This window comes from Streptomyces sp. NBC_01142, assembly GCF_026341125.1.
In the GTDB taxonomy this organism is placed as follows: domain Bacteria; phylum Actinomycetota; class Actinomycetes; order Streptomycetales; family Streptomycetaceae; genus Streptomyces.
This window is the reverse complement of record NZ_JAPEOR010000002.1, coordinates 1316525-1371778: the sequence shown is the minus strand read 5'-3', so window position 1 is coordinate 1371778 and position 55254 is coordinate 1316525. Positions and strand designations below refer to the sequence as shown.

The window sequence follows — 55254 nt, the reverse complement described above, 5'->3', positions numbered from 1 at the left end:
GCCCGATTCTCCCGGGCCGTTCTCCCGGCCCGATCTGCTGGGCCGATTCTGGCGGGCCGGATTCTCCCGGGCCGGGCCGGCCGATGCGCAAAGGCCTGTTTTGCGCGGGAACCGGTCACTAGGATCCAGTCGTTGATCCGATGCAACGCACGACGGGGGCGCTGCCCCTGACAACCAAGGAGGGACTCGTGGGAGTCAGCCTCAGCAAGGGCGGCAACGTCTCGCTGACCAAGGCCGCACCGAACCTGACCGCGGTCACCGTCGGTCTGGGCTGGGACGTCCGGACCACCACCGGCAATGACTTCGACCTCGACGCCAGCGCCCTGCTGACCAACGCCGAGGGCAAGGTCGCCAACGACGGCAACTTCGTCTTCTTCAACAACCTCAGGAGCCCCGACGGCTCGGTCGAGCACACCGGTGACAACCTCACGGGTGAGGGCGAGGGCGACGACGAGCAGATCAAGGTGAACCTGGCGGGCGTGCCCGCCGAGGTCGACAAGATCGTGTTCCCGGTCTCCATCTACGAGGCAGAGAGCCGCCAGCAGTCCTTCGGCCAGGTGCGCAACGCCTTCATCCGCGTCGTCAACCAGGCCGACAACAACGAGCTCGCGCGGTACGACCTCAGTGAGGACGCCTCCACCGAGACCGCGATGGTCTTCGGCGAGCTGTACCGCAACGGCGCGGAGTGGAAGTTCCGCGCCATCGGCCAGGGGTACGCGTCCGGCCTGCGCGGCATCGCGCAGGACTTCGGTGTGAACGTCTGAGCCGGCAGCATCTCCGCCTCCGGCGCCGCACACGTCCGTGCGGCGCCGGACGTGCCTCGACCGCCGCAGAACCTAGGGGAGGACTCACCATCATGGGCGTCACGCTCGCCAAGGGAGGCAATGTCTCCCTCTCCAAGGCCGCACCGAACCTCACGCAGGTGCTGGTAGGGCTCGGCTGGGACGCGCGCTCCACCACCGGAGCCGCCTTCGACCTCGACGCCAGTGCGTTGCTCTGCCAGTCCGGCCGGGTGCTGGGCGACGAGTGGTTCGTCTTCTACAACAATCTCAAGAGCCCCGACGGCTCGGTCGAGCACACCGGTGACAACCTCACGGGTGAGGGTGACGGTGACGACGAGTCGCTGCTGGTGGACCTCCCCCAGGTGCCGGCCCATGTCGACAAGATCATCTTTCCGGTCTCGATCCATGAGGCCGACAATCGTGGCCAGACGTTCGGCCAGGTCAGCAATGCCTTCATTCGCGTGGTCAATCAGGCGGACGGTCAGGAACTCGCGCGGTACGACCTCAGTGAGGACGCTTCCACCGAGACCGCAATGATCTTCGGGGAGCTCTACCGGTACGGCGGCGAGTGGAAGTTCCGTGCCGTCGGGCAGGGGTACGCGTCAGGGCTGAGAGGCATCGCTCTAGACTTCGGGGTCAACGTTTCGTAAAGCCGCGCGCAAAGTGGGGAAACCCGTACTTGGTGCGCGGGCGACCCGTACTTACACGATTGGGTACCAGTGGTTCTGAAAACCTTCGGCTGGTCGTTCGCGGTCACCGCGCTCGGCCTGGTCGCAGCGGTCTTCTACGGAGGGTGGACCGGGTTCGGGGTCGTCGCGATCCTGTCCGTCCTCGAGATTTCGCTGTCCTTCGACAACGCGGTCGTCAACGCCGGAATCCTGAAGAAGATGAATGCCTTCTGGCAGAAGATCTTCCTCACGATCGGCGTGCTCATCGCCGTGTTCGGTATGCGCCTGGTCTTCCCCGTCGTGATCGTCGCGATCAGCGCCAAGATCGGCCCCATCGAGGCGGTCGACCTGGCATTCAACGACGCGGAGCGTTACGAGCAGCTGGTCACCGACGCTCACCCGTCGATCGCCGCGTTCGGTGGCATGTTCCTGCTCATGATCTTCCTCGACTTCATTTTCGAGGACCGTGACATCAAGTGGCTCGCCTGGCTGGAGCGGCCGCTCGCGAAGCTGGGCAAGATCGACATGCTCTCGGTCTGCATCGCGCTGATCGTGCTGATGGTCAGCGCCATGACCGTCGCGACCCAGGCCCACCAGCACGCCGGGCATGCGGACAAGTCGGCGACGGTGCTGCTCTCCGGCGTCGCGGGTCTGATCACGTACCTGATCGTCGGCGGCCTCTCCGGCTACTTCGAGAACAAGATCGAGGAAGAGGAGGAGCACGAACACGAGCTGGAGGAAGAGGCCAAGCGGAGCGGCAAGAAGGTTTCCGCAGTCCAGCTGGCCGGCAAGGCAGCGTTCTTCATGTTCCTCTACCTCGAGGTCCTGGACGCGTCGTTCTCCTTCGACGGCGTCATCGGTGCCTTCGCCATCACCAACGACATCGTGCTGATGGCACTCGGCCTCGGTATCGGCGCGATGTACGTCCGTTCGCTCACGGTCTACCTGGTCCGCCAGGGCACCCTGGACGACTACGTCTACCTCGAGCACGGCGCGCACTATGCGATCGGCGCGCTCGCGGTGATCCTCCTGGTCACCATCCAGTACCAGATCAGCGAGTTCATCACCGGCCTGGTCGGTGTGGTGCTGATTGCCGCGTCCTTCTGGTCCTCGTTGCGGCGCAACAAGGCGCTCGCGGAGCAGGGGATCGATCCACAGGAAGCTCCTCCCGGGGTGTGACCCGGCCGCGATTGAGGAACGCTCTGAGCGGGGCGGCTTCGAGGTACAGGCCTCGGAGCCGCCCCGCGGGGTTTGTGGGGTTAGTGGGGTCCGCGGGGTTCATCGATACAGCAGGGGTGGGGCATGGCCTTCTGGGACAGTCTGTGGCGGGGAAGGGCGGCGCAGTTCGACTCGGGCAGTGCTGCGACCAACTCCATCGAGCTGACGAAACGGCACCCGTCGGTCTCGCTCACCAAGCAGGGCGCGGCCACCGGCAATCTGCGCGTCAACCTCTCCTGGCGGATGCGCACCTCCGACATCGAGGGCAGGTCGAAGCAGAGCGGCCGGCTGCTGCGGAACCCCCTGAAGCTCTTCCAGCCCGATGTGGTCCAGGCGCACACCCAGGGTGTGGTCAATGTGGACCTCGACCTCGGCTGTCTGTACGAGCTGACGGACGGCAGCAAGGGCGTGGTGCAGCCATTGGGCGGTTTCTTCGGCTCCATCAATGAGGCGCCCTATGTGAAGCTCAGCGGCGACGACCGGTTCGGCTCGCCGTCGGGCGAGACGATCTACGTCAACCTCGACCACCGGGAGTCGATCAAGCGGCTGCTGTTCTTCGCCTACATCTACGACCAGACGCCTGCCTTCGACCGTACGCACGCGCATGTGACGCTCTACCCGAGCAACGGCCCGCGGGTCGAGATCGAGCTCGACGAACGCGCACCGCAGGCCCGGTCCTGCGCGGTGTTCTCCATGGAGAACGTGAAGGGTGAGCTGATCGTGCGCCGCGAGGTGAAGTTCGTCTACGGCTTCCAGGCGGAGCTGGACCGTCTGTACGGCTGGGGCCTGCAGTGGGGGCGCGGCTACAAGAACCGCGTCTGAGCGGGCTCGCGTGCTGTCAGGGACGCACGTCGTGTCAGGGACGCACGAACTGGGGGCCCATCGGCGGCAGCCGGAAGTTCGGGTCAACAGCGCCGGCGGCCGCGGCGGCCGGCTGGGGGTAGCCGTAGGCGGGCTGCGCCGGGGGTGCGGCCGGCGGGGCAGGCGCGGGCTGTGGGTAGCCGTAGGCGGGCTGCGCGCTGCCCGGCTGCGGGTAGCCGTACGCGGGCGGGGACGCCGGGGGCGCGGGCTGCAGTTCGGGCTGCGGCAGGGGCTGGGGCTCGGGCTGGCCGGAGGACGGCTCGGCTGCCGCCTCGGCCTCGTCCACCGAGATGCCGAACGCCGTGGCCAGGCCGACCAGGCCGGTCGGATAGCCCTGGGCCACCGCGCGGAACTTCCAGCCGTCCCCGCGCCGGTAGAGCTCACCGCAGATGATCGCCGTCTCCTCGCCGGTCTCCGGCTTCACATCGAAGACGGCCAGCGGCTCGCTGTCGGCCGACGCTGCGGCGTCGTAGAGAAGTATCCGCAGGTCACGTACGTGCCGGAAGGTGTCGCCGTCCGAGGAGGCAGCGAGCACCACCTGGTCGACCGAGGGGTCCAGCGCCGCCAGGTCCGTCTCGACGGTGTCCGTCAGATGCTCGGCCACCCGCTTCTTGGGCAGCCGGCGCACCAGGCCCGAGGGATGGCGCGGCTGGTTGTAGAAGACAAAGTCCTCGTCGGAGCGCACACGGCCGTCGGGGCCGAGCAGCAGGGCGGAGGCGTCCACATCGGGGACCCCGGAGCCCGGGGTCCACCGCAGCACGGCCCGTACGGCCATGGCATCGAGAGGGACGTTCGAGCCCTTCAGCATCGCGTGCGTCATGTCCGCCATCCTGCCTTCCCCGGTCCCGCCCGGACAACGCGGGGCCCGTTTCCCGGCCCGGTCCCGCCGTTTCTCCATACACCGAAGTCATAGGTGGGAAGCAGATGGGTTACCTGAATTTCATGTACTTGGGGAATTCTTGACACCTGTGCTTACGTACTATTACCGGCCACTTGTCGACAGGGCCACTCAGGCAGTACGGGGGATATATATGCGTCATTTCGGGCAAATCCCGCCCGCTGCTCAGGCAGGGCTGTTCCATCAGGAGCCGTGCGACTTCGGTGCGGACTCCCCGGCGCGCACACTCGCAGCCGCTCTGGGTGCCACGCTCTACAGTCCTGCCACCCGGCCGAAACTCGCCGATGACGTGATCAAGCAGGCGGGGCGCGGGGTTGTCTCGATGGTGCTGTGCCTCGAGGACTCCATCGACGACGCGGACGTGGAGGACGCCGAGGACAATCTCGTCCGGCAGTTCTCCCAGCTCGACGCCTTGGGCAGCGAGTCGCCGCTGCTGTTCGTCCGGGTCCGCGAACCGGCGCAGATCCCGGACCTGGTGAGGCGGCTGGGACCTGCGGGACGGCTGCTGTCCGGATTCGTACTCCCGAAGTTCACCGAGGAGCGCGGCGTCCCCTTCCTGGAGGCCCTGGCGGCAGCGGAGACCGAGAGCGGGCGGCGGCTCTTCGCCATGCCCGTCCTCGAGTCGCCCGAGCTGCTGCACCTGGAGACCAGGACCGAAGTCCTCACCGGGATCGCCCGCACCGTCGACAAGTACCGCGAGCGGGTACTCGCGCTGCGCCTCGGCGTGACCGATTTCTGTTCGGCGTACGGGCTGCGCAGATCGCCCGACATGACGGCGTACGACGTACGGATCGTCGCCGGAGTCATCGCGGACGTGGTCAATGTGCTCGGCCGCTCCGACGGAACGGGCTTCACCATCACCGGACCGGTGTGGGAGTACTTCCGTCTCCAGGAGCGCATGTTCAAGCCACAGCTGCGGCGCAGCCCCTTCCTCGAGGGGCGGGCCGAGGAACTGCGCACCGCGCTGATTGAACACGATCTGGACGGGCTGCTGCGCGAGATCGAACTCGACCGCGCGAACGGGCTGCTCGGCAAGACCTGCATCCACCCCTCCCATGTGCTGCCCGTGCACGCGCTGTCGGTCGTCAGTCACGAGGAGTTCAGTGACGCCCAGGACATCCTGCGGCCCGAGCGGGGCGGCGGCGGCGTGCTGCGCTCGGCGTACACGAACAAAATGAATGAGGTGAAGCCGCACCGCGCCTGGGCGGAGCGGACCCTCCTGCGGGCCGAGGTCTTCGGTGTCGCAAAGGAAGACGTCGGCTTCGTGGAGCTGCTGGCGGCAGGGCTCCCGCGCTGATGGAGCAGCCGACGGAGAGGGAGAACACGAACGTGGTGTGGTCAGGGACGTGGGTCGCCGAGCGGCTCGGAGTCGGTCTCGTCGGTGACGACAGGCTCCCGGAGCTGCTGGGCCTTGCCCTGCGCCGCAACCCGAAACGGGCGCACCTGCTGGTGTCGAACGTGCTCGGCAAGCACGTCCCGCAGAGCCCTGCGGTGGTCTACGGCGCCGGTTACAGGCTCGGCGAGCGTGTCCGGGAGCTGCTGGGTGACGACGCGGCGCGGCGCGCGGTCGTGCTCGGTTACGCGGAGACCGCGACAGGCCTGGGCCACTCGGTGGCGGACGGGGTGGGCCTGGCGCCCTATCTGCACTCCACGCGCCGCCCGGTCGAGGGCGTACCGCGGGCGGGCGGCTTCGAGGAGTCCCACTCGCACGCCACCTCGCATCTGCTGCTCCCGGAGGACGCCGGGCTGCTGGCGGGCGAGGGTCCGCTGGTGCTGGTGGACGACGAGTTCTCGACGGGCAACACGGTGCTCAACACCATCCGGGACCTGCACGAGCGCTACCCGCGCGAGTGGTACGTGATAGTGGCCCTGGTCGATATGCGGTCGGAACGGGACAGGGCCAGGCTGACGGAGTTCGCCCAGGAGATCGGCGCCCGGGTCGACCTGGTGGCCCTGGCATCGGGGACGGTGCGGCTGCCCGAGGGCGTCCTGGAAAAGGGCCAGGCGCTGGTCGCGGAGTTCGAGTCGGCGACGTCGCTCCCGAACGCGGGCGCGGATGCGGGCGCGGGTGCGGGCGCGGGTGCGGGCGCGCCGGGCGGCGTGGCTGCGCATGATGGCTCTCGAGCGGCGGATGCCGCAGACCGCGTGACGGGGTCCGGCGCGGTGGAACCGGTGCCGTTCTCGGCCGGTGACGAGCGCGTGCGCGCGGACGCCCCCGACGCGGACGGCCGGCCCGCGGGACGCACCCCGGTGCGCGTGGAGCTCGGCTGGCCGGCGGGTGTGCCGGACGGCGGGCGCCATGGCTTCTCACCCGGGCATCGCGAGCAGCTGGAGGCCGCGCTCCCGGGCATGGCGGCGCGCATCGCCGAGGCGCTCGAGATCGCGCCCGCGCGGCAGAGCGCGGCGTGCTCTGCCTCCCGGCCCGACGTGACCTCCCGGCCTGCGCCGGCGCGACCGGGCGCGGCGGAGCCCACTGCCGGACCCGCCTCGGACCCCGCCTCCCGGCCCGCGGCCGACGCGGCCCCCCGGACCGCGGCCGATGCCGTCTCCCCGGGCACCGGACGCGGCAGTGGCCGCCCCCGCGTGCTCGTCCTCGGGTTCGAGGAGCTGATGTACGCACCCCTGCGGCTCGGCACCGCCCTGGAGCAGGTCGTCGACGCCGACGTGCAGTACTCCACCACCACCCGCTCGCCCGTCCTCGCCGTCGACGACCCCGGCTACGCGATACGCAGCCGCCTCGTCTTCCCCGCCCACGACGAGCCCTCCGACGGCCCCGGCGAGCGGTACGCCTACAACGTCGCGGGAGCCGGCTTCGACGCCGTCGTCGCCGTCGTCGACTCAGTTGCCGACACCCCCCGACTGCACGCTCCCGACGGCCTGTTGGCCCAGCTCGCCGGGCACACCCCGCACGTCGTCCTGGCCGTCGTCCCCTCGTACGTACCCGTACTCGAAGGTGCCCCCATGCTGCCCGACCCGCTCCGCGGCCCCGCCTTCTCCTCCTACGCCCCGGACGAGGTCGGCTGGCTGCTCCAGGACCTGTCCGAGGCCGAGCTGGAGGCCCCGACCGAGGAGCGCGAAGAGGCGATACAGAGCGGCGGCGCGCACTACGCCGAGTCGCTGCCCGTGGAGTACCAGCCGAGCCCGCAGTACCAGGAGCTGTTCAAGGCCGCTCTGGACACCTCCGCCGCCCGGATCGCCCGCGCCGTCGGCACCGTCACCGAGACCGTCCTCGCAGAGCGATCCCCGCGCCCCGTGCTCGTCTCGCTGGCCCGCGCCGGTACCCCCGTCGGCGTACTGATGCGCCGCTGGGCCCAGCACCGGCACGGACTGGACCTGCCGCACTACGCCGTGTCCATCGTCCGCGGCCGCGGTATCGACGCCAACGCCCTGCGCTGGCTCGAGCAGCACCACGACCCGGCCGACGTCGTCTTCGTCGACGGCTGGACCGGGAAGGGTGCCATCACCCGCGAACTGGCCGCAGCCCTCGAGGAGTTCCCCGGCTTCAACCCCGAGATCGCGGTCCTTGCCGACCCCGGCGGCTGCGTCCGCACCTACGGCACCCGCGAGGACTTCCTCATCCCCTCCGCCTGCCTCAACTCCACCGTCTCCGGCCTCATATCGCGTACGGTGCTGCGCGCCGACCTGGTCGGCCCGGACGATTTCCACGGCGCGAAGTTCTACCGCGAGCTCGCCGACGCTGATGTCTCCGGCCTCTTCCTGGACACCGTGGCCGCCCGCTTCGACGAGGTCGCGGACGCCGTCGACGCCGAGGTGAAGGAACTGCTGGCGGCCGACCGCGCCCCCACCTGGGAGGGCTGGGCGGCCGTCGAGCGGATCAGCGAGGAGTACGGCATTCACGATGTGAACCTGGTCAAGCCGGGTGTCGGTGAGGCGACGCGCGTACTGCTGCGCCGCGTCCCCTGGAAGATCCTCGCCAAGCGCGGCGCGGGCCCCGACCTCGACCATGTGCGGCTGCTCGCCGAGCAGCGCGGCGTACCGGTCGAGGAGGTCGACGGACTCCCGTACACCTGTGTCGGGTTGATCCACCCCCAGTACACCCGCGGCGCCACGGGCGTGGACGGCAAGGCGGTGGCGTCCCAGTGACCACCACAGCGCAGACTCTCGTCGCGAGCGACCTCGACCGCACCCTGATCTACTCGGCCGCCGCCCTCCAGCTCCCCATGCCGGACGCGGAAGCCCCCCGCCTGCTCTGCGTCGAGGTGTACGGCAGCAAGCCGCTGTCATATGTGACCGAGACCGCCGCCGGACTGCTGTCCGAGCTCGCCGCCGAGAGCGTGTTCGTACCGACCACCACCCGTACCCGCGAGCAGTACCACCGTATCCATCTGCCGGGCCCCGCCGCCCGGTTCGCGATCTGCGCCAACGGCGGGCACCTCCTCGTCGACGGTGTCACCGACCCGGACTGGCAGCGGCAGGTCGCCGCCCGGCTCGCCGACGAGTGCGCCTCGCTCGACGAGGTCCGCGCCCATCTCCTTGCCTCCGCCGACCCCGCCTGGCTGCTCAAGGAGCGCATCGCCGAGGACCTCTTCGCCTATCTCGTCGTCGAGCGCACGCGGCTGCCCGAAGGCTGGGTGAAGGAACTCGCCGAATGGGCCGAGGGCCGCGGCTGGACCGTCTCGCTCCAGGGCCGCAAGATCTACGCCGTGCCGCAGCCGCTCACCAAGAGCGCCGCGGTCCGCGAAGTGGCCCGCCGCACCGGCGCCGAGCAGATCCTCGCGGCCGGGGACTCGCTCCTCGACGCCGATCTGCTGCTCGTCGCCGACCGCGGCTGGCGCCCGAGCCACGGCGAACTCGCCGACAGCGGCTGGACAGCCCCGAACGTCGAGGTACTGCCACAGACGGGGATCGCGGCGGGTGAGGAGATTCTGCGCCGGTTCAGGTCCGGCTGCGCCGCGACCCCGCCCCCGGCCTGAGCAGCCGTACACCCGCGAACGCCAGCATTGCGAGCACCGCGGCCACCAGCACGACCTTGGAGTACGCGGAGACGTACCCGGTGACGTCGTCCCAGTTCTCGCCGAGCGCATAGCCGGCGAGAACGAAGACGGTGTTCCAGATCGCGCTGCCCAGCGTCGTCAGCAGCAGGAAGGTGGGCAGCGGCATGCGTTCGACGCCCGCCGGCACGGAGATCAGGGAGCGGAAGATCGGGATCATTCTCCCGAAGAACACCGCCTTGGATCCGTGCCGGGCGAACCACGCCTCGGTCCGCTCGATGTCGGCGATCTTCAGCAGCGGCAGTCGGGCGGCGATGGCGACGGTACGGTCCCGGCCGAGCAGGGCCCCGATCCCGTACAGCGCGAGCGCGCCGATCACCGACCCGGCCGTCGTCCACAGCAGGGCCGCGATCAGGTTCATCTCTCCCGTACTCGCGGCGAAGCCCGCCAGCGGCAGAATCACCTCGCTGGGCAGGGGCGGGAAGAGGTTCTCCAGCGCGATGGCGATACCCGCGCCCGGTGCGCCGAGGGTGTCCATGAGGCCGGTCACCCAGCCCGGTGCGCTGCTCCCGGCGGCCAGTGTGCTGCTCTCGATCATGGGATCCATGCGCCCCACGCTAGGAAAGCGCAGCTGAAGCCACCCTGAAGCCGACCGCACACTCTCCTGTGGTTTTCCGCAGTGCGCGGGGACGGCCGCAGCCACTAGCGTGGCCGATCATGAAGGCGCTGGCGCTGAAGGGTGTTCGCTACGCGGTGGGGCTCACCCTGGGGGCCGCCACCGCCGTCGTCGAGGCCGTCTTCGCACTGTTCGCGGGCGTGGTCCTGCTGCTCGTCCTGGCCTGGCCGCGCGGGCGGCGGGCGGTGCTGCGGCCGCTGGGAAGAGCGGCGGCCCGCCTCGCGGACCTCGAGCGGCGCAGGCTGGACCGCTTCCTCGGGGTGCGGATCTCCGCCCCGCAATCCGCCGGCCGGCCCACCGGCAACTCCACCGGCTACCCCGCCGCGCACCCCGCCGCGTACGGAAGCGAAGGCGAACACCCCCTCGCCGAACTGCGCTACGTCGCCGCCCGCTGGCCGCTCGGCGCCCTGGGCGCGGTCGTCCTGTTCTGCGTCCTCATCGGCGCGGCCTACGGCACCTTCTTCCTCTACGCCTGGCTGATCACCGACCTTCTCCACCCCCTCACCGTCATCCTCGGCAGCCTCGCCGGTCTCTTCCTCCTCTTCCTCTCCCTCCAGGGAATCTTCGGAGTCGCCCTGCTGGAAGGGCACTTGGCACGTCACCTCCTCGGCCCCAGCCACCAGGACGAACTGGAGCGGCGCATCACGGAACTGGCCACCAGCCGCGCCGAGGTCATGGACGCCGTCACCGGCGAACGCCGCCGTATCGAGCGGGACCTGCACGACGGAGTGCAGCAACGCCTGGTCGCCCTCGGCATGCTGCTCGGCCGCGCCCGCCGCAGCCGCGATCCGGAGCGCGCGGACCAGCTGCTCCTCCAGGCCCACGAGGAGAGCCGACGGGCCCTGGCCGAACTGCGTGACGTCGCCTGGCGCGTCTACCCGACCGTGCTGGACGAGGCGGGTCTGCGGGCCGCCCTGGAGACGGTCGCCGAACGCACCCCGCTGCCCGTGAACCTGGAGTACGCGGTGGCTGCGGAGCCGACGAAGCAGGTGGAGACCGTCGCCTACTTCGTGGTCTCGGAAGCCGTCACCAATGTGGTCAAGCACTCGGGCGCCACCCGTATCGACGTCACCCTCCGCCGCCACGGCGAGGCGCTGAACCTGCGTGTGGAGGACGACGGCACGGGCGGCGCCGACCCCGCCGGCGGCGGACTCACCGGGCTGGCGAGCCGGGTCGCCGCGCTGGACGGCCGGTTCGGCGTGGACAGCCCGGCCGGCGGACCCACTGTCATCACCGCGGAGCTGCCGTGCGCGTAATCCTGGCCGAGGACTCGACCCTGCTGCGGGAGGGACTCGTACGACTGCTCGCCGAGGAGGGCCACGAGGTGCTCGCGGCGGTCGGCGACGGTGTGCAGCTGCTCGCGGCGGTCGAGGCGCGGCAGCCGGACGTGGTCGTCGCCGACGTCCGGATGCCGCCCACCCACACCGACGAGGGGCTGCGGGCGGCGCTGGAGATCCGGCGCCGCTGGCCGGCCGTGGGGGTGCTGGTGCTGTCGCAGTACGTCGAGAAGCGGTACGCCACCGAACTCCTCACCTCCGACTCGGAGGGCGTCGGCTATCTCCTCAAGGACCGGGTGGTCCAGGTCGACGAGTTCCTCGACGCGCTGGAGCGGGTGGGGCAGGGGCGGGCGGCTTTCGATCCCGATGTCGTACGCCAGCTCCTCGCCCGCAGCACGCGTGCCGATCCGCTCTCCAGACTGACCGTGCGGGAGCAGGACGTGCTGGGGGAGATGGCGCAGGGGCATACGAACGCGGCCATCGCCGCCCGGCTCCATGTGTCGCAGAGCGCGGTCGAGAAGCACATCAACGCGATCTTCGAGAAGCTGGAGCTGAGCGGGACGACGGGCTACTCGCGCCGGGTGCTGGCGGTGCTGCGCTATCTGGGGAGCTGAGCGCGGTTCCGTACGTTGCCTACGGTCGCGTACGGCCGCCCGGCGGTGTCCCGGTCGCCGGCCTCAGCCGCAGCAGCCGCCCCCGCAGCAGCCACCGCCCCCGCCACCGCCGCTGGGCGCGGACGTCGTACCGCCGACGGCGACGGCCGAGAGCAGCTTGACCGTGCCCTCGTGGCCGGCCGGGCAGCTCGCCGGTGCGGAGGACTGGGCCATCGGGCGGTTCACTTCGAAAGTGTCGTCGCAGCTCCGGCAGCGGTATTCGTAACGAGGCATGGCCACAGGCTAACGCCGACCGGGCGGGAACACTCCGCGTGTCCCGCTCCGATCGGTCGGATCGCTTCGTCTGATGGCTTCGTCCGATCGGTCGGAACGATCGTCCGGGCCGACCGGATCGCCTGGATCAGACGCTTTCGTCCTGCTTCCCTCCGCCGACCGCCGGGCGCTGCGAGGCCTCCCGCCCCAGGGCCCGCTGTTCCCGGGCTGCCTGATCGGGGTGGCGGGCCTTCCAGTACGGGTTGTCGTGCGGCAGCGTCGCGCTGACCCTTCCGTACATTCCGAAGAACATCAGCATCACGCCGACCACAAAGCTGAACATCACGTTCTGGATCTCGAAGGCCAGGAAGTTGAAGTCCGTCTCCAGCAGCGCCATATTGACGAAGCCGCTCAGGATGAAGGCGATGCCCAGGATCATGTTGACGGTCGAGGCGAAGTTGCCGCCGATGACCATCCCGACGAAGAGCAGCAGCCCGACGCAGATGGAGAGCACACTCAGCGAGCCATTGGTGTTGAGGCCCGCGACCGTGTCGCCGCCGGTGTCGAAGAAGCCGATCCTGTCGATCAGCCCGAGGATGCCGAAAGCGAGCAGCACCAGCCCCATCAGGCCTGCGCCCACCCGGTAGACCTGGCTGAGCCGGTGGTCGACGGGCAGATGCTCGTCGAGCCGGGTGCGGCGCGTTTTGGGATGCAGTACGTGTGTGGCCATGTTCCGGCCTCCTTTGGACGTACTCGTACTGCATCCAGGATCCGCCCGCACGGGAAGCCGTACAAGCGGGAAGCCGTACAAGCCGTGCGGCGCAGCCACGGTCCGGGCGTCAGGCGCTGCCCCCGCCCAGGTCCTCGCGGATCTGCTCGACCACCCCCGCGACCGTGCGCCGGACCGCCTCGGTCTCGGTCAGGAAATGCCAGTAGTCGGGGTGGCGGCTCTCGAGCCCGGCGACGGCGCGGTCCAGCCTGGCCACCGAGTCGTCCAGCGGCCGGGCATGGCGGGGGTCCGGGGTGTGGCGGCCCGCCATGGCCAGGCGCTGCGCGTCCCGGATGGCGAACCGGGTCCGCTCGATCTCGTGCTGCGGGTCCTTCGAGACCGCATTGAGCCGCTGCAGCCGGTCGCCGGCCGCGGAAACCGCCTCGTCGGTACTGTTCAGCAGCGCCCGCACCGTGCTGAGCAGGGCCGTCGCATCCGCCCACCGCTGCTCGTCGCGCGCCTTGCCCGCTTCCCCGAGCCGCTCCTCGGCCTGCCGGACGCTGAGCGCCGCCTGCTCGGGGACGGGCTGGAGATCCTGCCAGCAGGCGGCGGAGAACCGCCGCCGCAGCTCGCTCAGGACGGGCTCGACGGAACCGGCACGGTTGGTGAGGGCCTGTGCGCGCGTCCGCAGCGACACCAGGCGCTTGTCGGTCTCGGCGGCACGCTCGGGAAGCCGCTCGGCCTCGGCCCGTACGGCCTCGGCGTCCCGCAGCACCCGGTCGGCGCGCTGGAGGGTCTCGGCCACGCCGTGCCGGCCCGCGCCCTCATTGAGCATGGTCAGTTCGGGCGCGAGGGCGGCGAGCCGGGCCGCGAGATCGTCCGCCCGCAGACCCGAGCCCCGCGCCGTATCGAGAGCGTTGCTCGCGGAAAGGAGCGCCTGCCGCGCCCGCTCCACGGCGGGAGCAAGCCGGGCGAGCTGCGTCTCCGCCTTGTCGAGCAGCGGCCGCAGCCCCTCCTCGAAGCGGTCGAGCTCGCCCTTGACCCGTACCAGCTCGTCCTTGGCACGGTTCAGCTCGCCGCGCGCGTGCGAGGCGACGGAGGCCTCCAGGTCGTCACGGTCGAGGTCGTGCGCGTCGACGGCGGTGATGTACCCATGACTCACCTCGTCGATCCGGCGCCCCAGCGCGGCGAAGCCGTCGACGGCCCGGCGCGCGCCCGGCGAACTGTCGACCGCCGCGATCGTCTCGATCGAGATCCGCAGATCGCGCTGGGCGGTGTCGAGCTCGTAGAAGGCAGCGGCGGCAGCGTCCTTCGCGGCCTGCGCATCGGCCCGCTGGCTCTCACCGCGCCCACCGAACCAGCGCCGCGTGCCCCCACCGGCGAACGCGCCCAGCGCCATGGCGACCAAGGGCACCGGCAACAGCATCAGCGCCAGGACATCGCGTACGGCACTCGCTTTCGCTCTTGCGTGCGGCTGCGCGTGTGTCGCCGTCACATCCCTCTCCCGTGCTGACTCGCCCTGCCCGGTTCATTCTCCCACCAGGTAAGGACGAACACACGGGTCCGTTAGTTCGCGCTTCGCACAGTGACTTTGCCGTTGTCACTGCGGGCCTCGACGATGTGGGCGCTGCCGTCGTCCGTCGGCACGTCCACATCCACATCGCCGTTGTCGCTCTTGGCACTCACGGCGTACGGAGCCCCGGCATCCGGCAGTTCGATGAAGATCTGCCCGTTGTCACTGACGCTCTCGACCCGATCCGGCACGGCCGTGAGCCCGAGCCGCACGGACCCGTTGTCCGACTGGGCGGTCACGGTCTTGGCGGTGACGCGCTCGGTGACGATCTGCCCGTTGTCACTGTTGAGCCGGAGCGGCCCGCTGGAGTCCCGTACGGTCACCGCGCCGTTGTCGGAACGGATCTTCAGGGCGGTGTCGAAACCGGTGGCGGTCACGCCCCCGTTGTCGTCCTCCACGGTCACCGCGACGCCGCGCGGCACCTTCACCGAGTGCCGCGACTCGCAGTTACTGGCGAGGGCATCGCACTCCACCCGGAGCGTGAGCCTGCCGTCCTCCAGCTTCCAGCTGGGCTCGGGCCCGTCCCCCATGAAGACCCAGCCGTCGACCTGCCGCTTCACCTGCACGTCCTTCACGTCGGCAGGCACGAGCTCGAGGTCGGAGTTGTCGGAGTCGATGACGAGGGACTTCCCTGCGAAGGGGAACGACCGACTCTCTACGGGCGCCTCCCCGGCATCGGCGCTCCCGCACCCGGTAACGGCCAACGCGACGACGACGGCCCCGCCGACGGCGAGGAGCGTGCGGGCGCGGGTGCGAGTGCGAGTGCGAGTGCGGGTGCGGGTGCCGGTGAGTGGTGCTGCCATGGTGATCGTTCCCCCAGGTGGTTCTGCCGATGCGCCCCACGGTAGGAGCCCGCCCGTACGGGAACGATCCGGGCGACCACCGTCTCGGGGGTGGGGGTAGCCCCCGTACGCGGCGGCCGGCGGCCGGGAGGGTCCGGGAACGCATTTGCAGGTCGGCCCCCCGGGCCATGTACCCTGTTCCTTCATCCACGGGTGCGTAGCTCAGTGGTAGAGCGCTGCTCTTACAAAGCAGATGTCGGCGGTTCGAAACCGTCCGCGCCCACCAGAAAAGATGCAGGTCAGGGCCATGAAAGCCCCCCCACGAAGATCGTGGGGGGCTTTTTCTGTGCCCAGATGGGAACATCCTGGGAACGTTGATGTTCGTATAAATCTCCTATGTCTAGATTTTCGATAGTCGAATACGGTTCGGGGCTAACCTGATGTCGGCTGCGCTATCGACGCTGGGTTTTGCCAGCCGTGAACATGGGTGGGCATACGTGGTGTTGTGGCGTCATCCGGGGGCTTGATGTTCTGGCGATCACTGCGGCCATGGGTTGTGCTGATCGGTGTATCCGGTGGTGGCGCGGCTGCGGTGTTGGCTTGGGGGTACCTGGTTGTCGGCATGGATGGCGGCGGTAGTGGCCGCGTCCGGTGCCGCACTGGTCGGCGTGTTTACGGCCGACGCTCAAGGTGTGCTGGCGGAGCGGCTGCGGCGCCGGGACATCGGTGCGATCCCAACTCCTGGCACGAGCGGACGCGCGAAACGCTGCCGTGTCCGTGATCTGGCAGACCCGATCGCGCTCGGCATCCATCCCGCAGCGATACGGCGCCGCAGATGCGCCGGCCCGCCGACCTGCACCGGTCGGCAGAGCCCGACGTGCGGCTGCGGCAAGACAATGGGGAAGAAGTCGGAGTAGGGCGGACCGCCTGGGTCGCGGTTCTGCGATGCTGGGGATGTCCGCCCCGGTGGCCCTCCCCCGTGCCACCGGGGCGGCCCTGTCGGCGAGCCTGAGGCCACGTCAGGGCCCAGGAGGCTCCTTGAGTTCGAGCGGTCGTGTGAGGCCCTGCTTCCGCGGCAGGGTTATCCGGCTTCGTCCTTCAGGCGTGCCGGGTCCAGGACGGTGATGCGGCCGCGGGCCAGGCGCAGCAGGCCGCGGTCGGCGTACTCGCGCAGGACTTTGGTGCAGGTCTCGCGGGAGGTGCCGGCGAGGGCGGCGAGTTGTTCGTGGGTGAGAGCGATCTGCGGGTGGCGGGCGCCGGGCCGCAAGGGGCCCGGCTGGGGCTGGGCGGTGGTGAGAGTGACCAGGGTGGTGGCGATGCGCTGGGCGACGGATTTGAAGACGCTGTCGGACAGGCGCTGTTCGAGGTCGGCGAGGCGGCGGCCGAGGATCGCGGTGATGCGGGCGGAGATGCGGGCGTCCGCGAGGAGGAAGCGGTGCACGTCCGCGCGGCTCATGACGCACACCACCGCGTCGTCGAGGGCCTCGGCGTAGTTGTCGTACATGCGCTGCCCGAGGAGGACCATCTCGCCGAAGATGGTGCCCGGGGTGATGATCGCGGTCGTGAGCGCACGGCCGTCGGCGGAGACCCGGAAGACGCGCACCCGGCCCCTTTTAAGGATGAACAACACCTCGCACGGCTGGGCCGGGGAGTACAGCATCTCCCCGGCCGTGTAGGTCTTCATCGGCGCTGCGGCGGCGATGGCCTCCATTTCCTGCTCGGACAGGTCGCAGAAGATGTCGACCTCGGCCAGGCACCAGGTCCGTTCGGCGTCGGAACCGGCGTCGATCATGTGGTGCGTCTCCTCGCGTCGTCCCGGCGCCCAGGGCGGGGGTGCGGCGCCCCACGCCGGGCTGGCCAGCGCGTCCGCGCCCTCGGCCAGACAGTAGGGCACAGCGCCCCCGTCGGGCGTGCTGGCGCGCAGGGCAGCCCCCTGCGGTGGTATGCCCGGCCCGCCGGCCTGCGCGGGCGGTATCCGCGTCATCGGCTATCCGGGTCCGTCCGCTTGCCCATCACCCGCGCGATACAGGCGAAGGTCAGTCCGGCGAGCAGTCCGTACACGAGGTGGGCGCCGAGGCTGGAGCGGGTGACGTCGTTCCATTCGAAGACGGGCATGCCCATGTTGGCGGGCATGATCCACAAGGCGCCGATCAACCACCACGCGGCGCCGTAGACCAGGCCGAGGACCGCCGCGGAGGTGAGGCGCTGGGCGAACTGGCCCAGCAGGGCGCCGAATGCGATGCCGGCGAAGAGTGCGATGGCCAGGTGGATCAGCCAGCCGGCGAAGGCGTTGGTCGAGCCGAGGAGACTGGCCACCATGGTGATCATCGCAGTGTCCGGCATCGGTTCGGACACCGTCATCCAGATGCCCATCCCGGCGCCGCCGACCAGGCCGGCCGCGGCTCCCCACGCCGCGTGGACGGGAATGGCGGCGATTCTGGGCGTTATCTGTACGGCGATGGTCATGGTCAATGTCCTTTCCTGCCTGCGGATTTGTGCTGCAGCACTGACGCTAGGGCTCATGGCATGCGCAGGTATGTGAGCACGCTTACGTACGCGCCGGTAGTCCGCCCAGGCGTCCCGGGGCTTTTCAGCAATGAGCAGGGCATAGCCGAGGGTGCCGTCGGCGACGGCGGCGCGCGCCGCGTTCAGGACGTCCGGGGCTGTGTCGAGGTCAGTCAAGCCTCTTTCACCCATCACGCACTGACCTTCGGAAACGCAGCATGGGCGGAGGACGGGCAGTGTTGTGCAGCAGTCACGACGGTGTGAACGGTGACTATCGACGGCCGGCGGCAAGCGCACTGAGGCGGTCGCCGATTACGGAGACGCCAGGGCGGGGCTTGTTCGCGTAGTACCAGGGCTTGCGTCGGCGCAACAGTGCCTCGCCGTGCTCGCTCCAGGTGAACCCGGGCTTCCGCAGCAGCTTTCGGAACACCACGTCGGCTGTTTCCGGGTGAGCGGCAGCCAGTCGGCGGATCGGCAGTGGCGCGATCGACTCCTCGCGCAGGTACGTGCGCAACAGGTCCTCGTGCTGCCTGCGGCCCGCGAGGGCCGGGTCCGCGAAGAGGTCCCGCAGCATCCCGTAGTCCGCGTAGAAGTTGAGTCCGTCGACCTGGTCGTAGATGACACCGATGGTGTCCGAGTCCGCCAGTTCTCCCGGCAGCTCGAAGAAGGGCAGGTCCAGGCCGGGCAGCCGCCTGCCCCGGGCACGGTCGGGCTGTCCGGCGACGGCGGCCTCTTGGCGGTGACGGTAGTAGCCATTGAGGAGGTCCTCGGCTTCGGCAGGCGGAAGGACCAGTTCGTCGCCTCCGCAGAACTCGACGAACGCGGCCCGGTCCTCCCGCATCCGCTGCCATCCCTGCTCGATCTTCGCGGGGTTACGGAAGACCAGTTCGGGCCGGCTGGTGGCCAGGCGGAGAGCGGCCTGGGCGATCTCGGTGGCGCTGGACTTGCGGTAGCTCGACATCGCCCCGGACACCAGCCACGCCCCGCCGGCCGAGTGGACGGGTACCAGGCAGGTGTGCAGGAAGCTCCCCTTGGACATTCCACGGAACGCCGCCCGCCCCACATTGGAGTACGTGCGGTACTCCAGGTCGTCGACCAGGTTCAGCAGGACGACGGCATCCTTCTCCTTGCGCTGGATCTCGAAGATGCCCTCGACCGGGTCACGCCAGCCGAGCAGCATCTCCCGGTCGACCGCAGTCAAGTCCTTCCGTCCGGCGACGAACCGGTCCACCACGGTCGAACCGTCCGGCAGGCGGTACCGCAGGATGAAGTGGTCGATGATCTGGATCGCCTCGCCCTCGTCCAACTGCCGCTCAGGCCCTGCAGCCTCCAGCAGGAGGGGCGTCAACCACCGGTCGAAGCGGGCACTCTGCCCGAAGGCGACCAGCTGCCCTTTCAACTCGGCACTGCGCTCGATGAGGTCGGTCAGCGACGGTTCGCCGACGTCCTGATGCGTGCCCTGTACGGCGTTAGCCACGTTCAGCCCTTCCATACAAGCCGGTTCCGTGTGGGGTGTGAGGTGCCCGGCCTCAACCGGCCCAGTGACGGTACGCCTCGATCCACTCCGCACCATCGGGCGCCGGGCTGCGCAACGGCAACTCCAGGATTTCGATCGACTGCCGCATGCCGCCGCGAGAGCACAGGGCGACGATCCTGCCGTCCGGTGTGAGGTCGATGCCGCCCACGGTTACCTCGACGCCGAGAACCGCGGTGGTGAAGGGCAGGTCGAGGTGCTCCTCAAGCATGGTGAACAGACCGGTCAGCTGCTCGTCCTCGTTGTAGGCGTCGACAGTCGCCTCTTCGATCATGGCCTCAAGCTCGGCCGTGTCCGACACGCTCATGGGGCAACACTAGCGACCCTCGGGGTGACACTGGGCGGCCATGACACCGCTGGTATCCCACCTCCGGACGACGAGGGCGAATGGTGACACGCGGCACCGGCCGACACTGACCCCGTCGCGGCACTCACCACGGTCTGGGAGCAGCGGTCACCGACCTGAACGAGATATGACCGCCACCGTGAGTCGCCAGGTGAACCATCCAGCCAGGAAGCCGGGAGGCACAAGTTCACGTCCACGACGGCCGTCGTGAGCTTGTCGGGGGCGTTGATGCGCAGCACGTTCAGGCGGGCCTCGATCTGGTCGATCATGCGCCGCATCGCCTGGTCGTGGCGCTCGGTGTGGACGGTGTGGACGGTGCGAAGCCCGGCTGCGGTAAGGATCTCCAGGTACTCATCGAGCGGGCGGGCGTCGGCGATGTACTTTCTCCCGCATCGCCCGGGTGGCCCGCCCGAGATACGGCTGGGCGATCACGTCGAAGACGACCTCCCGGGGGGCTTGGATGCCGACCGTCTGCGGCCCCAGCGGGCGGGTCCGCCGGCCAACGCCCACATCCAGCGGCAGCGCCCCAGTCACCAATCCCAGATACCCGGCCACAGCGCCGCCGCCCACCGCAGCCACACCCACCAGCTTCGCCGGCCACGCCATACCCGGGTCCTTTCTCCATGCTCCGGCCTCGTGCGGAGGTGCCCGTCTTCGCCGACGGCGTGCAGCGCGCTCTCGACCTCACCGACAGCGCGGGCGGGCAGGGTGTGACGCTTCGGGCGTCCGGCCGCTCGGACCAGGACGCCGCCCGTTTCCGGGAGATGTTCACCGCTGCCCGCTCTGCGGACTGGACCGAATTCCTCGCGGACTGCGGCAAGTTCGAGGAGGAGATCGCCAAGGAGGTCCGGGTCGCCAAGTTCACCCAGGCCGAGCTTGAGGAAGAGGAGCAGAGCCTGGAGCGGCTGCGGAGCTGGCACCGGGACCTGACCGTGCGCGATGTCTTCGGCGCCCCGCAGGCCGCTGAGGCCGCCAAGCGCCTGAAGCGGTGCACGGCCGTCTGTGAGGAGTACGCCGAGCGCGTCTTCGTCGCCCTGCACGCCGCCGACGAGGAGCCCACCCCATGACCGCGATAGCAGCGAGGCGGGCGATGTGGCCGCTGTACGCCGCCGGATTCACCACCGCTTTCGGCGCCCACGGCATCGCCGCCAACCTTGGCGGATTCTCCAAGGACGCCGTCACCTCGCTCCTGGTCCTGGGCGGACTGCTCGCCCTGTACGACGGTGCCGAGGTGCTGCTCAAGCCGGTCTTCGGCTCGCTCGCCGACCGGATCGGTGCAAAGCCCGTGCTTCTCGGCGGGCTCGTCGCCTTCGCCGCCGCGTCCGCGCTGTACGCGATCGCCGACAGTCCCGGCTGGCTGTGGGCCGCCCGCCTCGGGCAGGGGGCGGCTGCCTCCGCCTTCTCGCCGTCGGCCTCCGCGCTCGTGGCCAGACTGAACCCGGCGGCCAAGCACGGGCGGGCATTCGGGAGTTACGGCTTCTACAAGTCCATCGGCTACACCCTCGGCCCGCTGCTCGGCGGTGTCCTGGTCTGGGCCTGCGGCCTGCGGCTGCTGTTCACGGTGATGGCCGTGTGCGCGGCCGCCCTCGCTCTGTGGGCCGTCCTCGCGCGCCGCCTGGCCGACCGATCCTTCCTCGCCCCCACGGCCGCACTCGCCGCCGCCACCGCCGCGCTCTCCGTCGGCGTCGGCTTCCTGCCCGTCTCCGGCGCCAGCGCCGGGCTCGGCACCGTCGCCACCGGCGCGGCCGTCTCCGTCCTCGCCGCGACCGCCGCCGTGGTGCAGCCCAGGGCCGGACGTGTTCTCGACACCGGGAGCCTGACCACCGGGGCCGGACTCCTCGCCGGGCTCCTCATCACGGCGACAGGACTCGCGGCGGCCATGCTGCCGGGCCTGGCCGGGGTCCTGCTCGCCGCCGCTCTCATCGGCACCGGCCTGATCACCCCGCTCGGCTTCGCCGCCCTGGCCGCCTCCACCCCCGCCGAACGCCTCGGCCAGACCATGGGCTCCGCCGAACTGGGCCGCGAACTCGGCGACGCCGGCGGCCCGCTCCTGGTCGCCGCCGTCGCCACGGTCACCACCCTCGCCTACGGATACGCGGCCCTCGCCATCCTGATCGCCGCAGGTCCGCTGCTCGCCCTCACAGCCCGCCGCCGCACAGCACACCCTGAGCGCCCACCGGGCTACGGCCAGGGGCCCGGCGGACGGGCGGTCACCCGAGCGACTACGTGACTGGCCCGCGTTCGCCGTTCGAAATGCAGTCAATGACCATCCGCACACAAGCGGTCGTCATCCAGAGCATGGCCGCTCGCTGCCTGATCTTCTGGGCGACCCCGCTGATCCTATCGCCGGTCAGCAGTGCCTCCACAGCGATGACGTACTGCAGCGTGATCTCGTCCGCCTCCTCTTCCCAGACGGATCCGTCATCTTGCGTGCGGTGGGAGGCGCGCACCAGGTGCTTGGCGGCGCGCTCCAAACGAAGCGCCCGTTTCTTGCCGACCTTCGAGGCGTCTGCCAGGACCGTTTCGATCAGCGTGTCAACGGCGCTGCAGAACGCGCGGAATCGGGGCATCTCCTCTTCCGCCACCCCGTAGAGACCCGCTTGGCGCCGCTCCACTTCCAGCTCCTCGCCGTGCTCGTTCACGAAGATGTCCATCGTCCGGGGAACCGCACCGCTGCGCCGACGATGCGCCGGCCACGCTCGACCACGAACCAGGCATCCATGTGGCACACCACGTCGCTGCGCCACAACAGCAGGATGAACAGCGGCCCCAGTGATGCAGCTCAGGCCAGGTCGGCAGCTTCATGAGCGGCCAACGGATGCCATTGACCAAACTCCCCGTCCGGATCGTCACGGTGCAGGAAAGTCGCGCCGTTGAGGAACCCCGGGTCCATCTCGGACCGCTCCAACACGGCGCATACCGCCTGGGCCGCTGGTAGTGCCTGCGGCTGACGCAAGTCCCCGGCCGTCGCCGTCTTCAGGGTGTACCCACCGACCGAGACGACGGTGTCTTTGGGTAGTTGCGCGTCCAGAAGAAGCCAGTCCTCCGGCACGGGCAACGGTGACTGGCAGAACGCCACGAACTCCGCGACTACGATGCCCGCCTGCAGATCGTTGCTGTGCTGGTAGGACCGCGGACAGCACTGGTCATCCACGGGCAGGCCGTTGATGATGGCCTGCACAGCGCGGGCCAGGCCGGTCATGCCCAGCAGCGCCGCGTCCCGTAGCTCTCCCTTGTCGGTATACAGATCCGGTCGCACGGTCGGCGGCGCTGTGACCTGTACTGCGTGCTGTACCGCTACCCACGCCGGGCACTGGCTCAAGGTCTTCACGAGCGCGGTGCCCGACTCGACGGAGATCCCTGTCTGCCGCACCTCGTTGAACCAGGCATGCAGGCAGGCTGCCAAATCCTACCGTGCACGCTACCGGGGGCCTGGGGCCATGAGCTCCAGATAATCCGGGCGTTGGGCAATCGGTTGAGCTGACAGCGAGACTGCGCGCCGGAGCCACCCCTTGCGGGACCGCGGGCCGAATCCATCTCGACTGCGGTCCCCCGCGTCCCGATGTGGGCACGGTGCGCGGTCAAGGCGCCACAGCGCACCCACAGGCAGAAAGGACAGCCTGTCAGCCGCGGAGCCAGGTTCGAATCCCGAAGGCGGCTCAAGAAACGCCAGGTCAGAGCCTTGAAGGCCCTCCGTGATGGATCACGGAGGGCCTTTTCGGCGTCTGAGGGGAACATTCGGGGAACGGACTTTCCGGTAAGTCGTCTATGTCGGCTTTCCTTGCATGTATGAGGCACCCTCGATCAACTCCCAGCGGGCATCGGACAGATCGCTCGGATACGGGCGTCGCTCGCTCATGCCCTGGACGTACCGCCCTGAGGCGAGTGCGCCCAGGCGCGCAGTGCCGACCATGGAAGCACGGCGTAGAACAGGGCGTCTTGGGATGAGACAGGCGTGAGCCGCATCCCACCTCAGCTGCCACCCCACTCAGCCATCGAGGCTCGATCGCACCGGCAGACGCGTCAACACCACAGCCCCGCACGTCAAAAACCTGGAGGTAACAGATCATTAGTAGGGTCGGGGGCTGGAAACGGAGCGGAAGCCACCGCGCCAGCCCCCGACCCTACTCAGCCCCGCGTCTGCCTGTCCGTAGGACCGATGTGGGCCGTGCCCCCTCCAGGCGCGTAGGGGAGTTCTGCCGCAGCCGGGCGCCGGACATAGACTGAAGGAAACCCGCGTCGTGCTCGATAGGAGCCCGACGGAAGGGGTTGCTATGACCGCACGGCCAATTCCGCGTGAGGCCGGCGCTACGGTCTGGGCACCCGAGACGGTCACGGCCGACCCGTACAACGCTCAGACGCCGCCGGCCGCGCTTGCCGAGCCGGTCACACCTGTGGGTGCCTTCTTCGTGCGCGATCACTTCGGCATCCCGCGGACGACACACCGCGAGTGGCGGCTGCGGCTCGGCGGAGCCGCGGCCGAGCCGTTCGGCATCGGCTACGACGAGCTGCTCACGATGGAGCGCCGGGAGTTCGACGTCGTACTGGAATGCGCGGGGAACGGCCGCAGTCAGATGTCACCCCGGCCGACAGGCCTGCCATGGGGGCAAGGGGCCGTCGGCTGCGCACATTTCGCCGGGGTGCCCTTCCACTGCCTCGCCACCCGGGCCCGGATCGACCGGGCAGCCGTGGAAATCGTCTTCGGCGGAGCCGACTTCGGCACTATGCACGGCCGCCGGACGGCGTTCGAGCGGAGCCTCCCGCTCGCTGTGGCTCTCCACGCGGACACCCTCCTCGCCACTCACATGAACGGTGAGCCTCTCGCGCCCGAGCACGGGGCGCCGGTCCGTCTGGTGGTCCCCGGGCGGTACGCGGTCGCCGACGTGAAGTGGCTGGTCGAGGCGCGGGCTGTGATGGAGCCCTTCAGCGGGGTCTTTCAGACTGAGGAGTATGTCTATCTCGCGTCGCGCGGTACCCCCGACGGGCCCGTGACGACCGTGCGGGTCAAGTCCCTCATCACCGCACCCGAACCGGACTCGGTGATCCGCCGAGGCCGCGAGACTCTCGTACGTGGCCGGGCCTGGTCGGGCGGCGGGGTCCCCGTGCTGCGGGTCGAGATGCAGGTTGCGTACGAGGAAGCGGACGGTCACAGCGGTGAGGAGGACGGCTACGGAGGCGAAGGCCCTTTGAGCGGCAGGGACTGGTACGACGCCGTGCTGGAGCCACCGTCCGGGCCGTACGCCTGGACCGGCTGGTCGTACCGGTGGACGCCCCGTCGGCCTGGCCAGTACCGGCTACTGGCCCGCGCGACCGACGAGCACGGCGGCACCCAGCCGCCGCGGGCGCCGTGGAACGCCGGGGGATACGGCAGCAACCCCGTGGCATCCGTCGAGGTGGTCGTCGTATGAGGGGTTCAGGAGACGGCATGAGCGAGATCGAGATCATGACGACCGCGTCGCTGGGTGACACCAGCTATCTCCTCGTCAGCGGCGACGAGGCCGCACTGGTGGACCCGCAGCGGGACAGCTGGGGGCTGATGGAGTCCTGTACCTCCAGGGGCGTGCGGATCCGGTACGTCCTGGAGACGCATGTGCACAACGACTACGTCTCCGGTGCTCTGGAGGTCCGCGCGGCGACCGGAGCCACGGTGGCAGTCCCGGCCCGCGCCCCGTACGCGTTCGATCATCTGGGGCTGGCGGAGGACGACGAGGTCTCCATCGGGGATGTGACCGTGCGGGCGATGGAGACGCCCGGGCACACCGCCGAGCACACCTCGTACCTCGTCTTCGACGACACACTGCAGCCGCCGACCGCCGTCTTCACCGGAGGCAGCCTCCTTGTCGGCTCCGCCGGCCGCACCGACCTGTCCGGCGAGGACCACACGGAGGAGCTCGCCCGGGCGCAGTTCCGTTCGCTTCGACGACTGGCGCTGCTGCCCGATGCCACGAGGGTGTTGCCGACGCACGGAGCGGGGAGCTCCTGCGCGGCCGGCCCTGTGTCGGGGGCCAGGACGACCACCCTGGGCGCCGAGCGGCGTACCAACCTCGCGCTGACCACCCGGGACGAGGAGGAGTTCATCAGCGGGCGGCTGGCAGGCCTGCCGCCGTACCCCGCCTACTACCACTACATGGCGCCGATCAACCGGTCCGGTCCGGACGTACTCGGCGGCCCGCCCACCCAACCGGCGCCTGTTCTTGTCCCGCGTGGGTAAGCCCGCCGGGGCGCTGCTCGCGTTGGTCGTCACGCTCGCTGTGCCAAGACTGATCACGGGGCTGGGTTACGTGGACGAGGAAACGAACTGGACGGCGTCGGCAGGGCGGGTGGCGCTGCTGTTCGCCCTAGGCGCCTTCATGTTGTGGCTCGCCCCCTTTGGTCTCTACGGCATCGCGCAGTCACTCGTGCACGTCTTCCGGACAGCAGACCTCCACGAGACGGTTCCACCGCTGCTCGCGACGCTGCTCGTTTGGGAAGTCGCTCTCTTCGACGTATTCCGGGGTGCCTACGACGGTGTGCCGTTCGGAGTGCGGGTGGCCTTCATCCTGGGAGCCCCGCTGACCGTCACCGCCGTGGCGATGTGGGAGCTGCGGCGGCTGCGTACGCGGCACGGCATCACCCTGCGCGCAGCACTGCTTCGCTGAACCGTCGCGACGGAGGTTGCCCTTTGGATCTGCTGCTCCCGGCCGCCGTCCAACCGTACCTGTGCAGTATCGGCCGCGATCATGCGGTCCGCTGCCGCAACGCCCTGACCTGCGTACTTAACCTTCGATGAGACGAACTGCAATCCGTCAGTCTTCGGTGAGATTCGCTCAAGGTTCGGTGCGACAGGACACACGTCAAGGTCGTCGAGGGCCTGGGCTGCAAGTGCACTCGGTGTGGGGCCTGAGGCTGTTGCGATTGCCCTCGCGCTTCCTCTCGCGTTTGGTGTTGCGCACCCTTCCTCGGGCTGCGCCCAACGCCCCAGCTCGCACAGTGATTTTGCCGTGGCACGGTTGCCGACATCCCCGGTGACGTCGAACTCAGCCTGTGGAGTTCCTTGCCGTCCAATCCAGCCGCCCCAGATCACGGCGTCAGCGGACGGGCGGCGCCACGGGCTCCCTTGCCAATCAAGGTAGTCGCCGCAGGTTAGCGCGCAGTGGACGACTGACTTCGTTGTCAAAGGACAACCAGCTGCTGCCGGCCTTCGAGGAGGCCACGAAGCTCGCCGCGGAGTTCCGCCCGGTGGTCGTCGAGGCGATCCTGGAGCGCGTCACCAACATCTCGATGGTTGGCGCAGGCATCGACGCGATCAACGAGTGGGAGGACCTGGCCACGGAGCCGGGCCACGCCCCCACGGCGATCAGCCCGCTGGTTTGACGAACTGCTCGACAGGCCTGAACGGCCGCCGCCCCTCCTCGGAGGGACGGCCGCCGTTCCGCGTTTGCGCCTACTGGCTAGGATCCGCCGCATGCGTAACGCGAGAGGTTGCCGACGACGGGTGGGGCTGCGGGGGATATGGGCGATCACCGCCCTGACCGTGCTGGCGGCCTGCACGATCGGCGGAGAGAAGCAGGTCAAGGAGCGGGTCACCGAAGCGAGTGGGACCTATCCGAACAGGGTGGAGCGGCCCACCGCCGGGTTCCAGGTGGCGTTGCCCTCGCGGCCGTTGGTCGTCGACCGCAGGCTCCGGGTGATGACCGCGGCCGGCAAGGTCTGGGCGGAGGCGCTGGAAGCGCCCGAGAAGGCTCCTGTCTTCTGGTCGTACGAGCGCGAGGAGGAGCTCAACAAGGTCGCGGTGGTCGACCGCGGGAAGGGGGACCCCCTTGTGGTGTCGCTCTGGTACGACGGCGCGTTGATTGCCGTGAACGCCAGAACCGGAGCCGTCGCCTGGCGCGCGGAGGACTCCGACTACATCGGGGACCGCTGGTCCGCGTTCGAAACCGTGGCAACGTACGGCAGCCTTCGCCTCGTGCCGGGACCGAGGCCGGTGGTCGTGGCCCACGGCATCGGCAAGAGCGGGGTGGTCGCCTTTGACGCCGCCACGGGCGACAAACTGTGGAACAGGCCGTGGAAGGGCTGCGATACCAGCGGGACGGCATGGACGGCCACCCATGCCGTCGTGGTCGACGAGGACTGTGAGTCGTAGCTGCGCCTGCTCCACCCGCGTACCGGCAAGCAGACGGCGACCCTCGAGCCGGCCGCCGACTGGCCGGCGGAGAACCAGACGGGCGCCATGCTTCAGCCGGACGGATGCGTCGGGCCCGTGTGCGACGTCGTGGAGTACCACCCGGTCGGCAGCACGCACGGTCTGGAGCCGGTGTACTGGTGGATCAACGAGGCGGGCAAGCCGGTCACGCTCGCAACCGGTCAGCCCCGCCCCGATGTTCGCGGTCTTCCGCCCGTCGACATCATCTCCACGCCTGCAGGACACTCGCTCTCCACCAGAAACCCGGTCGACCGCAAGCGCGCCTGGAGGCGGCAGGAACAGGAGTACGACCTGAACCGGCCCGCGTTCAGGATCGCTGCCGTCACGTCCGACGCGGTCTGGGTGGCTTCTGACTTGTGGAAGGGCAAGGAAGCGGCCCTGGTGAGGCTGAACCCGAAGTCCGGCGCGGAGCTGGCCTGTCACAAGCCTTCCGGCGGACCGATCACGCACCTGTCCGTCGCGGACGACTATCTGATCACCAATGACATCCGGATCGCCGCCACGGAGACGGCCGAGCCGGAGATCACGATGGACAAGCATCCGTTTCTGCTGATGCGTCCGGCGGAGAGGGGCAACTGCTGAGGGCGGCAACAACAGAACGTCGAGTCAGATGCGCTCGCAGGCCGTGCCTCCCGCGCACGCCAGCAGGGGCGAGCAGGAAGCTGCGGCGCGTGGTACGGGGCCTTCCACAGCAGGTGGTTGGTGGACGCCACGTCGCTGGACCTCTACAGCTGGAGCCCGGCGAGCGGGAGGCGGCCTGGGTCACCCCGCCCGTTCAGAGACATGGCGGTAGTCTGTGATCAGGCGGCTGACCTGCCAAAAACGGTCATAGGCCCGCCCCCCGGCGAGGAGGCAGATTCTGCCCCGCACCTCAAATGCACTGCAGTGGTCAAGGAATCAGCACTGTCACAGCCTGGGGCGACATCACCTCAGGGCTTCACCGGGGTCTCCATGTCGTCCGCTGGGAACATCATGGGAACGCAAGGACCGGGAAAGACCGGTAAGGATCGCGCACCTTGGTTCGCCCACCCTGCCTATGACCAGCGAAAATGGGGCAGTCGAAGCAAGATCGGCAAAGATGATCTAGGTTCTTGGACCTCTTACAAAGCAGATGTCGGCGGTTCGAAACCGTCCGCGCCCACCAGTAGGAAGCACGACAAAGGCCCAGGTCACCGGTAGTAAGCCGGAAGCCTGGGCCTTGATCGTTCTTCGGCCGTGCGGCCGGGGGAGGGGCGTCGTGCCGGCTATGTGCCAGATACGTCCTCTGGCTCTGCTGGCCGGACCTCCACGATCTGCTCGTCGGCATGAGCGGCGATCGCGTGACCCCGACCGTTGACCAGGTGCTGATGGATCAGCGCCACCCGCACTGACGAGTGCCCCCCATGATGGCCTCTCACAGCACGATGAAGATCACCGCGTTGTCGAAGTTTCTGTCATAGCCGTCGTAGCGGTCGTAGCGGTCGTAGCGGTTGTCGAAGAAGCCGCAGTCGCTTCGACGGTCGCCCCGGTCCCTCCCGTCGGAGCATCCGTAATCAACCCTGGAGTCGCTCGAGGCGAACGCCCCGGTTGCGGGCATCACTGCGAGCGCGAGCCCTGCGGCTCCTGCGGAAACTGCGGCAACGATCCTGCGGCGCATCCTCACGCACCTCCGACTACCTATCGCTTATCGGATCAAAGGACACATTTCACCCTCCTCCCCTCTCGGTGCCCTGTCAAAGCCGCCGGGCCCCCCGGGCGAGCGTCCCGGGGATCCCGGGTCCCGCCAGTCCGCCAGGCGGAACGCCGGCTCTGTCTGCCACTTCGAGGGGTCCGGTTCCAGCCGGCATGCCCAGTGCTCGACCCCGTCGACGTCGAGTGCCCAGTCGCACTGAGCGAGCAGGAGTTACCCGACGGCGGCGCTGTTCAGCGCGTGGAGGTCTACGGCCGTCAAACGGGGGAATCACAGGATGAGCGGACCTCGGATCAGCAGCACACCGGACCCGGCTCCACGAGGGAGCCGGAGCCAGGGATCGACTCGTCTGCCTACCGGCGGCCGTAGCGGAGTCGAGCGGAGGAGCTGACATCTACAGCTGACATCAACGGCGGTGGATCTCAGCAGCCATGCACGTCTCCTCGCGGCACAGGCAGCCATGGCAGCGCCAGCAGCAGGGGGCGTGCGGTTGACCTTGCAAAGCAGATGTCGGCGGTTCGAAACCGTCCGCGCCCACCGGTACGAAGGCCCCCCAACCGATCATGGCTGGGGGCCTTCGGCATCTACTTCTGCCCGAGACGACGAGCCACCGCCAATCAAGCCACCGTCTTGTCGTGCTGTCGGCGCACCATCTCGGTGATCCAGATGGGCGCGAACGGAGACGTGCAGCCCGGGGAAGTCGGGTAGTCCTTGAGCACCTCCAGGCGCTCACCGATGTCGATTGCACGGGCGCGGTGCTGGGCGTGCTCGATCCCGATCTGAGCCAGGCAGTGGTTCATCGCCCACTGCAGGCGATCCGGGGTATCTTTCATCTCCGCCTCGATGACGTCGAGCAGTCCTGCGAGGTCGAGGCCCTCGGGCTTCTTCGTCACGCGTTCGGTGGTCAGCGCCCAGCCGGCACTCGCGACCACTGGATCCGGATCGGCGGACCAGGCCAGGCGCAGCTCTTCGGAGTGCGGGTTCTTCTTCACCACGTAGTTCACGAGCCAGTCGTGCACCTTGGGTGTGCGCGCCTCGCGCACCATGACGTCCAACTCGTCACGCTCGAACGCCTTGGGGCGGCAGATCAGGATCGCCAGCAGTCTCGCCGCGGTGTCATCCGTCTCCCAGAGCCGGCACGCGAGTTCCTGCTGCGTCTTCAGTCGCTTCGCGAGCGCGCGCAGCTTGCTGAGGTTCACACCGTGATCGTCACCGTGTCTCTCGTTCACCTCGCGTGCCTTCGGGTCCTCAAGCCCGGCCAGCTCGGCCATCACCTCGGCCACCATCGTCTCGGCCACCTCAGCCTCCTGTCCGTCGCATGCGAGATTCAGCCTACGAGGGAAGTCGGCCTTCGGTCGTACATGCCGGTTCGGCGGCAGCCACCGACACGAAATCCCGCGTCTTCGCAAATTTGCAGCAGTTCTCGGCACTGCCCCTCGCCTTCACTACGAACAGCCGTCCAGCTCCTGGCCAACCCGGTGAGGCGAGTGTTTGACGCAGCCGCGCACTCTATGACTTATTCGACGGCGGTGTGGGCGAGTCCTCGTCGGTGGAGGTGTCAGCGTTTTCCATCAACTCCGTGAGGAGCCGATGCATTTCCTCCGGGTCCTTGGTGTCCCCAGCTGAAACTTCATAAGTCCTGCCGTCGCGTTCCAGTTTGAGCGTGACCGTGGCGACGTTCTTCCTGGATGCCAACCATGTTCTCACTGCTACACCTACGGAGGAAGCGGCGATCAGGCCCGAAAGGATGCTCCCGACTTCAGCGATCAATGCGCCCATCACTGCTCCAACTCCGCCACCAGGGCGCTACTAAAGCTTGCAATCAAGGCGAAACTGAAAAACCACAAGGAGTAGTTGGTCACGAAGGACTCATCGATCTTCTGCTTGTCGGCCAGGGCGGCGGAAATGTCGGCGAACACTCCTGTTGTGAAGAGGGCGATCAAGACGTTTCCACAGCCCAGGAGGCGGGCGGCCAGGCTGAATTGAGTGTGCTTCATAGTGAATGCCTGGCCGGCGGCCGCGGCGGACAGACCCGTCGCGACAATTAACAGCTCCCCGTGCCCGATGAGGCTTCTCAGGGTTCGCTCGCTGTGTCGAGTCTCGCCAATGATGTAGCTCAACAGGATTGGCATAACGGCGAATACGACGCCGAACGCGAACCAGCTGGCCAATTTTACGGTGACGATCTTCCACCGGGGATGTGTGGTACCCGCCGATGGTGTCCCTGGCGGAGGTACACCCGCAGCGCTGCTACTTGACGTGGTGGTTGAAGAACTGGCCATATCGCCCCCTGTCTTCCGTTCGGCTCGGAACCCGTTCTTCATAGCGCAGGATGCTCACTCTGTGGGTGCTTTCCCGAGGATCTACGCGCTGTTCCACACGATGAGGTTCATTCCCCGGGGCTTGATGAAGCCGTGCGCGCCGAGCTCGGCGCCCTCCCGTGCCCGTGCGACCGCTGTACAGCAGCGGAGTACCGCAGCCATGGCAACCCGCTACCGCCGCTCCGAGGGCAGGTAGCGGCCGGGATGGCATCGACGAGGGTGGTCGGCCCCCGTCCGGCCCGTCTCGCGGCCGTCAGAGACGCGCCTGTGCTGCCAACATGTAGCCAACACGGATGGCGCGCGCGATCCCGCCGGTCGTGATGCACTGGATTGACAGGAGGTGCATCATGTCAGGTCGTGCCGGAAAGCCCCGCAACATCTTTCTCGTCTGGCTGATCTGGCCGCTGATCACGCTGGGTATCTATCATTTGGTCTGGTACTACAAAGTGAATCGCGAGGCCCGCGACTTTGACCACCGGATTGAGGTCGATCCGGTGATGGCCGTTCTGGCCATCACTGTCGGCTGGCTGGTGATCGTTCCGCCCTTCGTATCGGTCTACAACACCGGTCAGCGCATTGCCCGGATGCAGAAGTCGGCCGGGATGCAACCCACCTGTAATCCCTGGATCGGGCTGGTTCTCATCATCGTTGGAGGCCTGTACTCGCTCTACTACCAGCACGAGCTGAACCAGATATGGGCCCACTACCAAAACCCGGTCGAGGGCGAGCAGGTGCCTCTGGCGGCTTGACCTGCAAAAGGACCAGTAGTCACTCAGGGCCGGGCCGCCTTTCGAGCAGCCGGTCCCATGTGGCTGACAGCACACGAGCGCGGAACGACGTGGTGGCCGGCGGCAAGTCGGCAGCCGATCGCAACTGGCTCGGCATCTGCCGGATGTGCTCTCTGTGCGGGCCGCGGCGCTCGGTCGACGACATCGGGTCCGCTGTCAGCGAACCCGCCCGGCCGTCGTGGGCGACCGCCTCCTCATCGCACGAGCGGGCCTCATCGGCGGGCCGGGCGATCGCAGCGGACGCTCCGGCTACTGGGTGGCCCGTGCCGCACGCGATCCGCACGGGCCGATGCTGGTTCCCGATGCTCCGGCCATGCCGACACAGGCAGTCGACGTGCGGGACCTCACCGCCTGGCTGCTCGACGCCGCGGAGACGGGGAGCACCGGCGTATACGACGCTGTCGGTCCGGTTGTTCCGTTCGGAGAGTGGATCGAGCTGTCCCGCGCTCTTGGCGGGCACACCGGTCCCGTGGTCACCGCGGACTCGGCACGGCTGCTCGCGAACGGCGTGGCCGAGTACATGGGGGCCGAGTCGCTGCCGATGTGGGTGGTCGAGCCGGACTGGAAGGAGTGGTCGGCCCGGAACGGGTCCGCGGCGCGCGGGGCGGGGCTCCGCCATCGGCCCCGGGCGGAGCTGCTGGCCGACACGCTGCTCTGGGAACGCGAGCAGGGTCTGGACCGGGAAAGGCGTGCCGGGCTCAGCGCCCGGCGCGAGTGCGAGTTGCTGGACGCTGACGGCTGACGGCTGACGGCTTTGGTCTCCTGCTGTTTGCGGCCACGCTCAGCCTCTGGCTGTTTGTGGACGTGAGCAGGCTGGATGCGCGTCGGGGCCGGCCGGGCGCGGCCCGTCGCTGTGGGGCCGTGAGCGGGAGCGCAGCCGCAAGCCGAATCAACTAGGGCGTGTCCGGGTGACCATGTGACCCGTGAGTGTGGCCTGCTCGCGCGCTTGGATCAAGGGTCGCGTCGGCGCTCAGCCGATAGTGGTTGATTTCCCCGGAGGACGCCACTTCGACCTCAACGGCCACGTCGTCTTCGCAGCGGAGGGTGAAGTAGGGACTGGCCTCGATGAGCAGCTGTACGTCCTCACTCTCGCTGCGGTCGAGGGGCGGCGAGGCGGCGGCGTCCCACGTGCCGCCTCCGGCCGTGGGGACGATCCTGACAGGGATACGTGCAAGGCAGGTGGAGCGGTTTGCCCACCACTCCAGATGGGCTGCACCCTCGTAGCGGTCCATTCCACGAGGGTACGCAGCGTGGTTGTGGCTCTCCGGCCGGGTGCCTCGTGAAGCAGTGCATGACGAGTCGGGGCGATCTGAGGCACGGTGAGTGGGAGCGGCTGCGCCCGTTCCTGCCGGTGGACAACGGGCGTTGCGGCCGGTGGTGGTATCACCGGCAGGTGATCGATGGGCCGCGGATGACATGGACAGAAGTCCGGCGCATACCGGTCGAGTCGAGCCTCGGGCAACTACCGTGACAGGCCCCCGCACAGCAGTGCGGGGCCTCGCGAACGATGATGCTCTGTCACCAAGTGATGTTGTGCGCCATGCCGTTGAGGATGAAGACGATCTCTGCCGGTGGCTTCACCCTCTTCGTTCGCCGTGGCCTTGGTCCAGGTCACCGAACCTTCCGTTGTCCTGACGGTGTACTCGCCGGCCGGCAGGCCCTTTCTCTCGAAAGCTCCCTCGTCATCGGTCCGGCAGCCCATCGAGCACAGTCGGACCTCGGGGGCCTGGCGAGAGCGTGGCGGCGGAGGGCTGGGCGGCGCTGGGGTATCGAGCGCCGTCGGGTGGCATGCATCCCGCGCAGCGTCAGCCGGGTTGTCACCGGATGTGATCTATCCTGAGGGTGTTACGATCCGAACCGGTTCGTATTTGAACTACGAGAGGGCTGTCCCATGCGAGTCAAGGACTTCGATCACCTGGTGCTCAACGTGCAGGACGTCGAGCGTGCGTTGGAGTTCTACTGCGGACCCCTGGGTCTGGAGCCGGTCCGGGTGGACGAATGGCGGGCCGGCGAGGTCCCGTTCCCGTCGGTGCGGGTCAGTCCGACCACGATCATCGATCTGCTCGACCGTCCCCGCGGCGAGTCCAATGTGGACCACATATGCCTGGTCGTCGAACCCCTGGACTGGCAGCAGGTCATCGACTCGGGCGACTTCACCGTGCTGGAAGGCCCGGTCGGCCGCTACGGTGCCCGGGGCGAGGCGCAGTCGATATACGTGCGGGATCCGGAGGGCAACACCGTTGAGCTGCGCTGGTATCCGCAGGACGCCGACCGGTGAGCCCCGCCGCGGCCGGGCGGCCACGTGACCCGGCGATCGATGCCGCGGTGCTGGCCGCGACCCTCGAAGTGCTGCGCGAAAGCGGGTACGCCGGGTTCGCCCTCGAGACGGTCGCTGCCAGGGCCGGTACGACGAAGGCGTCGATCCGGCGGCGGTGGCCGGTCCGGCAGAGCCTTGTCATCGACGCGCTCGCCTCGGTCGTCGTCACCCCTCCGGCGCCGGACAACGGCTGCACCCGCTGTGATCTGATCCAGAGCGTGCGGCTGCTCGCCGAGGCGTTGCACGACCGGCTGCCCGGCGGGGTCCTGGCCCCGCTGATCGCGGGCTGCGCCCACGACGCCGATCTGCACCGGCGGCTGATCGACGTGTTGGTGCAGCCCAGCAGGCAGGCCGCGACGATCGCGGTGCAGCGCGCGGTCGACCGGGGCGATCTGCTGCCCGACGCCGACCCGGAACTGCTGGTCGATCTGCTCGCCTCGACGGTCTACCAGCGCGCATTGTTCGGCGATGCTCCGCTCGACCAGGACACAGCGGGTCCTCTGGTGGATCTGCTGCTGCGCGGGGTGGCGGTCGACTTCGACCGGCTCGTGTGGATCAGCCAACAGCCCGCCCACGCCCGGGAACGGCACTAGACCTCGGGCAGGGGCAGGGGCATGGGCATGGGCATGGCATGGGTACGGGAATGGGCAGGTGGGGTGCGGCGGTGACGGGCCGGATGGGGCCGTCACCGCCCCCCATGGGCATCCGTCAGGGTGCCGGTGGGCCCGCCGGGGGCCACGGGATCTCGGCCAGGATGGGGAGAAGTGACTCCTCCTCATAGGCGAGGTGTGCGGTCAACTCCTCCGACATCCGCGTCAGCTCGGTGCGGAAGCGCCCGGGGTCGGCGGCGTTGATGCCGGTCAGCAGGGCAACCAGTTCGCCCTGGATGCGTGCGACCGTTCGGTGTTCGACACGGAGCTGCTCGAAGGTGTCGGCCAGATGCGGGTGGTAGCCCGCCATCGTGGGAAACAGGTGCGCGTCCTCGCTGGTGTGATGGAACTCCAGGGACTGACAGAACGCCAGGCAGTGCTGCCGTATTTGCAGTCCGAGGCTCGGCACCGGCGGTTCGCCGGAGCCCTGGTGAGCCGCCCGTGCGGCGAAGTGGGCGTCGGTCTCGGCCTGTACATGCCGCAACTGCGCACGCAGCCAGGTGTGGACCTCCATGAGCTTGTCGGCGAGGTTGTTGACCTCCCGGGGGCCTTCGCCCGCCTCGGGCGCGGAGCGCTCCAGTGCCACGACCGGCAGGATCCGGGTGGTGCCGGCCTGATAGTCCCCGTATCCGGGCTCGGCACGTACCACGCGCTCGAACAGCTGGTCGCGCCGCGCGCCCTCGGCGGGGACCGCGACCGCTCCGAACGCCTCGGTGCCGATCTCCACCTGCACCAGGGGATGGGCGAGCAGGTTGTGGTACCAGGCGGGATGGCGGGGCCCGCCGGCGGCGGAGCCGATGATCAGCAGAAGGCCGCCGTCGCGGACATAGCCGAGGGGAGTGGTGTGTTCCTTCCCCGACTTCGCGCCAGTGGTGGTCAACAGGAGAAGGTCACCGCCCTCGAAGGGGCCACTGACCTTTCCCGCGTTGGCTCGGAACTCCTCGATGACCGATTGGTTGAAGGATGTGGGCATGCGGTGTCGGCTCTCCAAAGCAGTGTGTGGTTCCGCGGTGAGAGGGGATGGCGTTGATGTGCGCAGAGCGCAGCGGCCGCAGCGCGCAGTGACCGCACGCGAACCCTCGCCCGGAGTTGGACATCGATCGAGCACTCCCAGCTGCCGACGGGCGCGCCGGGACACGGCGGCTGTCGGGGAGGCTCGGCGGCATCGCGAAGGACGAGGGATGACGCGCGGAGGCGCTTACGTCAGGCGCAGGGCGCGGAGTATGAACTCAAGGCGTGACCCCCGGTGAATGGTGCTCGCCCAACTACCGGCCGGCCCACTGCTCTTGGCCGGCGTCACGCGACACGTATTCCATTACAGCCACCGGGTAGTCGCCTGTCAACGCGGTTGTCGCGGAGGGCCGGCCCCTCGGACCGAGCTGACGTCGCGTCGAGTCCATCTCGCGTCGAGCTGCGGGCTCTGGATCATCGGCGTCGGCGGCGGTACGTTGCCTTCATGACTCACCACTGCCGAAAGGGAAATGCCGCGTAGGCGCCCGTCCGCCGTCCGCGGCGGCCTTCCCGTACGCATCAGCAGTCCCGGGTTCCGTCACCCGCCGATCAATCGCCTGTCAGGGGCGTGCATGGCGCACATCCGCAGGCTGGAGCGCACGCGCTTCCGGGTCGGCAGCACCGCCCAGGCCTTCCGGCGCTGGGCTGCTCTGGCTCACGGTCCACTGAGCAGGCTGTCCGGCTCCTCTGCGCAGAGCCGATGCGACAACCCGGAGGAATGCGGCTGCGATCCGGGGTACTTCCGTGACCATCTCGAAGACGTGATGCACGCCCTGCCCAAGAAGTCGGCCCGCGAGTTGCGCACGCTCGTGGGGGCTCTCGACGCCCGGATCCTGGCCAGGGCCAGAGCCGTCCGTGCCGATTCCCCCGATGTCCCTTGGTGGAGAGACCAGCTCTAGACGGAACGAATGCCTTGCCGCCGCGGTTCGTCCCGTACGCCCGATCACGAACCGCCCCCGCGTGACCGACTACCGCGCCGACCGGCCCGCGCGTCCCTGGCTACCGCACCCGCCGGTAGCTGCTGCCGTCCTTGGGCCGGTCCAGCAGACCCGCCACGACCAGGTAGCGGCGCAGCGCCGAGCAGTCTTCGTGCACCGTGCGCAGCGCGTCGTTGACCTCACCCTCGCTGTAGGAGCGGTTGCGCTCGAACAGCGTCTCCGTGAGGTGTACGAACAACTGCTCGCGGCGGGCCGGCTTCCGTGGGATCGCCGTCAGCCGCCCCTTCGAGAAGAGGTCGGCCACCCCTTGTGAACTGCTTGATCTGTTCTCGGACATGACCGGAAGCCTCCCAGCAGGCCGGGCACCGGGCAACGCATTTCCGCGGGCCGGCGCGCTTGCTTCAGCTCGCTCCGAACCAGGCCACCGTGAGCGAGTCGAGGGTGGGCTCGGGCGGGGCCGGCAGTTCTCTCAGGTACCACGGCAGGGCGACGGAGTCCAGGAAGCCGGGTATCTGCTCTATCCAGGGCTCCGGCAGTTTGTGGCTCTGCTGCTGTTCTTCGGCACCGGTCCGTCACCCGAATGGACGCGAACAAGTGGTCGTGCGAGGGGGCCGAGCACACGCTCGATGAGATCCCGACTAAGGAGTCTCCCGTGGCACAGACCTCGTCTCCTCCCGCCGGCCCCCCGCCTTCCGGCCCCCCGAGCCCGGCCGAAAGCGCATGGGCCGCCGGCGGCACCATGTTCGCCGGAGTGCTGCTGTTCGTCGTGGGTGTGCTCAACATCTTCAAAGGGATCGCGGCCATCTCCAATGACGACGTCTACACCCGTCTCGGCGACTACGTCTTCAAGTTCAACCTGACCACCTGGGGCTGGATCCACCTCGTCCTCGGCCTGATCCTGATCATCACCGGCTGGAGCATCCTCAAGGGCGCCACATGGGCCCGCGCGGTGGGTGTGGCACTGGCCGCGCTCAGCATCATCGCCGACTTCATCTGGCTGCCCTACCAGCCCATCTGGGCGCTCATCTCGATTGCCATCGGCATCTTCGTCATCTGGGCGCTGTGCACGGACCGACCGAATCCCGTCGCCCGGCCGTGATCGAGGAGCCATGTCGGAGCAGGCCGAAGCCGCATCTGGGCAGCCCGAGCCCGGGCAGGTCGAGTCCGGGCAGGTCGAGTCCAGGCAGGTCGAGTCCGGGCAGGCCGAGTTCAGGCAGGCCGAGTTCAGGCAGGCCGTGTCCGGGCAGCAGGCGCTGCGCGATCTGGCGGCCGACGCGTACGTCTACGGCTACCCGCTGGTCTCCGACCTGACCATGGCCGAGGCCTCCACACACCAGGGCCTCGGCCCGCTGGAGCCCGCGCCCTTCAACGAGTTCTCGCACGCGACCCAACTGGCCGACGGCGACACGCACTTCGTGTTCGCCACCCACGACACGATGTACTCGATCGCGCAGGTCGACCTCTCCGGAGGGCCGTTCCTGCTGCATGTGCCGGACACCGGCGGGGCGTACTACGTGCTCCAGTGCATCGACGCGTGGACCAACAACTTCGCGTATCTCGGCCGCCGCGCCACCGGTACGGCCGAGGACGACTGGCTGATCGTGCCGCCCGGCTGGTCGGGGGGTGGACTCGGCGGCGTACGCGGCGTACGCGAGGTGATCGACGCGCCGACCTCCGTCGTCACCGTCGTCGTACGCAACGCCTGCGACGGGCCCGACGATCTGCCCCGCGTCCTGGCGCTCCAGCGGCAGTTCACGCTGACCGCCACCGATCCGGAGACGCATCGCACCGGGCTGCCCGCGCCCGATCCCGATGTACCCGAGGAACTGCTCTTCTTCGAACGGCTCCGCGTCTGGATGGCCGACTTCCCGCCCTCCGCGCCCGACCGCGCCTACCAGGACCGTTTCCAGCCACTGGGGCTGCTGGAGGAGGGCCCGTCGCCGTACACGGCCGGTGATCCCGCCCTCGTACAGGCGCTGACCGAGGGGCTGGAGCGCGGCAGAGCGCGGGTGGAGGAGGCGATCCGCGCGGCGCCGGACGGGGGACGGCCGCCGGGCGCATGGCAGATGAACCCGCACCTGTACGACTACAGCCTCGACCACTTCGGCGTGGGGACGATCGACTCCCCGGAGTGGAGGATGACCGACCGGGAGGAGTCGTACCTGGTCCGGGCGGTGGCGGCGCGCGTCGGGCTGTGGGGAAACCACGGCTACGAGGCGGTGTACGGCTTCACCTTCCAGGACGCCGAAGGGGAGCAGCTCAGCGGGGCGAAGTCGTACGTCCTGCGCTTCGAACAACCTCCGCCGGTCGAGTCGTTCTGGTCCCTGACCACGTACGACATCCCCGACTGCCGCCTCGTCGACAACTCCGCGGGCCGCTGCTCGATCGGCGACCGCACGCCCGGCCTCGTCCACGGGGACGACGGTTCGCTGACGATCCACATCCGCAAGGACCGGCCGGCGGACCCGGCGGAGGCCGCGAACTGGCTGCCCGCGCCCGAGGGCGACTTCAGGTCTGTGATCCGGCTCTACACCCCCGGACAGGCTGTCCTCGACGGCAGGTACGAGATGCCGGCCATCCAGGTCCTCAGGCGGTGAGGTGCTCAGGCGGTGAGGTGCTCAGGCGGTGAGTTTCGGCGGGGTGCCTGCCGGCGGCGAAGCGGTGAGTGCTGATGGTCCATGGGGAGGGCTCGGGTCCGGCGGGGTGGGGGCACACTGGATGTATGTGCCGCAGTATCAAGACTCTCCGTCCGCCCGTGCTCCCCGAAGAGGCCACCGAGGAGGACATCCGGGCCGCCGCCCTGCAGTACGTACGCAAGGTGTCCGGCTTCCGTGCCCCGGCCGCGCACAATCGCGAGGTCTTCGAGCAGGCTGTCGACGAGATCGCCGAGGCGACCCGCAAGCTGCTCGAAGGGATCGAGGTGCGCGGGTCCGGCGCGGCTGCTAAGCAGCAGGCTCGGGAGCCGGCGTCGGCGTCGGCGTCGGTTCCTGAGCCGGTGCCGGTGCCGGTGCCGGTCCCGGTGCCGTAGCTGTCGCCGTTGCCGGACGCCGCATGACGTATGCCGCGACCGCGCCCGCCCCGAAGAGCGCCAGCACCGAGACGGCCGCGCCGACCCAGCTCGCGCCGAGCCACTGGCCACCGAAGTAGCCGAGGCCCACGCTGTAGCTTGCCCAGACCAGGCCCGCCAGGGCCGACCAGGGCAGGAACTCCTTCACCTTGTGGTGCGCGGCGCCCGCGCCGAGTGAGACGACCGAGCGGCCCGCCGGGGCGAAGCGCGCTATCACGACGAGTGCGCCACCACCGCGGCTCAGCGCCGTGCCGAGACGTTCCTGCGCCCTGGTCAGGCGGCGCGACCGGGCGATCGCCCGGTCCAGGCGGTCACCACCGCGCCAGGCAAGCCGGTACGCGACGAGGTCGCCGAGCACGGACGCGGTGGCCGCGCACAGGGTCAGGACGAGGAGCGAGGGCACTTCGCGCGGCACCTGGCCGGCCGCCTCCGCGACAGAGGTGGCGGTGGTCGACCCCGCGGCGGCCGCGGTGGCAGCCGTGATGACGAGGACTCCGCTGGGCAGCACCGGCAGGAAGACGTCGAGAAGTACGGACAGTGCGACCACGGCGTAGATCCATGGGCTGCCGGTCAGCGACCCCACACTCTCGAGCACGTTGTGACTCCCCGGTTTCGTGACAACGCCGCGACGTCGCAGGGGAGCGGCAGGGGCGGCATGACAGCTGTACAGCGTACGCCTGGGGTTTACCTCGAGATCGTCAGGGGGTCGTCGATGTCGTGCGCATCACGTCCACCAGGCGGGATCCAACGGGCGGGTGCACGAGACGAACGGCCGGGGCGGCAACGGGACGACCAAGCGCCCGGACCCCTTGTTCCTACGGGGTCGGGCGCTTGGTCGTACGGGGCCGGGTGCTGCGCTGCCTGTGGGCTGTGCGGGATCAGGCGGTCATCGCGGTGGCCTGATCCTTTCGGTCGTCCTCCGCCGTCCGGCTCTCGCCGCGCGAGCCGAACACGTTGTCCAGCGCCAGCGCGCCGGGACCGGTGAAGACCAGCAGCAGGAACGCCCAGCAGTAGGTCGCGGACCCCTCGCCGCCGTTCTGCAGCGGGAAGAGCGACTCGGGCTGGTGGACCACGAAGTACGCGTATGCCATCGATCCGGAGGCCACGAAGGCGGCGCTGCGGGTGCCGAGGCCGAGCAGCACCAGCACGCCGGCGACCAGCTCGATCACTGCCGCGTACCAGCCCGGCCAGGTGCCGGCCGGTACGGTGCCGCCGCCCGCCGTGCCGCCGAGGACGCCGAAGAGCGCGGCAGCGCCGTGGCAGGCGAACAGCAGGCCGATCACGATGCGGAACAGGCCGAGCGCATAGGGCTGGGCCTGATGGAGGCGGGTGGGCAGGGCACTGTTCGCCATGGGGACTCCTTCGGCTGGGGACGTGACCGAGAGGGCCCTACGTTAGGCAGACCTAATCGATACTTGCAAGTTCAACATTTATCGCGTGGCCGATTTCCGCCCTGGATTCCGGTTCTGTACCCGTCTCCGGTTCCGTCGGCGTCGGCGTCGGCGTCGTCGCGAGCGTGCGCAGGGCGGCGCGCGCCACCGCATCCGCGTCCGACAGCGTCACCGAGTCGACTCCGGGCCTCGCCCCGGCGGCGGTCACCCAGTGCACGCCCTCGGTGGGTACCCCGATCGCGAAGCGCCGGGGGTGCGGACGGCCCTGGCGGTTGATCAGCCGGTACGGGCGCCGGGTGACATCCAGCCCCCCGGTTTCGTAACCGTCGATGGTGTGCGGCCGGCACTGCCCGGTCTTCAGCAGCCGCCCGAGCAGCTCGTCGCAGGTCCGCCTGAGGTCGGGTTCCGGCAGCCGCGCCTCGATGAGCGTGGTCGCCGTGACGAGGGAGCCGGTCACGTCGGGCGACTCCGCGGTGAACAGCCCGTCCGCCATTCCGATCGTCGTGTGCGGGCCGACCACCTCCAGTACGCCCGCCTCGATCAGGGCCGTCATCTCCTCTATCCGGCGGCGCGGCGGACCGATGGAGAGGAAGGCGTTCAACGGGGTGTACCAGCGGTCGAGATGGTCGCGCCGGGAGGTGCCGGAGAGCCCGGCGTGGTCCACGATCTGGCGCAGCTCGTTGCGGACGTCGCGCAGCACGTCGAGGGCGGCCTTCCGCGGACCCGCGACATTGCCGAGCGCGGCCTGGGCGGCATCCTGGCGCAGATGGGCGAGAAGCCAGACGTGGTGCTCGGCGGGGGAGGAGAAGCACTGGCCGGCGTGCGGGCGTGAGATCCGGTCCCAGCACCAGCGGTCCGCCTCCGCAAAGCCGAAGGCGTCGAGTACGGCGGCCTCTTGGGCGCTGCCGTGGGGCGCGTCGAGGAAACGGGCCCGGAAGTCCCGGACGTTCTCGAAGTCCCGGACGACCTTGGAGCCGCGAACATCCTCGAAGTCCGTGACGTTCTCGGCGTCCAGAACATTCCGGAAGTCCTGGAAGCCCTGGAAGCCCCGGACGTCGCATGGCGTGGGGCCGTCGCCCGCGGCGAGCAGCGCCTCGTAGTGGACCGCCTCCACCTCCTTGGCCACCAGCGGCCATATCTCCGTCAGGAAGTCCGGCGGATCGCCCCCGTCCGCGCGCATGCGGAAGCCCGCGATCACCTCCGGGGTCAGCACGAGCGGCTCGTGCCGGCCCGAGGGGCCCTTGGCGTTGTCGCCGCGCGCCTGGTACGGGACGCCGCGCCGCGAACCCGCGTGCAGCCGAGGCTCGCGCCCGGACGGGAGGTAGGAGAGCATGCCGCCGTCGGTGCGTACGAACGTGCCGCCGCGGCCCGTCGTCAACAGCGCCATGTGGTCGAAGAAGTTGAGGCCGAGCCCGCGCAGCAGAACCGGTTCTCCGGGGGCGACGGCCGAGAGGTCCAGATCCGCCGGGTTGGCCGGCGGAAAGTAGCGCAGCCGGCGGTGGCGGGCGGCGTATTCGGCCAGATGCGCCTGCGCCTGACGCGGGACCACCGGCAGATGGCCCTGCGCGAGGATCACCGCACAGAGTCCGGTGAGGACGGTGCCGTCGTCGAGGGTGAGGGTCTGGCGCGGGGCGGCGGTGGGGGCAGGTGCGCGGGCGGCCGTGTTGTTCAGCGGTGTATGCGCCCGGGGCACTTGGAACGCCGCGGCATGCTCCGCGCTCACGGCCATGGGCTCGCGATCGTCCTCCAGGCGTACGGCGCGGGCCCGGTGGACCCGGACCGTCACCGTGTCCGGCGCGCCGCCCACCGTCCGCAGGAACACCCACTCCAGATAACGCCCGTAACAGGCCCTTGTCGGATAGTCGTCGGGGCCGAGCCGCTCGTCGGTGTGGTCGGCCGCCCACTCGTACAGGCTCGGCCCGGGGCGTATCGGCCCCTCGCAGGCCACGCTGTCGTCCGTGAACAGCGTCACCTGCGAGGCCACCGTGTTCATCAGCAGTTCGGCGGACTGGTCGGTGCGCCAGACGTGGCCCGGTCCCGGCGGCGCGGGGTCGACGAGATGGACCGTCAGCCGCAGCCCCGGCGACAGTTCGGGGAGGGAGGCGCAGAGTCGTTCGAGGACGGAGGCGCCGCGGGGGCCTGCGCCGACGACCGCGACGGCACGGGCACGGGCCGGGGCGTGCGGAATGGCGGACCATGCGTCGCGTACATCGGACAAAACGGTGACTCCCGGGGCATGTGGGGTGCTTGGAAGCGGACGGTCCGCCTCATCATGCCGTTGGCACGCCCGGAGTCGAACCCCTGGGTCGAGGATTACCCTCCGCTATGTGAAGGATCACGGGCCGCAGTCAACTCCCTCTCCTGCACGGTCACCAGCCGCGCCTCCCTGCTCTGGCCGGATCCCGTCGTTCGCGCCTGGTCCAGCCGGAGCGAGGCCGAACGCCCGCGCAGCATCAGCGTCATCAGCTGATTGCCGAACCAGGGGCCGCCGGTCTTGCGCCAGCCGATGGGCGGCGTGCCCAGCCGGCCGTGCCGGGCCAGAGCACGGCCGATGCGCCGCCCCATCCGGCTCCAGCCGAACCGGAAGCCGAGCCTTATCGAGGTGGGGATGGAGTTGTGCACGGGGGAGCAGGTCAGCTGCAGCACCTGGGCATCTGGCTGCGTGCCGTCGGACCAGGCAGGCTCGGCGACGTACGCATGGTGCACATCGCCGGACAGTACGCACACCGTCGCCGGGGCCCCCTCGCCGCTGCCCACCTCCGCGATCAGATGCGTCAGTTCCTCGAAGGAGGCGGGAAACGCCGCCCAGTGCTCCAGGTCGGACCGTCTTCGCAGATCCTCGCCGAAGCGAGCCCACCGCCCGCCGCGTTCGCCGCGGCACAGCGCGGCGTTCCAGCCCTCCGCGTCATGGATCAGCGGCGGCAGCAGCCAGGGCAGCGAGGTGCCGATGAGGAGATGGTCGTACGAGCCCTTCTCCGTCAGTGCCTGCTCGCGCACCCACCGCGCCTCGCCCGCGTTGAGCATCGACCGGTTCCGCTCCTCCAGGACGCGGGCGGCCCGGCTGTCGAGCATCAGCAGCCGGGTGCGGCCGAAGTCGCGCCGGTAGCTCCAGCGCGCACGGGTCGGGTCGGCGTCCGCTGCGGCGGCGAACTGCCTGAGCCGGTCGGTGCCGTCGGGCGTGTCCCGGACCGCCGCGTACAGCTCGTCCGACTCCAGCTCGGCGGGGGAGAGATTGCCGAGGTGCTGGTAGACCCAGTACGACATCAGGCCGCTGAGGATCCGCTCCTGCCACCACGGGGCCGTCCGCATCTCGGCCAGCCACGACGCGCTGGTGTTCCAGTCGTCGATCACATCGTGATCATCGAAGATCATGCAGCTCGGGACGGTGGAGAGCAGCCAGCGCACCTCGGGGTCGCTCCAGGACTCGTCGTAGAGGTGGGTGTACTCCTGGTAGTCCGCCACCTCCGCGCCGGGCGGCTCGTTCAGATCGCGGCGGGCGGCGAGCCAGCGCCGCGTTGCCTCGGACGTCTCGTCCGCGTACACCTGATCGCCCAGCAGGAGCAGCACATCGGGACGTGCGGCGTTGGGGTCGGCGGCGAGCCGGGCGGCGAGGGTGTCCAGTGCGTCGGGGCCGACCGGGTCGTTGCCGCCGTCGGCCGGGACCGACCAGCGGCAGGAGCCGAAGGAGACGGTGACGGCGGCGGGCGGGGTGCCGGCGGCAGGCACATCGGGCATCCGGATCGTGCTGTCCGGGAAGCGGGAGTCCGCGAGCGGCCAGACACGGTGGCCGTCGAGCAGCACTTCGTACGCCGTCGAGGTGCCGGGCGTCAGGCCGGTCACCAGCACCAGCGCATAGTGGTGGCCGCCGACCCGGAACGTGGGCGACGTTCCGCCCGCACCGTCCGCGCACCGCACTTCGGCCGTGCACGGGCGGTCGGCCTCGACCCACACGGTCGCCCTCCCGCCGGTTTCCCAGTCGGCGTACCGCAGCAGTGGTCCCAGGCGCAGCCCGGCCATGATGTGCCCTCCTCCGTCGCCCCGTACGGTACGGAACGACGGGGGAGGTCGAACAGGTTCCGGCGTGTTCCGGCGGGTTCCCGGCCGGATGGCCGTGCGGAGGCCGGCCGCTGGTCAGCAGCCGTTGAGGATGGACTGCAGTGCGCCCTTCTCGGCCGAGTCCACCTTCAGGTTCCAGTCGTGCTTCACATGCACCCACATCCGGGCGTACGTGCAGCGGTAGGAGGTGCGCGACGGCAGCCACTCCGCCGGGTCCTTGTCGCCCTTCGCCTGGTTGACGTTGTCGGTGACCGCGATCAGCTGCGGGCGGGAGAGGTCGTTGGCGAAGGACTGCCGCTGGGAGGTGGTCCAGCTGCTCGCGCCGGAGCGCCAGGCCTCGGCGAGCGGCACCATGTGGTCGATGTCCACGTCGGAGGCGGCGGACCAGGTGGCGCCGTCGTACTCGGAGAACCAACTCCCGCTGACCGCGGCACAGCTGGAGTCCTGCTGGACGTTCGTGCCGTCGCGCTTGAGCACGACCTCACGGGTGTTGCACGCGCCCGACTGGGTGATCCAGTGCGGGAACTTGTCGCGGCTGTAGCCGGTGGAGGAACCTTCCGGCGACACCGTCAGCTGACCGAGGTAGGTGCGAGCGGTGGCGGCGCTGACGGGGGTGGGAGGGGAGGCCTGGGCGGTGGGTGCGGTCGCCAGCAGGCCGCCGGTGGCAGCGAGGGCGGAGGTGGCGGCTAGTACGGCTATACGGCGGCTCTGACGCGCGTAGACACCAGACATGCGAACTCCTTTGATGTGGGGGGAACCTGGCCGTTCGGTGTGGCCATGGTCGCGGCGCCAGATTGACTGGGGATGGGCGCCAGGTAACAGAGTGGCGACATGGGCACGTCACATCAAGGGTTCTGACGTATCGGCACGGGCCGTACGGCGTCGTAGGGTTGGCGGGTGCTGCTGCCGGTCAACCTCACCTTCGGGGCCGTCCTGGCCGTTCTGCTGGCCTTCGCGGCGACGGTGGCGGCCCTTGCGCATCTGGGGCGCTCGCGCGAGATCGCGATCGCGGGTGTGCGGGCCGCCGTCCAGCTCACGGCCGTCTCCCTGGTGATCGGCTGGGTGGTTCGCTCTGTACCGCTGCTGCTCGCCTTTCTGGTGCTGATGTACGTGGTCGCCATACGGACGGCGGGCCGGCGCCTCACCTCGAACGGAACCTGGTGGTGGGCGGGCCTGCCGATCGCCGCGGGCGTCGTCCCCGTCGTCGCCGCGCTGCTCCTCACCGGACTGGTGCCGGTGAAGGGCATCGCGCTGATCCCCGTGACCGGCATCCTCATCGGCGGCGCGCTCACCGTGACGGTGCTCGGCGGGCGCCGGGCGCTGGACGAGCTGGAGCAGCGGCGGGGAGAGGTCGAGGCGGGCATGGCGCTGGGGCTGCTGGACCGCGACGCCCGTCTCGAGGTGGCGCGCGAGCCCGCGTCCGACGCGCTGCTGCCGGGACTCGACCAGACCAGGACTGTGGGCCTGGTCACACTGCCGGGCGCGTTCGTCGGCATGCTGCTGGGCGGTGCGTCACCGCTTCAGGCGGGGGCGGTTCAGGTGTTCGTACTGGTCGCGCTGATGGCCGTACAGGCGGTGGCGGTCGCGGTGGTGCTCGAGCTGGTGGCGCGGGGGCGGCTGCACCGGGAGTGAGTGCGGTCCGGGTGTCGCGTAGCCCGGGTCGAGCAGAAGGGGAGTAGCTCTTCGCCGGAACGTCGACATACTGCTGGGCCTTGTGCCCGGCCGGCGCCCGGAGGCGGTCGCAGTACGGGCCGCCAGCGAGACCTTCGGCCGCAGTGTCCGTGTGTTTTTACGACGCTGCCGTGCCGAAGTGACCCCTTGTTTCGAATCTCTCGAAGTTCTGATCAAGGTCTCTCGGTGCGGACAGCCCTACCGATTGAGGAACCCCATCCATGATCAGCTTCACCGTCATGGCGATCACCTTCGGCGTCGTCTTCCTTGCCGAACTCCCCGACAAGACCGCGCTCGCCGGTCTCATGCTCGGCACCCGCTACCGCGCGTCGTACGTCTTCGCGGGCGTCGCGGCCGCCTTCGCCGTCCATGTCGCGCTCGCCGTCGCGGCGGGCAGCGTACTGACGCTGCTGCCGCACCGGCTGGTGCAGGCGGTGGTCGGCCTCCTCTTCCTCGCGGGCGCGGTGATGCTGCTCCTGAAGAGGGGCGACGGCGACGAGGAGAGCATCAACGCCCCGGCGGACCAGTCCTTCTGGAAGGTCTCGGGGGCGGGCTTCATGCTCATCCTGGTCGCGGAGTTCGGTGACCTGACCCAGATCATGACGGCCAACCTCGCCGCCCGTTACGACAATCCGGTGTCCGTGGGCGTCGGTGCGGTCCTGGCGCTGTGGGCGGTCGCGGGGATCGGGATCCTGGTCGGCCGGACGCTGATGAAGTACGTACCGCTGCGGCTGATCACCAGGGTCGCGGCCTGCCTGATGCTGGCGCTTGCGGGGTTCAGCCTCTTCGAGGCGATCGCATAGCAGGAGGCCGCGACTCCCGCGCCAACCTGTCGTGCCGTCCGGGCGCGTTGCCGGCCGAACGGCTCGGCGTGCAGCTCCTGGAGTTCCCGGGCGGCCATGGTGGCTATGTCGAGCATCCGGCCGAGTCCGCGGAACTGCTGGCTGAGACGTTGCTGAGCCGAGCCTGAGAGGCGGGGCCGAGCCGTCCGGGCCGAGCCGGGCCCGAGGGGCGGGCGGTCAGGCCGCCGGGGGTGCCACCCGCAGTTCGATGGTGCCGTCCGGGCCCTCGGTCACCGTCAGGTGCATGAGGTCGTCGACATGGACGTCCGGGGCGAGGCCCGCCGCGCGAGGGCCCACGCCCACCACGCGCATGCCGGCCGCGCGGACCGCCTCGATGCCTGCCTCGGAGTCCTCGAAAGCAATGCAGTCCGCCGGGGCGAAGCCCAGCTCGGCCGCGCCCTTGAGGAAGCCCTCCGGGTCCGGCTTGCTCGCGCCGACGCATTCGGCGGTGACACGGACCTGCGGTATCGGGAGACCGGCCACGGTCATCCGTGCCTGGGCGAGCGCCTCGTCCGCCGAGGTCACCAGGGCGTGCGGGAGACCGGAGAGGGCTGCCATGAAGGCCGGGGCGCCTGCGATGGGCACGACACCGTCGGTGTCCGCGGTCTCCTGGGCGAGCATCACGCGGTTGTCCGCGTAGTTCTGCTCCATGGGCCGGTCGGGGAGGAGCGCCGCCATGGTGGCGTAGCCCTGCCGCCCGTGGACGACCTTGAGGGCCTCGTCCGGGTCCAGGCCGTGCTCGATCGCCCAGTGGCGCCAGCAGCGCTCCACCACGGCGTCCGAGTTGACGAGGGTGCCGTCCATGTCCAGCAGGAGGGCGCGAGCGGTCAGTACGGGCGGGACGCTGGCCGGCATCGGCGTACTCCAGGGCGCGGGAGAAGAGAGCAAGGCGGTTCCGCCCGCCGGTCAGGGAATACGGGCGGAACCACTTTGTTCAACCACGATACAAAACGCGGGGCGGGTTGCGCTACCCGCCCCCCCGCACCGGCCTCGTCAACGCGGCCGGCGGCGGTCGTCGGCGAGGGTGCAGCCGGCGCCAGGACCGTCAGGGCTCGCTGGTCTCCGACTCCAGGGCGCGGCGCGTGTTCGGCCCGTAGACCCCTTCGGGATCGCCCCGTACGTCCCGGTCCCACTGGAAGACCCGCACGGCATCCTCGACGCCGTCGCCGTACTGCCCGTCCGCCGGACCGCCGTACAGCCACACCTCCGTCAGCCGCTGCTGCAACTCCGCGACCTCCTGCCCGCTGTCCCCACGCCGCAGCAGGGCCGGCGCCGGCTGCTCAGGCGGCTGCTGCGACACCGTGCCCGTGGCCCGCGCCGTCGAGGTCGGCGGGGCCGCAGGAGGTGCGGGCCTCGGCGAACTCGGGGTCGGACGCGCGGTGGACGGGACGGGGAGGCCGACGCGGACGCCGATGCCGACGCGGAGGCCGATGCCGACGAGGACGCAGACGGGGACGCGGACCGGCTCGGCGACGACGAGGGAGCGTCCGGTACGGAGCTCGCGCTCGGCGCGTTCGTCCCGGTGTCCGGAAGCGCCCTCTCCGGCTCGTCCGCCCCGGAGAACAGCCCCCCGGCGAACGCCGCCGTCCCGGCCACCACCACCGCGGCAGCGCCCACGACGAGCCCGGCGAACGGCCGACGCAGACGCGGGCGCGGCGGCACAGACGCGGGGGCGGGGGCGGGTGCGGGCGCGGGCCGGGGCACAGGTTCGAGCTCCTCGAAGGTGGGCTCGTCTGCTACCGGCTCAGGAGCCGGCAACGGGGCAGTAGCCCTCGCCCGCAACGGGGTCGCCTCCGCTTCCGCCCGGCCCCCGGGTTCCCCGTCCCCGGGAGGCTCCTCCATGCCCCGCAACCTCACATAGGGCCGTATTCGCAGCGGATCGAAGTCCTCCGCCGCCGCGATCTCCGCCCGCCGTTCCGCCCGCACCGCGTCCGCCGCGCGCTCCGCGCAGTCGCAGCCGGGCCCGGCCCTTCCGTCCGCGCCCCGCGGTGTCCCGCACGCAGGACACACATGTCCGGTCATCGCCGGTCCCCTCCCTTGGGCTGCCAGCGATTATGCAGCCGTCCGCGGCGATACCCAACGGGTTCGCGTCCGTTTCGGCAGGCCGTAACCGGCCCGAACGACCACGATGGAGAAGGACGAGAAACCGAGGAGACGCCCATGGCTCAGGAAATGAGCACTGCGGCGGTGAGTCCGGCCCCCGGTGAGGGCCAGAACCGGCGGACGGTCCTCGTCGCCATCGGCGCGCTGCTGCTCGGCATGCTGCTCGCCGCCCTCGACCAGACCATCGTCGCCACCGCCCTGCCCACCATCGTCAGCGAACTGGGTGGCATGAACCATCTCTCGTGGGTGGTCACCGCGTACCTGCTGGCCGCGACCGCGGCCACCCCCCTGTGGGGCAAACTCGGCGACCAGTACGGCCGCAAGAAACTCTTCCAGACCGCCATCGTCATCTTCCTCGCCGGCTCCGCGCTGTGCGGCGTCGCTCAGGACATGCCCCAGCTCATCGGCTTCCGTGCGATCCAGGGCCTCGGCGGCGGCGGACTGATCGTGCTGTCGATGGCGATCGTCGGCGACATCGTCTCGCCACGCGAACGCGGCAAGTACCAGGGGCTGTTCGGCGCGGTCTTCGGCGCCACCAGCGTGCTGGGCCCGCTGCTCGGCGGCCTCTTCACCGAACACCTCAGCTGGCGCTGGGTCTTCTACATCAACCTGCCCATCGGCATCGTCGCGCTCCTGGTCGTCGCCGCCGTACTGCACATCCCCATACGCCCCACCAGGCACACCATCGACTATCTCGGCACGTTCCTCATCGCCTCCGTCGCCACCTGCCTGGTCCTCGTCGCCTCCCTCGGCGGCACCACCTGGGCCTGGGGCTCGGCGCAGATCATCGGCCTCGCCGTCCTGGGAGCCGTACTCCTCGTCGTCTTCGTGTACGTCGAGAAGCGCGCGGCCGAACCCGTACTGCCGCTGAAGCTCTTCCGGATCCGCACCTTCACACTGGTCGCGGTCATCAGCTTCATCGTCGGCTTCGCGATGTTCGGCGCGATGACCTATCTGCCGACGTTCCTGCAGGTGGTACAAGGAGTGACGCCGACCCTGTCCGGCGTGCACATGCTGCCGATGGTGCTGGGCATGCTGATCACCTCCACCGCCTCCGGCCAGATCGTCAGCCGCACCGGCCGCTGGAAGGTCTTCCCGATCGCGGGCACCGGCGTCACCGCTGTCGGCCTGCTGCTGCTCCACCGGATGGAGCAGACGAGCACCGCCTGGGAGACGAGCGTGTACTTCTTCGTCTTCGGCGCCGGACTCGGCCTGGTCATGCAGGTGTTGGTGCTGGTCGTCCAGAACTCCGTCAGCTACGAGGACCTGGGCGTCGCCACCTCGGGCGCGACCTTCTTCCGCTCCATCGGTGCGTCCTTCGGTGTCGCCATCTTCGGCACGATCTTCATCAACCGGCTCGAGAACACACTGGCGGACGCGCTGGCGGGACAGACGGTGCCGTCCGGTGTCGGTGCCGCGCAGCTGGCCGCCGACCCGCGCGCCATCGCCGAACTGCCGCCCCCACTGCGCCCGTCGGCGCTCCAGGCGTACGCGTCGGCCATCACCGACGTCTTCCTGTACGCCGTGCCGGTCATGGTCGTCGCCTTCTTCATCGCCTGGTTCCTCAGGGAGGACAAGCTGCGCGGCTCGGTCACCGCGCCCGACCCCAGCCAGACGCTGGCGTCCAACCCGGTCGAACGCTCCTCGCACGAAGAGGTCGCGCGCGCCCTGTCGGTGCTCGGCTCGCGGGAGGGCCGGCGCGAGATCTACGAGAAGATCACTGCGAAGGCGGGGTACGACCTGCTGCCCGCGGCCAGTTGGCTGCTGCTGCGCATCCGGCGCCACGGCGTGGTGGAGCCCGCCCGTCTCTCCGACGACACGGCGGTGCCGTTGCGCACCATCACCGAGGCCGCCCGGCAGGTGGAGGTGCGGGGGCTCGCACGCCGCGAGGGGCTGGACCTGTTGCTCACCGAAGAGGGTCTGGAGGTGGCTGTGAAGCTGGCGAAGGCCCGTGAGGAGTCCCTCTCGGAGCTGCTGGGCGACTGGTGGGGCCCGGACCGGCCGACCGATCTGGTGCAGCTGGTCGAGGAGTTGAACGCGGAGCTGTGCGGTTCGGACGCGGAACGGCCCTACGGTCCGCCGCCCAGGCGGGACCACGCGGCCTGACGTGAGCGCCGCCTGGCTGCAGGGAGGGCTGGACGTTCGTGACGCCGGTCCCGAGACGTGATGCGGGCGGCTGACCGGCTGCTCCGCTGTGCGGTCGGTGATAGTTGTAGCAGCGCTCGACCTTCCCGCTGTGCCGGCCGAGCCGGCCGCCGGCGGACGCAGTTACGCCGGTCCTCCCGCAACGGATCACGTGTCGTCCACGAGTACGGCCGCCCGCCCGTCCAGCTCGGCGACGCCGGGAGCCTTGCCGTACCGGGACAGCCGGACCCGCATATCCGTCAGGGAGTTGCTGATCTTCACGGGGACGCCTTCGGCGCAGTCGATGAACTCGGACCATGCCGCCAGCGCACCGTCCAGGTCGCCCGCCGCAGGTGCACGTCCCTGAGGTCACCGAGGACGATGGCGCGGGACCGCCGACGGTCAGGGCCGTGAACGTCCAGCGCGTGGCCTTCTCGATGGCGCTCTGGGACTTGGCAGCGCCTCCCGGGCCAGGCGCCGGTCCCCCGTGCAGGGCGGCGGCGTCGGCCAGGGTGGTCTGGTAGTAGGCGACGGCCTTCGGTTCGTCCAGGCGGTCGGCGCCGTGTCGGCCCGGATCATCACGATCCGGGCCTGACGCGGCCGGGTGGTCAGGAGCGTCCGAGGGCCCGGTAGGTCCAGCCTGCTTCGGTCCATGTGTCGGGGTTGAGGGTGCCGCGGCCGTCGATGACCAGGGTCTGGGCGGCGCGGTGGGCGAGGCGGTGCTGGTCGATGTGACCGAACTCGGCCCATTCTGTACTTCTGCAACACGCTTTAGGCGCGGCGGACATCGAAGATGTCAGTCCTGTCGTTCCAGTTGCCACCGTCGGGATATCCCAGACTCGAGAGGCGGGAGACATGGGCCGGAGCGTCAAGCTGCCTGACTCGATCGTTGACCGGCCACGATCGCTTGTCGATGATCCTGCCGTCACCGTAGTTGATGTGCCATCGAGCGACCCAGTAGTAGACCGAGCTCAGTTTGTCGCGGCAGCCGTAGTCGGCGAGGTTCTTCCCGCCGTCGCTGGAGAACCGGAGAATCCTGCCTTCGTAGTTGGCGTCCATATAGAGGCACCAGTAGTCGGCGAGGCACCGGTCAGGGTGTGCCGCTGCGGCACGGGCACTGGTGCCTTCGATGGTCGCTTTGCGTGTCTCGGCGGGCAGTTCGGGATCGGTCAGTACCTCTTCGTCCGAGTCGTAGCAGTGGACTTCTCCGCTGGGCATCTCGGTGCAGCTGGTAGCACCTTCCCATGACTCGGCGAGGTTGATCTTCCGGCCGTTGTACTCGGCGATCACCGGGTTCACCGGCACTTCCACCGGTGTCTCTTCCTCAGGCGTCTCAGTCGGGACGGTGACGGAGGGTTGTGGGGTGGGCTCGTCGGCGTGGACGGCAGGGCTGCCGGCAAACAGAAACGCGCCGACGGTAGCGGTAGCGAGGACCATGGCGGTCAGGGGTCTGCGTATCACAGGCTTTTCTCCGGTGTCGTGTCGTAGGTGTGCAGCCGGGTTCCGTCCGGGCCGTACACATTGAGGACGTAGCCTTGGTCGAGACTGGCGCCTTCCCCAGCCAGGAAGGACGCCAAGTTGGTGGCGAAGTCGTCGAACTGCTCGTAGCCGCTCTTCTTCTGGGTCCATACGGTGAGGACCAGGACGCCGCCCTTGTCCTTCGCCTGGCGGATGCCGACTACGTCACGGTCTCCGCCGGCCGCGTGGTAGCGGTTGGCGAGATCAGTGGCCTGCGGGGAGGGTGACTCGCTGATGGTCGGAGGACCGGACGGACCCGTGCTGTCCTTGTGCGGGCCTGCGTCGTCTGTACAGCCTGCTGTGAGGAGGGCTAAGGCGAGGAGAAGTGCGGGTAGGAGTCGTTTCATCGCGCCAGTGTCGCGGCCCTGCGACGCCGGGACGGCAGCGAGGGGTCGACGATGACCCCAGCGCCCTCGCCGGGAGTGGGGTTCCAGCCACGGATCTTCCCGGCAACCCGGGCCAGGCGAAGGTCGCCGGGGCCCACGTCTATGTAGAAGAGCGATTCGTCTGGCTTGGCATCGTCGCCGCCCCACCGGACGATGCCTTCGAGGTCGGCGAGGATGTCACGTATCACGAGCTCCTGCTGCGGGAAGAACCCGCCCTTCACCCCCGGCGGGTAGTGGCCGGGGCGGATCTGTACGGCGGTTCCCGAAGCCTGGTTGCTCTCGGCCAGGCCCTTGCGGACCTTGCCCGGGGAGCGCCAGCCGATGACGTCGCCCGTGCGGAGCTCGTCGATCTCGTACTGGAAGCGGCGGATCACATGAACGAGGACGGTTTCCACGTCCCCGATGCGTACGGCTGCACTCATACCAACACCGGCGACGGGCCGGTTCCAGACAGAGCCACCGTCGTCGACGACTTTCTCCATCTCCCAGCCGTTCGCGCTCGGCTTACCAGTGAGGACGCGGTTCCGGTCAGGGTTCGCGGACGCTCCCGCAGCTTGGGCGGGGGATGCCACG

General features: G+C 69.4%; 57 protein-coding genes, 1 tRNA gene and 3 pseudogenes (1 of these 61 running past the window's edge). 30 read left to right on the top strand and 31 right to left on the bottom strand.

Translation table 11 applies throughout. The features are described 5' to 3' along the window. Positions 1-188 precede the first annotated feature (188 nt). From OG883_RS23700 to OG883_RS23685, 4 genes are all read left to right on the top strand, one after another. Positions 189-764 carry a TerD family protein gene (locus OG883_RS23700; RefSeq protein WP_266544285.1) on the top strand — a complete coding sequence of 192 codons (576 nt, stop codon included), beginning with the start codon at positions 189-191 and terminating at the stop codon, positions 762-764. 92 nt (positions 765-856) lie between these two features. Further along, positions 857-1432, top strand: coding sequence for a TerD family protein (locus OG883_RS23695; RefSeq protein ID WP_266544283.1), 576 nt, complete (start codon positions 857-859; stop codon positions 1430-1432). A gap of 69 nt (positions 1433-1501) precedes the next feature. After that, a complete protein-coding gene (locus OG883_RS23690) occupies positions 1502-2629 on the top strand; it encodes a DUF475 domain-containing protein (RefSeq protein ID WP_266544282.1) in 1128 nt (375 codons plus the stop codon). A gap of 123 nt (positions 2630-2752) precedes the next feature. Continuing rightward, positions 2753-3490, top strand: a complete 738-nt coding sequence (locus OG883_RS23685) for a Tellurium resistance (RefSeq protein WP_266544280.1) — start codon at positions 2753-2755, stop codon at positions 3488-3490. A 34-nt stretch (positions 3491-3524) separates the two neighbouring features. Here the strand turns inward: OG883_RS23685 and OG883_RS23680 are convergent, their stop codons facing one another. Next, on the bottom strand, positions 3525-4349 hold the full coding sequence (locus OG883_RS23680) for a TerD family protein (protein ID WP_266544278.1): 825 nt from the start codon (positions 4347-4349) through the stop codon (positions 3525-3527). A 211-nt stretch (positions 4350-4560) separates the two neighbouring features. Here OG883_RS23680 and OG883_RS23675 point away from each other — a divergent pair, with 211 nt between their 5' ends. Genes OG883_RS23675 through OG883_RS23665 form a run of 3 tightly spaced genes read left to right on the top strand, consistent with a single transcriptional unit; the run spans position 4561 to position 9361 of the window. Then, on the top strand, positions 4561-5724 hold the full coding sequence (locus OG883_RS23675; RefSeq protein ID WP_266544276.1) for an HpcH/HpaI aldolase/citrate lyase family protein: 1164 nt from the start codon (positions 4561-4563) through the stop codon (positions 5722-5724). Continuing rightward, a complete protein-coding gene (locus OG883_RS23670; RefSeq protein WP_266544274.1) occupies positions 5724-8531 on the top strand; it encodes a phosphoribosyltransferase in 2808 nt (935 codons plus the stop codon). The genes OG883_RS23675 and OG883_RS23670 overlap by 1 nt, the downstream gene beginning before the upstream one ends. Further along, complete coding sequence (locus OG883_RS23665; protein ID WP_266544273.1) at positions 8528-9361, top strand: HAD family hydrolase; 834 nt, start codon at positions 8528-8530, stop codon at positions 9359-9361. Before OG883_RS23670 ends, OG883_RS23665 begins: the two co-directional genes overlap by 4 nt. Here OG883_RS23665 and OG883_RS23660 read toward each other — a convergent pair. After that, positions 9324-9977, bottom strand: a complete 654-nt coding sequence (locus OG883_RS23660) for a DedA family protein (protein WP_266549375.1) — start codon at positions 9975-9977, stop codon at positions 9324-9326. The two genes, OG883_RS23665 and OG883_RS23660, sit on opposite strands and share 38 nt — an antisense overlap. Positions 9978-10096: 119 nt before the next feature. On the opposite strand from OG883_RS23660, the gene OG883_RS23655 reads away from it, so the two are divergent. After that, positions 10097-11311, top strand: a complete 1215-nt coding sequence (locus tag OG883_RS23655) for a sensor histidine kinase (protein ID WP_266544270.1) — start codon at positions 10097-10099, stop codon at positions 11309-11311. Continuing rightward, positions 11302-11946: a response regulator transcription factor gene (locus tag OG883_RS23650; RefSeq protein ID WP_266544268.1), complete on the top strand. Its 645-nt coding sequence runs from the start codon at positions 11302-11304 to the stop codon at positions 11944-11946. The genes OG883_RS23655 and OG883_RS23650 overlap by 10 nt, the downstream gene beginning before the upstream one ends. A 63-nt stretch (positions 11947-12009) precedes the next feature. On the opposite strand, the gene OG883_RS23645 is transcribed toward OG883_RS23650, so the two are convergent. From OG883_RS23645 to OG883_RS23630, 4 genes are all read right to left on the bottom strand, one after another. Next, the gene (locus tag OG883_RS23645) at positions 12010-12219 is read right to left on the bottom strand and encodes a zinc ribbon domain-containing protein (RefSeq protein ID WP_266544265.1); all 210 of its coding nucleotides are present in this window, start codon (positions 12217-12219) and stop codon (positions 12010-12012) included. A 127-nt stretch (positions 12220-12346) separates the two neighbouring features. Then, a complete protein-coding gene (locus OG883_RS23640) occupies positions 12347-12928 on the bottom strand; it encodes a DUF4383 domain-containing protein (protein ID WP_266544262.1) in 582 nt (193 codons plus the stop codon). A 109-nt stretch (positions 12929-13037) separates the two neighbouring features. Next, on the bottom strand, positions 13038-14402 hold the full coding sequence (locus OG883_RS23635; protein ID WP_266544260.1) for a hypothetical protein: 1365 nt from the start codon (positions 14400-14402) through the stop codon (positions 13038-13040). 71 nt (positions 14403-14473) lie between these two features. Beyond that, positions 14474-15283: a DUF4097 family beta strand repeat-containing protein gene (locus tag OG883_RS23630; protein ID WP_266544257.1), complete on the bottom strand. Its 810-nt coding sequence runs from the start codon at positions 15281-15283 to the stop codon at positions 14474-14476. A gap of 190 nt (positions 15284-15473) precedes the next feature. Between OG883_RS23630 and OG883_RS23625 the strand changes: the two genes are divergently transcribed. Then, positions 15474-15548: transfer RNA gene (locus tag OG883_RS23625), tRNA-Val, on the top strand. Positions 15549-16343: 795 nt separating this feature from the next. Here the strand turns inward: OG883_RS23625 and OG883_RS23620 are convergent. The 5 genes from OG883_RS23620 to OG883_RS23600 all read right to left on the bottom strand — a co-directional run bounded on the left by OG883_RS23620 (position 16344) and on the right by OG883_RS23600 (position 20253). Beyond that, complete coding sequence (locus OG883_RS23620; RefSeq protein WP_266544254.1) at positions 16344-17246, bottom strand: Crp/Fnr family transcriptional regulator; 903 nt, start codon at positions 17244-17246, stop codon at positions 16344-16346. Further along, positions 17243-17728, bottom strand: a complete 486-nt coding sequence (locus OG883_RS23615; RefSeq protein ID WP_266544251.1) for a hypothetical protein — start codon at positions 17726-17728, stop codon at positions 17243-17245. The genes OG883_RS23620 and OG883_RS23615 overlap by 4 nt, the downstream gene beginning before the upstream one ends. Before the next feature lie 310 nt (positions 17729-18038). Further along, positions 18039-19244, bottom strand: coding sequence for a hypothetical protein (locus OG883_RS23610; RefSeq protein ID WP_266544248.1), 1206 nt, complete (start codon positions 19242-19244; stop codon positions 18039-18041). Between the two features lie 52 nt (positions 19245-19296). Next, positions 19297-19608: a calcium-binding protein gene (locus OG883_RS23605; protein WP_266544245.1), complete on the bottom strand. Its 312-nt coding sequence runs from the start codon at positions 19606-19608 to the stop codon at positions 19297-19299. A 390-nt stretch (positions 19609-19998) separates the two neighbouring features. Continuing rightward, positions 19999-20253 (bottom strand): hypothetical protein, encoded by a 255-nt coding sequence (locus OG883_RS23600; RefSeq protein ID WP_266544243.1) that lies wholly within the window; start codon positions 20251-20253, stop codon positions 19999-20001. A 17-nt stretch (positions 20254-20270) separates the two neighbouring features. Here OG883_RS23600 and OG883_RS23595 point away from each other — a divergent pair, with 17 nt between their 5' ends. Together OG883_RS23595 and OG883_RS23590 are read left to right on the top strand one after the other, a co-directional pair. Further along, on the top strand, positions 20271-20714 hold the full coding sequence (locus tag OG883_RS23595) for a Chromate resistance protein ChrB (protein WP_266544240.1): 444 nt from the start codon (positions 20271-20273) through the stop codon (positions 20712-20714). Between the two features lie 23 nt (positions 20715-20737). Then, entirely contained in the window at positions 20738-21877 is a 1140-nt protein-coding gene (locus OG883_RS23590; protein WP_266549373.1) for an MFS transporter, read from the top strand. Here OG883_RS23590 and OG883_RS23585 read toward each other — a convergent pair. Beyond that, entirely contained in the window at positions 21870-22301 is a 432-nt protein-coding gene (locus OG883_RS23585) for a hypothetical protein (RefSeq protein WP_266544238.1), read from the bottom strand. The genes OG883_RS23590 and OG883_RS23585 overlap by 8 nt on opposite strands. A gap of 128 nt (positions 22302-22429) precedes the next feature. Continuing rightward, positions 22430-23053, bottom strand: a complete 624-nt coding sequence (locus OG883_RS23580) for a hypothetical protein (RefSeq protein ID WP_266544235.1) — start codon at positions 23051-23053, stop codon at positions 22430-22432. An 868-nt stretch (positions 23054-23921) separates the two neighbouring features. On the opposite strand from OG883_RS23580, the gene OG883_RS23575 reads away from it, so the two are divergent. The 6 genes and pseudogenes from OG883_RS23575 (at position 23922) to OG883_RS23550 (ending at position 28411) form a co-directional block, all read left to right on the top strand. Then, positions 23922-25055, top strand: coding sequence for a molybdopterin-dependent oxidoreductase (locus tag OG883_RS23575; RefSeq protein WP_266544226.1), 1134 nt, complete (start codon positions 23922-23924; stop codon positions 25053-25055). Positions 25056-25072: 17 nt separating this feature from the next. Continuing rightward, entirely contained in the window at positions 25073-25858 is a 786-nt protein-coding gene (locus OG883_RS23570; protein WP_266544223.1) for an MBL fold metallo-hydrolase, read from the top strand. Further along, positions 25851-26285, top strand: a complete 435-nt coding sequence (locus OG883_RS23565; protein WP_266544220.1) for a hypothetical protein — start codon at positions 25851-25853, stop codon at positions 26283-26285. Before OG883_RS23570 ends, OG883_RS23565 begins: the two co-directional genes overlap by 8 nt. A gap of 511 nt (positions 26286-26796) precedes the next feature. Then, a pseudogene (locus OG883_RS23560) lies at positions 26797-27000 on the top strand (glyoxylate carboligase); the annotation flags it as partial. Between the two features lie 91 nt (positions 27001-27091). Further along, positions 27092-27769 carry a PQQ-binding-like beta-propeller repeat protein gene (locus OG883_RS23555; protein WP_266544218.1) on the top strand — a complete coding sequence of 226 codons (678 nt, stop codon included), beginning with the start codon at positions 27092-27094 and terminating at the stop codon, positions 27767-27769. Positions 27770-27856: 87 nt separating this feature from the next. Then, a complete protein-coding gene (locus tag OG883_RS23550) occupies positions 27857-28411 on the top strand; it encodes a hypothetical protein (RefSeq protein WP_266544215.1) in 555 nt (184 codons plus the stop codon). Between the two features lie 811 nt (positions 28412-29222). Here the strand turns inward: OG883_RS23550 and OG883_RS23545 are convergent. From OG883_RS23545 to OG883_RS23530, 4 genes are all read right to left on the bottom strand, one after another. Next, positions 29223-29465 (bottom strand): hypothetical protein, encoded by a 243-nt coding sequence (locus tag OG883_RS23545; RefSeq protein WP_266544213.1) that lies wholly within the window; start codon positions 29463-29465, stop codon positions 29223-29225. Between the two features lie 650 nt (positions 29466-30115). Continuing rightward, positions 30116-30769, bottom strand: a complete 654-nt coding sequence (locus tag OG883_RS23540) for a DNA alkylation repair protein (RefSeq protein ID WP_266544210.1) — start codon at positions 30767-30769, stop codon at positions 30116-30118. A gap of 238 nt (positions 30770-31007) precedes the next feature. Further along, positions 31008-31277, bottom strand: coding sequence for a hypothetical protein (locus tag OG883_RS23535; protein ID WP_266544207.1), 270 nt, complete (start codon positions 31275-31277; stop codon positions 31008-31010). Then, a complete protein-coding gene (locus OG883_RS23530; protein ID WP_266544205.1) occupies positions 31277-31669 on the bottom strand; it encodes a hypothetical protein in 393 nt (130 codons plus the stop codon). Before OG883_RS23530 ends, OG883_RS23535 begins: the two co-directional genes overlap by 1 nt. A gap of 443 nt (positions 31670-32112) precedes the next feature. On the opposite strand from OG883_RS23530, the gene OG883_RS23525 reads away from it, so the two are divergent. Further along, positions 32113-32568 (top strand): DUF4234 domain-containing protein, encoded by a 456-nt coding sequence (locus OG883_RS23525; protein WP_266544204.1) that lies wholly within the window; start codon positions 32113-32115, stop codon positions 32566-32568. Positions 32569-32770: 202 nt separating this feature from the next. Continuing rightward, positions 32771-33349: pseudogene (locus OG883_RS23520) on the top strand (oxidoreductase); the annotation flags it as partial. A 151-nt stretch (positions 33350-33500) separates the two neighbouring features. On the opposite strand, the gene OG883_RS23515 reads toward OG883_RS23520, so the two are convergent. Further along, positions 33501-33839, bottom strand: coding sequence for a hypothetical protein (locus OG883_RS23515; RefSeq protein ID WP_266544201.1), 339 nt, complete (start codon positions 33837-33839; stop codon positions 33501-33503). A gap of 59 nt (positions 33840-33898) precedes the next feature. Between OG883_RS23515 and OG883_RS23510 the strand changes: the two are divergent. The 3 genes and pseudogenes from OG883_RS23510 to OG883_RS23500 all read left to right on the top strand — a co-directional run. After that, positions 33899-34012, top strand: a pseudogene (locus OG883_RS23510) (IS5/IS1182 family transposase); the annotation flags it as partial. A 486-nt stretch (positions 34013-34498) separates the two neighbouring features. Further along, a complete protein-coding gene (locus OG883_RS23505) occupies positions 34499-34885 on the top strand; it encodes a VOC family protein (RefSeq protein ID WP_266544198.1) in 387 nt (128 codons plus the stop codon). Next, a complete protein-coding gene (locus OG883_RS23500; protein WP_266544195.1) occupies positions 34882-35517 on the top strand; it encodes a TetR/AcrR family transcriptional regulator in 636 nt (211 codons plus the stop codon). The genes OG883_RS23505 and OG883_RS23500 overlap by 4 nt, the downstream gene beginning before the upstream one ends. A 115-nt stretch (positions 35518-35632) precedes the next feature. On the opposite strand, the gene OG883_RS23495 is transcribed toward OG883_RS23500, so the two are convergent. Beyond that, a complete protein-coding gene (locus OG883_RS23495; RefSeq protein WP_266544193.1) occupies positions 35633-36547 on the bottom strand; it encodes a nitroreductase/quinone reductase family protein in 915 nt (304 codons plus the stop codon). 610 nt (positions 36548-37157) lie between these two features. Here OG883_RS23495 and OG883_RS23490 point away from each other — a divergent pair. Beyond that, on the top strand, positions 37158-37484 hold the full coding sequence (locus OG883_RS23490; protein ID WP_266544191.1) for a hypothetical protein: 327 nt from the start codon (positions 37158-37160) through the stop codon (positions 37482-37484). 100 nt (positions 37485-37584) lie between these two features. Here the strand turns inward: OG883_RS23490 and OG883_RS23485 are convergent, their stop codons facing one another. Beyond that, positions 37585-37860: a DUF2087 domain-containing protein gene (locus OG883_RS23485; protein WP_266544188.1), complete on the bottom strand. Its 276-nt coding sequence runs from the start codon at positions 37858-37860 to the stop codon at positions 37585-37587. Positions 37861-38175: 315 nt separating this feature from the next. On the opposite strand from OG883_RS23485, the gene OG883_RS23480 reads away from it, so the two are divergent. The 3 genes from OG883_RS23480 (at position 38176) to OG883_RS23470 (ending at position 40551) form a co-directional block, all read left to right on the top strand. Then, complete coding sequence (locus tag OG883_RS23480; RefSeq protein ID WP_266544186.1) at positions 38176-38622, top strand: hypothetical protein; 447 nt, start codon at positions 38176-38178, stop codon at positions 38620-38622. A gap of 10 nt (positions 38623-38632) precedes the next feature. Continuing rightward, positions 38633-40120: a DUF1254 domain-containing protein gene (locus OG883_RS23475; protein ID WP_266544183.1), complete on the top strand. Its 1488-nt coding sequence runs from the start codon at positions 38633-38635 to the stop codon at positions 40118-40120. A 125-nt stretch (positions 40121-40245) separates the two neighbouring features. Next, on the top strand, positions 40246-40551 hold the full coding sequence (locus tag OG883_RS23470; RefSeq protein WP_266544181.1) for a DUF2277 domain-containing protein: 306 nt from the start codon (positions 40246-40248) through the stop codon (positions 40549-40551). Here the strand turns inward: OG883_RS23470 and OG883_RS23465 are convergent. The 5 genes from OG883_RS23465 to OG883_RS23445 all read right to left on the bottom strand — a co-directional run bounded on the left by OG883_RS23465 (position 40466) and on the right by OG883_RS23445 (position 46769). Beyond that, positions 40466-41185 carry a DedA family protein gene (locus OG883_RS23465; RefSeq protein ID WP_266544179.1) on the bottom strand — a complete coding sequence of 240 codons (720 nt, stop codon included), beginning with the start codon at positions 41183-41185 and terminating at the stop codon, positions 40466-40468. The two genes, OG883_RS23470 and OG883_RS23465, sit on opposite strands and share 86 nt — an antisense overlap. A gap of 283 nt (positions 41186-41468) precedes the next feature. Continuing rightward, the gene (locus OG883_RS23460) at positions 41469-41942 is read right to left on the bottom strand and encodes a DoxX family protein (protein WP_266544175.1); all 474 of its coding nucleotides are present in this window, start codon (positions 41940-41942) and stop codon (positions 41469-41471) included. A 52-nt stretch (positions 41943-41994) separates the two neighbouring features. Then, complete coding sequence (locus OG883_RS23455; protein WP_266544173.1) at positions 41995-44199, bottom strand: FAD/NAD(P)-binding protein; 2205 nt, start codon at positions 44197-44199, stop codon at positions 41995-41997. A 95-nt stretch (positions 44200-44294) separates the two neighbouring features. After that, a complete protein-coding gene (locus OG883_RS23450) occupies positions 44295-45998 on the bottom strand; it encodes an alkaline phosphatase D family protein (protein WP_266544170.1) in 1704 nt (567 codons plus the stop codon). 114 nt (positions 45999-46112) lie between these two features. After that, positions 46113-46769, bottom strand: coding sequence for an HNH endonuclease family protein (locus tag OG883_RS23445; RefSeq protein WP_266544167.1), 657 nt, complete (start codon positions 46767-46769; stop codon positions 46113-46115). A gap of 165 nt (positions 46770-46934) precedes the next feature. Here OG883_RS23445 and OG883_RS23440 point away from each other — a divergent pair, with 165 nt between their 5' ends. Both OG883_RS23440 and OG883_RS23435 read left to right on the top strand, forming a co-directional pair. Then, entirely contained in the window at positions 46935-47669 is a 735-nt protein-coding gene (locus OG883_RS23440) for an ABC transporter permease (RefSeq protein WP_266544164.1), read from the top strand. Positions 47670-47929: 260 nt separating this feature from the next. After that, positions 47930-48511, top strand: a complete 582-nt coding sequence (locus OG883_RS23435) for a TMEM165/GDT1 family protein (RefSeq protein WP_266544162.1) — start codon at positions 47930-47932, stop codon at positions 48509-48511. A 216-nt stretch (positions 48512-48727) separates the two neighbouring features. Here the strand turns inward: OG883_RS23435 and OG883_RS23430 are convergent, their stop codons facing one another. Together OG883_RS23430 and OG883_RS46830 are read right to left on the bottom strand one after the other, a co-directional pair. Further along, entirely contained in the window at positions 48728-49405 is a 678-nt protein-coding gene (locus OG883_RS23430; protein WP_266544160.1) for an HAD-IA family hydrolase, read from the bottom strand. A gap of 190 nt (positions 49406-49595) precedes the next feature. Next, on the bottom strand, positions 49596-49850 hold the full coding sequence (locus tag OG883_RS46830; RefSeq protein ID WP_323180955.1) for a peptidoglycan-binding domain-containing protein: 255 nt from the start codon (positions 49848-49850) through the stop codon (positions 49596-49598). Positions 49851-50710: 860 nt separating this feature from the next. Here OG883_RS46830 and OG883_RS23420 point away from each other — a divergent pair. Next, complete coding sequence (locus OG883_RS23420; RefSeq protein ID WP_266544158.1) at positions 50711-52759, top strand: MFS transporter; 2049 nt, start codon at positions 50711-50713, stop codon at positions 52757-52759. 626 nt (positions 52760-53385) lie between these two features. On the opposite strand, the gene OG883_RS23415 is transcribed toward OG883_RS23420, so the two are convergent. The 4 genes in view from OG883_RS23415 to OG883_RS23400 are tightly spaced (each overlapping or abutting the next) and all read right to left on the bottom strand, a layout consistent with a single transcriptional unit that may run on beyond the window. After that, entirely contained in the window at positions 53386-53565 is a 180-nt protein-coding gene (locus OG883_RS23415; protein WP_266544155.1) for a hypothetical protein, read from the bottom strand. After that, complete coding sequence (locus tag OG883_RS23410; RefSeq protein ID WP_266544152.1) at positions 53549-54238, bottom strand: peptidase inhibitor family I36 protein; 690 nt, start codon at positions 54236-54238, stop codon at positions 53549-53551. The genes OG883_RS23415 and OG883_RS23410 overlap by 17 nt, the downstream gene beginning before the upstream one ends. Then, positions 54235-54642 carry a hypothetical protein gene (locus OG883_RS23405; RefSeq protein WP_266544149.1) on the bottom strand — a complete coding sequence of 136 codons (408 nt, stop codon included), beginning with the start codon at positions 54640-54642 and terminating at the stop codon, positions 54235-54237. The genes OG883_RS23410 and OG883_RS23405 overlap by 4 nt, the downstream gene beginning before the upstream one ends. Next, positions 54639-55254, bottom strand: the 3' portion of a protein-coding gene (locus OG883_RS23400; RefSeq protein WP_266544146.1) for a hypothetical protein. Its footprint extends 89 nt past the window's final position; 616 of the gene's 705 nt are visible here — the last part of the coding sequence; its start codon lies off the right edge, out of view; it ends in the stop codon at positions 54639-54641. The genes OG883_RS23405 and OG883_RS23400 overlap by 4 nt, the downstream gene beginning before the upstream one ends.

What these genes read in the sequence shown, in the direction of transcription:
- OG883_RS23555 (WP_266544218.1), top strand. Translation starts at nt 27,092, where the DNA reads ATGCGTAACGCGAGAGGTTGCCGACGACGGGTGGGGCTGCGGGGGATA.
- OG883_RS23450 (WP_266544170.1), bottom strand. Translation starts at nt 45,998, where the DNA reads ATGGCCGGGCTGCGCCTGGGACCACTGCTGCGGTACGCCGACTGGGAA.
- OG883_RS23535 (WP_266544207.1), bottom strand. Translation starts at nt 31,277, where the DNA reads ATGGGCGCATTGATCGCTGAAGTCGGGAGCATCCTTTCGGGCCTGATC.
- OG883_RS23685 (WP_266544280.1), top strand. Translation starts at nt 2,753, where the DNA reads ATGGCCTTCTGGGACAGTCTGTGGCGGGGAAGGGCGGCGCAGTTCGAC.
- OG883_RS23600 (WP_266544243.1), bottom strand. Translation starts at nt 20,253, where the DNA reads ATGGCGTGGCCGGCGAAGCTGGTGGGTGTGGCTGCGGTGGGCGGCGGC.
- OG883_RS23435 (WP_266544162.1), top strand. Translation starts at nt 47,930, where the DNA reads ATGATCAGCTTCACCGTCATGGCGATCACCTTCGGCGTCGTCTTCCTT.
- OG883_RS23620 (WP_266544254.1), bottom strand. Translation starts at nt 17,246, where the DNA reads ATGACGCGGATACCGCCCGCGCAGGCCGGCGGGCCGGGCATACCACCG.
- OG883_RS23630 (WP_266544257.1), bottom strand. Translation starts at nt 15,283, where the DNA reads ATGGCAGCACCACTCACCGGCACCCGCACCCGCACTCGCACTCGCACT.
- OG883_RS23405 (WP_266544149.1), bottom strand. Translation starts at nt 54,642, where the DNA reads ATGAAACGACTCCTACCCGCACTTCTCCTCGCCTTAGCCCTCCTCACA.
- OG883_RS23575 (WP_266544226.1), top strand. Translation starts at nt 23,922, where the DNA reads ATGACCGCACGGCCAATTCCGCGTGAGGCCGGCGCTACGGTCTGGGCA.
- OG883_RS23655 (WP_266544270.1), top strand. Translation starts at nt 10,097, where the DNA reads ATGAAGGCGCTGGCGCTGAAGGGTGTTCGCTACGCGGTGGGGCTCACC.
- OG883_RS23545 (WP_266544213.1), bottom strand. Translation starts at nt 29,465, where the DNA reads ATGCGCCGCAGGATCGTTGCCGCAGTTTCCGCAGGAGCCGCAGGGCTC.
- OG883_RS23675 (WP_266544276.1), top strand. Translation starts at nt 4,561, where the DNA reads ATGCGTCATTTCGGGCAAATCCCGCCCGCTGCTCAGGCAGGGCTGTTC.
- OG883_RS23680 (WP_266544278.1), bottom strand. Translation starts at nt 4,349, where the DNA reads ATGACGCACGCGATGCTGAAGGGCTCGAACGTCCCTCTCGATGCCATG.
- OG883_RS23660 (WP_266549375.1), bottom strand. Translation starts at nt 9,977, where the DNA reads ATGATCGAGAGCAGCACACTGGCCGCCGGGAGCAGCGCACCGGGCTGG.
- OG883_RS23505 (WP_266544198.1), top strand. Translation starts at nt 34,499, where the DNA reads ATGCGAGTCAAGGACTTCGATCACCTGGTGCTCAACGTGCAGGACGTC.
- OG883_RS23590 (WP_266549373.1), top strand. Translation starts at nt 20,738, where the DNA reads ATGTGGCCGCTGTACGCCGCCGGATTCACCACCGCTTTCGGCGCCCAC.
- OG883_RS23550 (WP_266544215.1), top strand. Translation starts at nt 27,857, where the DNA reads ATGCTTCAGCCGGACGGATGCGTCGGGCCCGTGTGCGACGTCGTGGAG.
- OG883_RS23570 (WP_266544223.1), top strand. Translation starts at nt 25,073, where the DNA reads ATGAGCGAGATCGAGATCATGACGACCGCGTCGCTGGGTGACACCAGC.
- OG883_RS23645 (WP_266544265.1), bottom strand. Translation starts at nt 12,219, where the DNA reads ATGCCTCGTTACGAATACCGCTGCCGGAGCTGCGACGACACTTTCGAA.
- OG883_RS23475 (WP_266544183.1), top strand. Translation starts at nt 38,633, where the DNA reads ATGTCGGAGCAGGCCGAAGCCGCATCTGGGCAGCCCGAGCCCGGGCAG.
- OG883_RS23585 (WP_266544238.1), bottom strand. Translation starts at nt 22,301, where the DNA reads ATGGACATCTTCGTGAACGAGCACGGCGAGGAGCTGGAAGTGGAGCGG.
- OG883_RS23595 (WP_266544240.1), top strand. Translation starts at nt 20,271, where the DNA reads ATGCTCCGGCCTCGTGCGGAGGTGCCCGTCTTCGCCGACGGCGTGCAG.
- OG883_RS23470 (WP_266544181.1), top strand. Translation starts at nt 40,246, where the DNA reads ATGTGCCGCAGTATCAAGACTCTCCGTCCGCCCGTGCTCCCCGAAGAG.
- OG883_RS23460 (WP_266544175.1), bottom strand. Translation starts at nt 41,942, where the DNA reads ATGGCGAACAGTGCCCTGCCCACCCGCCTCCATCAGGCCCAGCCCTAT.
- OG883_RS23605 (WP_266544245.1), bottom strand. Translation starts at nt 19,608, where the DNA reads ATGAGCGTGTCGGACACGGCCGAGCTTGAGGCCATGATCGAAGAGGCG.
- OG883_RS23515 (WP_266544201.1), bottom strand. Translation starts at nt 33,839, where the DNA reads ATGGACCGCTACGAGGGTGCAGCCCATCTGGAGTGGTGGGCAAACCGC.
- OG883_RS23525 (WP_266544204.1), top strand. Translation starts at nt 32,113, where the DNA reads ATGGCGCGCGCGATCCCGCCGGTCGTGATGCACTGGATTGACAGGAGG.
- OG883_RS23540 (WP_266544210.1), bottom strand. Translation starts at nt 30,769, where the DNA reads ATGGCCGAGCTGGCCGGGCTTGAGGACCCGAAGGCACGCGAGGTGAAC.
- OG883_RS23415 (WP_266544155.1), bottom strand. Translation starts at nt 53,565, where the DNA reads ATGTCCGCCGCGCCTAAAGCGTGTTGCAGAAGTACAGAATGGGCCGAG.
- OG883_RS23615 (WP_266544251.1), bottom strand. Translation starts at nt 17,728, where the DNA reads ATGACCATCGCCGTACAGATAACGCCCAGAATCGCCGCCATTCCCGTC.
- OG883_RS23695 (WP_266544283.1), top strand. Translation starts at nt 857, where the DNA reads ATGGGCGTCACGCTCGCCAAGGGAGGCAATGTCTCCCTCTCCAAGGCC.
- OG883_RS23640 (WP_266544262.1), bottom strand. Translation starts at nt 12,928, where the DNA reads ATGGCCACACACGTACTGCATCCCAAAACGCGCCGCACCCGGCTCGAC.
- OG883_RS23485 (WP_266544188.1), bottom strand. Translation starts at nt 37,860, where the DNA reads ATGTCCGAGAACAGATCAAGCAGTTCACAAGGGGTGGCCGACCTCTTC.
- OG883_RS23445 (WP_266544167.1), bottom strand. Translation starts at nt 46,769, where the DNA reads ATGTCTGGTGTCTACGCGCGTCAGAGCCGCCGTATAGCCGTACTAGCC.
- OG883_RS23420 (WP_266544158.1), top strand. Translation starts at nt 50,711, where the DNA reads ATGGCTCAGGAAATGAGCACTGCGGCGGTGAGTCCGGCCCCCGGTGAG.
- OG883_RS23670 (WP_266544274.1), top strand. Translation starts at nt 5,724, where the DNA reads ATGGAGCAGCCGACGGAGAGGGAGAACACGAACGTGGTGTGGTCAGGG.
- OG883_RS23495 (WP_266544193.1), bottom strand. Translation starts at nt 36,547, where the DNA reads ATGCCCACATCCTTCAACCAATCGGTCATCGAGGAGTTCCGAGCCAAC.
- OG883_RS23490 (WP_266544191.1), top strand. Translation starts at nt 37,158, where the DNA reads ATGGCGCACATCCGCAGGCTGGAGCGCACGCGCTTCCGGGTCGGCAGC.
- OG883_RS23430 (WP_266544160.1), bottom strand. Translation starts at nt 49,405, where the DNA reads ATGCCGGCCAGCGTCCCGCCCGTACTGACCGCTCGCGCCCTCCTGCTG.